Origin of the sequence: Collinsella sp. TF05-9AC (genome assembly GCF_003438495.1) — a bacterium.
GTDB lineage: Bacteria > Actinomycetota > Coriobacteriia > Coriobacteriales > Coriobacteriaceae > Collinsella.
The window spans coordinates 60,784-111,369 of record NZ_QSSH01000003.1 but is presented as its reverse complement, the minus strand read 5'-3'; the positions used below and the strand labels follow the sequence as shown (position 1 = coordinate 111,369).

The 50,586-nt window shown below is 59.4% G+C and carries 44 protein-coding genes and 1 riboswitch (1 of these 45 only partly in view); of the genes, 18 read left to right on the top strand and 26 right to left on the bottom strand.

The annotated features are described in order from the left end of the window. Window positions 1-580 precede the first annotated feature (580 nt). The 5 genes from ppk1 (at window position 581) to DXC52_RS01900 (ending at window position 6,745) form a co-directional block, all read left to right on the top strand. Window positions 581-2,989 carry a polyphosphate kinase 1 gene (gene ppk1 / locus DXC52_RS01920; protein ID WP_117745919.1) on the top strand — a complete coding sequence of 803 codons (2,409 nt, stop codon included), beginning with the start codon at window positions 581-583 and terminating at the stop codon, window positions 2,987-2,989. 98 nt (window positions 2,990-3,087) lie between these two features. Then, window positions 3,088-4,416 (top strand): 23S rRNA (uracil(1939)-C(5))-methyltransferase RlmD, encoded by a 1,329-nt coding sequence (gene rlmD / locus DXC52_RS01915; protein ID WP_117745918.1) that lies wholly within the window; start codon window positions 3,088-3,090, stop codon window positions 4,414-4,416. A gap of 105 nt (window positions 4,417-4,521) precedes the next feature. Then, window positions 4,522-5,064, top strand: coding sequence for a DJ-1 family glyoxalase III (locus DXC52_RS01910; RefSeq protein ID WP_055287259.1), 543 nt, complete (start codon window positions 4,522-4,524; stop codon window positions 5,062-5,064). Next, window positions 5,061-5,642 carry a nucleoside triphosphate pyrophosphatase gene (locus tag DXC52_RS01905; protein ID WP_117745917.1) on the top strand — a complete coding sequence of 194 codons (582 nt, stop codon included), beginning with the start codon at window positions 5,061-5,063 and terminating at the stop codon, window positions 5,640-5,642. The genes DXC52_RS01910 and DXC52_RS01905 overlap by 4 nt, the downstream gene beginning before the upstream one ends. A 101-nt stretch (window positions 5,643-5,743) precedes the next feature. Then, window positions 5,744-6,745 carry a P1 family peptidase gene (locus DXC52_RS01900; protein WP_117745916.1) on the top strand — a complete coding sequence of 334 codons (1,002 nt, stop codon included), beginning with the start codon at window positions 5,744-5,746 and terminating at the stop codon, window positions 6,743-6,745. A 372-nt stretch (window positions 6,746-7,117) separates the two neighbouring features. Here the strand turns inward: DXC52_RS01900 and DXC52_RS01895 are convergent, their stop codons facing one another. After that, window positions 7,118-8,149 carry a glycosyltransferase family 2 protein gene (locus DXC52_RS01895; protein ID WP_117745915.1) on the bottom strand — a complete coding sequence of 344 codons (1,032 nt, stop codon included), beginning with the start codon at window positions 8,147-8,149 and terminating at the stop codon, window positions 7,118-7,120. Further along, window positions 8,142-9,344 carry a UDP-galactopyranose mutase gene (glf, locus tag DXC52_RS01890; protein WP_117745914.1) on the bottom strand — a complete coding sequence of 401 codons (1,203 nt, stop codon included), beginning with the start codon at window positions 9,342-9,344 and terminating at the stop codon, window positions 8,142-8,144. Before glf ends, DXC52_RS01895 begins: the two co-directional genes overlap by 8 nt. 231 nt (window positions 9,345-9,575) lie before the next feature. Between glf and pta the strand changes: the two genes are divergently transcribed. After that, complete coding sequence (gene pta, locus DXC52_RS01885) at window positions 9,576-10,556, top strand: phosphate acetyltransferase (RefSeq protein WP_055309798.1); 981 nt, start codon at window positions 9,576-9,578, stop codon at window positions 10,554-10,556. Between the two features lie 351 nt (window positions 10,557-10,907). On the opposite strand, the gene DXC52_RS01880 is transcribed toward pta, so the two are convergent. From DXC52_RS01880 to rnd, 9 genes are all read right to left on the bottom strand, one after another. Further along, window positions 10,908-12,086 carry an acetate/propionate family kinase gene (locus DXC52_RS01880; protein ID WP_117745913.1) on the bottom strand — a complete coding sequence of 393 codons (1,179 nt, stop codon included), beginning with the start codon at window positions 12,084-12,086 and terminating at the stop codon, window positions 10,908-10,910. Between the two features lie 164 nt (window positions 12,087-12,250). After that, window positions 12,251-13,429 carry an acetate/propionate family kinase gene (locus DXC52_RS01875; protein WP_117745912.1) on the bottom strand — a complete coding sequence of 393 codons (1,179 nt, stop codon included), beginning with the start codon at window positions 13,427-13,429 and terminating at the stop codon, window positions 12,251-12,253. Window positions 13,430-13,531: 102 nt separating this feature from the next. Next, on the bottom strand, window positions 13,532-14,710 hold the full coding sequence (locus tag DXC52_RS01870; RefSeq protein ID WP_117745911.1) for an MFS transporter: 1,179 nt from the start codon (window positions 14,708-14,710) through the stop codon (window positions 13,532-13,534). 119 nt (window positions 14,711-14,829) lie between these two features. Then, window positions 14,830-15,720, bottom strand: coding sequence for a LysR family transcriptional regulator (locus DXC52_RS01865; RefSeq protein ID WP_117745910.1), 891 nt, complete (start codon window positions 15,718-15,720; stop codon window positions 14,830-14,832). Between the two features lie 41 nt (window positions 15,721-15,761). Continuing rightward, window positions 15,762-16,097 carry a histidine triad nucleotide-binding protein gene (locus DXC52_RS01860; RefSeq protein ID WP_117745909.1) on the bottom strand — a complete coding sequence of 112 codons (336 nt, stop codon included), beginning with the start codon at window positions 16,095-16,097 and terminating at the stop codon, window positions 15,762-15,764. 49 nt (window positions 16,098-16,146) lie between these two features. Beyond that, window positions 16,147-16,413 carry an exodeoxyribonuclease VII small subunit gene (gene xseB, locus DXC52_RS01855; RefSeq protein ID WP_006234311.1) on the bottom strand — a complete coding sequence of 89 codons (267 nt, stop codon included), beginning with the start codon at window positions 16,411-16,413 and terminating at the stop codon, window positions 16,147-16,149. Between the two features lie 42 nt (window positions 16,414-16,455). Beyond that, the gene (gene xseA, locus DXC52_RS01850; protein WP_370446114.1) at window positions 16,456-17,907 is read right to left on the bottom strand and encodes an exodeoxyribonuclease VII large subunit; all 1,452 of its coding nucleotides are present in this window, start codon (window positions 17,905-17,907) and stop codon (window positions 16,456-16,458) included. A 115-nt stretch (window positions 17,908-18,022) separates the two neighbouring features. Beyond that, the gene (locus DXC52_RS01845) at window positions 18,023-18,727 is read right to left on the bottom strand and encodes a zinc metallopeptidase (RefSeq protein ID WP_117745908.1); all 705 of its coding nucleotides are present in this window, start codon (window positions 18,725-18,727) and stop codon (window positions 18,023-18,025) included. Between the two features lie 64 nt (window positions 18,728-18,791). Next, the gene (gene rnd / locus DXC52_RS01840) at window positions 18,792-19,925 is read right to left on the bottom strand and encodes a ribonuclease D (protein WP_117745907.1); all 1,134 of its coding nucleotides are present in this window, start codon (window positions 19,923-19,925) and stop codon (window positions 18,792-18,794) included. A gap of 98 nt (window positions 19,926-20,023) precedes the next feature. On the opposite strand from rnd, the gene DXC52_RS01835 reads away from it, so the two are divergent. From DXC52_RS01835 to DXC52_RS01815, 5 genes are all read left to right on the top strand, one after another. Beyond that, entirely contained in the window at window positions 20,024-20,941 is a 918-nt protein-coding gene (locus tag DXC52_RS01835) for a diacylglycerol kinase family protein (protein WP_117745906.1), read from the top strand. 408 nt (window positions 20,942-21,349) lie between these two features. Next, entirely contained in the window at window positions 21,350-23,320 is a 1,971-nt protein-coding gene (locus tag DXC52_RS01830; RefSeq protein WP_117745905.1) for a C69 family dipeptidase, read from the top strand. Window positions 23,321-23,711: 391 nt separating this feature from the next. Next, a complete protein-coding gene (locus DXC52_RS01825) occupies window positions 23,712-24,284 on the top strand; it encodes a hypothetical protein (RefSeq protein ID WP_117745904.1) in 573 nt (190 codons plus the stop codon). Between the two features lie 213 nt (window positions 24,285-24,497). Then, the gene (locus DXC52_RS01820) at window positions 24,498-26,249 is read left to right on the top strand and encodes an ABC transporter ATP-binding protein (RefSeq protein WP_117745903.1); all 1,752 of its coding nucleotides are present in this window, start codon (window positions 24,498-24,500) and stop codon (window positions 26,247-26,249) included. Beyond that, entirely contained in the window at window positions 26,242-26,988 is a 747-nt protein-coding gene (locus tag DXC52_RS01815) for an energy-coupling factor transporter transmembrane protein EcfT (RefSeq protein WP_117745902.1), read from the top strand. Before DXC52_RS01820 ends, DXC52_RS01815 begins: the two co-directional genes overlap by 8 nt. A gap of 125 nt (window positions 26,989-27,113) precedes the next feature. On the opposite strand, the gene DXC52_RS01810 is transcribed toward DXC52_RS01815, so the two are convergent. Together DXC52_RS01810 and DXC52_RS01805 are read right to left on the bottom strand one after the other, a co-directional pair. After that, the gene (locus DXC52_RS01810; RefSeq protein ID WP_233504730.1) at window positions 27,114-27,860 is read right to left on the bottom strand and encodes an aspartate/glutamate racemase family protein; all 747 of its coding nucleotides are present in this window, start codon (window positions 27,858-27,860) and stop codon (window positions 27,114-27,116) included. Between the two features lie 84 nt (window positions 27,861-27,944). Next, window positions 27,945-29,201 (bottom strand): ATP-grasp domain-containing protein, encoded by a 1,257-nt coding sequence (locus DXC52_RS01805; protein ID WP_117745900.1) that lies wholly within the window; start codon window positions 29,199-29,201, stop codon window positions 27,945-27,947. A gap of 232 nt (window positions 29,202-29,433) precedes the next feature. Here DXC52_RS01805 and DXC52_RS01800 point away from each other — a divergent pair, with 232 nt between their 5' ends. Further along, the gene (locus tag DXC52_RS01800; protein WP_199409413.1) at window positions 29,434-30,066 is read left to right on the top strand and encodes an MOSC domain-containing protein; all 633 of its coding nucleotides are present in this window, start codon (window positions 29,434-29,436) and stop codon (window positions 30,064-30,066) included. Between the two features lie 234 nt (window positions 30,067-30,300). Further along, complete coding sequence (locus tag DXC52_RS01795) at window positions 30,301-31,434, top strand: glucosaminidase domain-containing protein (RefSeq protein WP_117745899.1); 1,134 nt, start codon at window positions 30,301-30,303, stop codon at window positions 31,432-31,434. A 37-nt stretch (window positions 31,435-31,471) separates the two neighbouring features. Here the strand turns inward: DXC52_RS01795 and DXC52_RS01790 are convergent, their stop codons facing one another. The 7 genes from DXC52_RS01790 to DXC52_RS01760 all read right to left on the bottom strand — a co-directional run bounded on the left by DXC52_RS01790 (window position 31,472) and on the right by DXC52_RS01760 (window position 36,248). Continuing rightward, on the bottom strand, window positions 31,472-32,851 hold the full coding sequence (locus DXC52_RS01790) for a protein kinase (protein ID WP_158554574.1): 1,380 nt from the start codon (window positions 32,849-32,851) through the stop codon (window positions 31,472-31,474). A gap of 98 nt (window positions 32,852-32,949) precedes the next feature. After that, window positions 32,950-33,372 (bottom strand): XRE family transcriptional regulator, encoded by a 423-nt coding sequence (locus tag DXC52_RS01785; protein ID WP_117745897.1) that lies wholly within the window; start codon window positions 33,370-33,372, stop codon window positions 32,950-32,952. 32 nt (window positions 33,373-33,404) lie between these two features. Then, window positions 33,405-33,848, bottom strand: coding sequence for an FxLYD domain-containing protein (locus tag DXC52_RS01780; RefSeq protein WP_117745896.1), 444 nt, complete (start codon window positions 33,846-33,848; stop codon window positions 33,405-33,407). Between the two features lie 164 nt (window positions 33,849-34,012). After that, the gene (locus DXC52_RS01775) at window positions 34,013-34,336 is read right to left on the bottom strand and encodes a hypothetical protein (protein WP_147330588.1); all 324 of its coding nucleotides are present in this window, start codon (window positions 34,334-34,336) and stop codon (window positions 34,013-34,015) included. A gap of 29 nt (window positions 34,337-34,365) precedes the next feature. Continuing rightward, complete coding sequence (locus DXC52_RS01770; protein ID WP_192919605.1) at window positions 34,366-34,707, bottom strand: HigA family addiction module antitoxin; 342 nt, start codon at window positions 34,705-34,707, stop codon at window positions 34,366-34,368. Next, window positions 34,679-34,960 (bottom strand): type II toxin-antitoxin system RelE/ParE family toxin, encoded by a 282-nt coding sequence (locus DXC52_RS01765; protein WP_117745894.1) that lies wholly within the window; start codon window positions 34,958-34,960, stop codon window positions 34,679-34,681. Before DXC52_RS01765 ends, DXC52_RS01770 begins: the two co-directional genes overlap by 29 nt. A 100-nt stretch (window positions 34,961-35,060) precedes the next feature. After that, a complete protein-coding gene (locus tag DXC52_RS01760; RefSeq protein WP_117745893.1) occupies window positions 35,061-36,248 on the bottom strand; it encodes an amidohydrolase in 1,188 nt (395 codons plus the stop codon). Between the two features lie 144 nt (window positions 36,249-36,392). Further along, window positions 36,393-36,561, top strand: a riboswitch (Lysine riboswitch). Window positions 36,562-36,626: 65 nt separating this feature from the next. Between DXC52_RS01760 and dapA the strand changes: the two genes are divergently transcribed. The 3 genes from dapA to dapD are packed head-to-tail and all read left to right on the top strand — an operon-like array spanning window position 36,627 to window position 40,428. Further along, the gene (dapA, locus tag DXC52_RS10195) at window positions 36,627-38,936 is read left to right on the top strand and encodes a 4-hydroxy-tetrahydrodipicolinate synthase (protein WP_117745892.1); all 2,310 of its coding nucleotides are present in this window, start codon (window positions 36,627-36,629) and stop codon (window positions 38,934-38,936) included. Beyond that, window positions 38,929-39,669 (top strand): 4-hydroxy-tetrahydrodipicolinate reductase, encoded by a 741-nt coding sequence (gene dapB / locus DXC52_RS01750; protein WP_199409411.1) that lies wholly within the window; start codon window positions 38,929-38,931, stop codon window positions 39,667-39,669. Before dapA ends, dapB begins: the two co-directional genes overlap by 8 nt. A gap of 39 nt (window positions 39,670-39,708) precedes the next feature. Further along, complete coding sequence (gene dapD / locus DXC52_RS01745; RefSeq protein ID WP_117745891.1) at window positions 39,709-40,428, top strand: 2,3,4,5-tetrahydropyridine-2,6-dicarboxylate N-acetyltransferase; 720 nt, start codon at window positions 39,709-39,711, stop codon at window positions 40,426-40,428. A gap of 246 nt (window positions 40,429-40,674) precedes the next feature. Here the strand turns inward: dapD and DXC52_RS01740 are convergent, their stop codons facing one another. The 5 genes from DXC52_RS01740 to DXC52_RS01720 all read right to left on the bottom strand — a co-directional run bounded on the left by DXC52_RS01740 (window position 40,675) and on the right by DXC52_RS01720 (window position 47,524). After that, the gene (locus tag DXC52_RS01740) at window positions 40,675-41,679 is read right to left on the bottom strand and encodes a nucleoid-associated protein (protein ID WP_117745890.1); all 1,005 of its coding nucleotides are present in this window, start codon (window positions 41,677-41,679) and stop codon (window positions 40,675-40,677) included. Window positions 41,680-41,790: 111 nt separating this feature from the next. Then, on the bottom strand, window positions 41,791-42,951 hold the full coding sequence (locus DXC52_RS01735; RefSeq protein WP_117745889.1) for an Mbeg1-like protein: 1,161 nt from the start codon (window positions 42,949-42,951) through the stop codon (window positions 41,791-41,793). 159 nt (window positions 42,952-43,110) lie between these two features. Continuing rightward, complete coding sequence (locus DXC52_RS01730) at window positions 43,111-44,061, bottom strand: L-lactate dehydrogenase (protein WP_006234343.1); 951 nt, start codon at window positions 44,059-44,061, stop codon at window positions 43,111-43,113. 201 nt (window positions 44,062-44,262) lie between these two features. After that, window positions 44,263-45,426 (bottom strand): pyridoxal phosphate-dependent aminotransferase, encoded by a 1,164-nt coding sequence (locus tag DXC52_RS01725; protein ID WP_117745888.1) that lies wholly within the window; start codon window positions 45,424-45,426, stop codon window positions 44,263-44,265. Window positions 45,427-45,544: 118 nt separating this feature from the next. Then, window positions 45,545-47,524, bottom strand: a complete 1,980-nt coding sequence (locus DXC52_RS01720) for an NAD(+) synthase (RefSeq protein WP_233504727.1) — start codon at window positions 47,522-47,524, stop codon at window positions 45,545-45,547. Between the two features lie 203 nt (window positions 47,525-47,727). Between DXC52_RS01720 and DXC52_RS01715 the strand changes: the two genes are divergently transcribed. Then, window positions 47,728-48,672: a hypothetical protein gene (locus tag DXC52_RS01715; RefSeq protein ID WP_117745886.1), complete on the top strand. Its 945-nt coding sequence runs from the start codon at window positions 47,728-47,730 to the stop codon at window positions 48,670-48,672. Window positions 48,673-48,810: 138 nt separating this feature from the next. Further along, entirely contained in the window at window positions 48,811-50,118 is a 1,308-nt protein-coding gene (locus DXC52_RS01710) for a hypothetical protein (protein WP_117745885.1), read from the top strand. 61 nt (window positions 50,119-50,179) lie between these two features. On the opposite strand, the gene ettA is transcribed toward DXC52_RS01710, so the two are convergent. Next, on the bottom strand, window positions 50,180-50,586 hold the end of the coding sequence (ettA, locus tag DXC52_RS01705) for an energy-dependent translational throttle protein EttA (RefSeq protein WP_117745884.1). 1,273 nt of this gene lie beyond the right edge of the window; 407 of the gene's 1,680 nt are visible here — the last part of the coding sequence; its start codon lies off the right edge, out of view; it ends in the stop codon at window positions 50,180-50,182.

The window sequence follows — 50,586 nt, the reverse complement described above, 5'->3', positions numbered from 1 at the left end:
TCGGAAGGCACGTGCAGACCTTTCGTCATGGCCTCCTACCTTTCTTTCGGGCCTTACTGGCCGAATGTATCAGCGCCCCTCCGTATGGGACGCTGCTTGCTGACAGCTCTAGTTATATCCAAAAACCACCTGCAATTCCACCTCGCCCCCGAACGGTCAGCAAAGTGCGATGAACGGTATATCTCATATGATTCCCCCATGATGCACTTCGGTTCTCTAAAGCAGGTTTTCAAAGGTAAATGTTCTTTTTTCTAAGGAATTAAGCTAGATTGCACAAATATTTTCATGTTTAGGAATTGCATAGCTAAAACGGTTTTCTGCATATATATGTCGTTTGTTCATGATTCAATTTGGATTCGATTATATTCAGCTCGCAATCATTCTTATTCATACATCCTCACCAATTGAGTATGGATATAGATTGTTTCTAAACGAGTTAGGCAGTTAGTTGCATGCCTTGGCAGCGTAAGAAGTAGGTAAAGATACCGTTCACGCAATACGTCCGTGCCACAGGTCGACTAAATTGAGACAATAGTGAATAGTGTTAGGCTACCGTCCCCTGTGGGGACTGAACGGACAGATGCATATGCCGAGCAAAATCGAAAAGAAGCAAGCCGCCGCAAAGCTGCGCAAACCGCCGCGCGACTTCTCATACACGCAAAACCGAGAGCTCAGCTGGCTACGCTTTGACAACCGCGTGCTCGACGAAGCCTTCGACGAAACCGTTCCGTTATTCGAGCGACTAAAGTTCGTCTCGATCTTCGAGTCCAACCTCGATGAGTTCCTCATGGTGCGCGTGGGCGGCCTGTCCGATCTGGCGGAGCTCAAAAAACAACCTGTCGACAACAAGAGCAATATGACCGCCTCCGAACAGGTCGATGCTGTCATGGCCGAAATGCCCGGGCTCCTTACCCGTTGGGAGTCCATCTTTAAGAGCATCGAGGGCAAGCTCGACACCTTGGGCGTTCACCGCGCCCACATCGATTCGCTTACGCCCGAGGAGCGTACCTTTGTAACCCGCTACTTCCAGGCCTACGTGTCGCCGGTCATCTCGCCGCTGGTCATCGATCCTCGCCACCCCTTCCCCAACCTGCGCAACGGCGCGCTCTATCTGGCCTGTGGTCTGGACGGCGCCACCGACGAGGAGAGCCTACTGGGCCTTATCGAGATTCCCGCCTCGATGAACCGCGTGGTCGAGATCCCCTCGCCCACCGGCACCTACTCCTACATCTTGCTCGAGGACGTCATCCTCGCCTGCCTGGACAGCTGCTTTGGCTCCTATAAGCCGCTGGATCGTGCGCTGATCCGCGTCACCCGCAACGCCGACATCGATCCGGACGGCGAGGGCGTCGAAGAGGAAGAGGACTACCGCCAGCACATGAAGCGCATTCTCAAGAAGCGCCTGCGCCTGCAGCCGGTAGTGCTCGCGGTCTCGGGGTCGCTCGAGAAGGCGACGCTCAAGACTATCCGCAAGGCGCTCGAGCTTTCGCGCCGCTCTGTCTTTACCTGCGATATCCCGCTCAACCTGGGCTACGTCTTTGGCATTGAGGGCAAGATTCCCGAGCACCTGCGCAACGAGCTCCTCTTTACGCCGTTTAAGCCACAGCCCAACCCCACCATCGACATGACCCGCTCCATCCGCGAGCAGGTGCTGCAGCACGACAAGCTGCTCTTCTACCCTTACGAGGCCATGAATCCGTTCCTGGATCTGGTACACGAGGCAGCCTACGATCCCGAGTGCATCTCGTTGCGCATCACGCTCTACCGCGTGGCCAAGCAGAGCCGCCTATGCGAGTCGCTGATCGATGCCGCCGAGAACGGCAAAGAGGTCACGGTGCTCATGGAGCTCCGCGCCCGCTTTGACGAGCAGAACAACATCGAGTGGGCCGAGCGTCTGGAAGAGGCAGGCTGCACCGTCATCTACGGCTCCGAAGGCTTTAAGTGCCACTCCAAGATCTGCCAGCTCACCTATCGCGAGGGCATGGCGCTCACCCGCCTCACGCTTTTGGGCACCGGCAACTTTAACGAGAAGACGGCCAAACTCTACAGCGACTTTATGCTCATGACAGCCCATCCCGGCATCGGTGAAGACGCCAACCTGTTCTTCCGCAATCTGTCGCTGGGCAACCTGCGCGGCGACTACCGCTTCCTGGGTGTGGCGCCCGTCGGACTGAAACCGCTCATCATGCGCGGGCTTGACCGCGAGATCCAGCGCGCCCTTGCCGGCGAGCCCGCCCGCGTGTTCTTTAAGCTCAACTCACTGACCGACCGCGAGGTTATCGACAAGATCGCCGAGGCATCGTGTGCCGGCGTGCGCGTAGACATGATCATCCGCGGCATCTCGTGCCTCAAGCCCGGTGTTCCGGGCAAGACCGAGAACGTGCATGTCCGCTCCATCGTCGGACGCTTTTTGGAGCACGCGCGCGTCTATGCTTTCGGCGTGGACTCGGACATGATTTACCTGAGCTCGGCAGACATGATGACGCGCAACACCGAGCACCGCGTGGAGATTGCCTTCCCCGTGCTCGACCCCACCTGCCGCGCTCTGGTGCACGAGTACATGGGCATGCAGCTGCGCGACAACGTGAAGGCCCGCAGCCTCACGAGCGACGGCACCTGGGTCCCCGTGGAGCGTGCAGAGGGTGAGAAACCCTTCAACTCACAGGAAGCCCTGCTGGAGCGCGCCTATCGCAACGCCGAGGCCGCGCCCGAGCCCGTCATTGAGGCGGAACCTGCCTCCGAGGCCGAGCCGCAGCCAGTAGCACCCAAGGTCCAAGAGGTCCAGGCGACCGTCATTGAGCCCGAGCCTGCACCTGCACCTCAGCCCGATCCGCAGGTCACCAAGCCCGCACCCGAGACGAGCGCCCGTCGCGATAAGCCCGCTGGCAAGACCAAGGCCATCGAGCGCCATCGCCCCGGCCGCGTGCGCATGGGCCTGGGTCTGATCGGCCTGGGTCTTAAGACGCTCATTACCGGCAAGACGAAATAGTCGTTTGTAGAAGCAGTTTGTAGAAGCGCCCCGCATTTGAGGAAAGCCTCGGATACGGGGCGCTTTTCCCTGCTACCATGGTGCGAACAACAACGCGAATGACAGGCAGGAATATGAAGCTCACTATAGAATCGATGACCTACGGCGCCGACGGGCTGGCGCACGCCGACAACGGCAAGGCCGTCTTTGTGCAGGGTGCCGTGGCAGGCGACACCGTCGAGGCCGAGGTCGTACAGGACGGCAAGTCATTCATGCGCGCCCGCACCACCGAGATTCTGGAGCCAAGCCCCAATCGCATTCAGCCTCCCTGCCCCTTCGTGGGCATCTGCGGCGGCTGCTCGTGGGGCAATCTCTCACGCACGGCACAGCTCGCCGCCAAGGAGCAAAACCTGCGCTCCACGCTCGAGCGCATCGGCAAGTTCGCTCCTGAGCTGGCAGATGAGTTGGTACAGCCCATCTGCCACACCAAGGACGACTGGGGCTACCGCAATAAAATCGAGCTCGAACCGACCGTCGTCAACGGTCGCGTGCGCCTTGGCATGCACGGTGTCGACCCCAGCAAAATCGTGACCGTCGATATGTGTCCGCTGTTCGATAAGCGCTTCCCGAAGGCACTCAAATCGGTCGTCGGCGCACTCAACTATCTAAGCGGCAGCCATGACTTGGGGCTCGAACGCGTGGGCATTCGCGCATCGCGCCGCACCAAGGCACTCGAGGTCGCACTCTGGACGCCCACAGGCTCTTTTCCGCGCTCGCAGGTCTCCCGCGTGCTGGCGGACGCCGCTCATCCTACGAGCATCGTACGCGTGATGAGCAAGGGCGAAAAGAAGGCCCGCCGTGTCTCCAAGGTCGAAATGCTCGCCGGAGAGGGCTCATGGACCGAGAATATCGCCGAGGATCAGATGCGCTTGTCTGCCCCGTCTTTTTTCCAGGTCAACACCAAGGGTGCCGAGATTTTGATCGATCTTGTCATGGAAGCGCTCGACCCGCAGGAAGACGAGCTTGCCGTGGACCTGTACTGCGGTGCCGGCACCTTTACCCTGCCGCTCGCCCGCCGCTGCGACTTTGTCGCTGCCGTCGAGGCCTACGGCCCCGCCGTGCGCGATCTACGCCGTAACCTGGAAATCAACAAGCTTGATAACGTCGACGTCATTGGCGGAGACGCGGTGCGCGAGTTCCCCGACCAGGATGCCGACATCTTGGTGGTCGACCCGCCGCGCGCAGGCCTCGCCCCCGAGGCGATCGGCCTTATCGCCAGCACGAGTGCCCGCGATGTCGCCTACGTGAGCTGCGACCCGGCCACCCTGGCGCGCGATCTCAAACGCTTTGTCGAAGAAGGCACCTTCTCCCCCGTAAAGATCACGCCAGTCGACCTGTTCCCACAAACCTTCCACTGCGAGACCGTCGTCCACCTTAGGCGCAACTAGCCGCTTAATCATTGCTCAGAAAATCATTGGGAAATCGAGCGTGGCAAGCGGAGGTCTTCGGGGTATAAGACGGCTAATTGTATGCCGCCTATGAAAGGAACCCTCATGCCCAGCGTTGCCGTTCTCGCCGCCGATGGCTTTGAAACTATTGAATGCTTGACCATGGTCGATGTCATGCGTCGCGGCGGCGTGCGTGCCACGCTCGTCTCGATCATGCCCACGCGCGAGGTCGTAAGCTCGCTGCAGATCCCCGTGACCTGCGATGCGCTCTTTGATGAGATCAACTTTGACGAGTACGACTGCGTCGTGCTGCCCGGCGGCCTGCCCGGTGCCACCAACCTGCGCGCAGATCAGCGCGTCTGCGACGTGGTCTGCGAGTTCGCCGCAACCAAGCACGTCGCCGCCATCTGCGCCGCCCCGTTTATCCTGGGCGAGCTCGACCTGCTCGAGGGGCGCCATGCCACGTGCTTCCCTGGCTTCGAGAAAAGCTTCCCCGAAGGCGCCTATACCGGCGAGAAGGTCACGCAAGACGGCAACATCATCACTGCCAGCGGCATGGCACAGTCCCTCCCCTTTGCATTGGAGCTGCTGCGCACGCTCGCCGGCGACAAGGCCGTCGAGAAGGTCGCCGAGGGCATCCAACTATGATTTTGGCTTCGCAATCGCCGCGCCGCATAGAGCTGATGCGCGAGGCAGGCTACAACATTCGCGTGATTCCCGCGGATATCGACGAAACGCCCTTTGATGGCGAGGCCCCGCTCACGCTTGTCGAGCGCTTGGCACGCGCCAAGGCGGCTGCCGTTGCTGCCGAGCATGCCGAGCCCAATGAGCTAACGGTCGCGGCCGACACCATCGTCACCTTTGACGGCAAGATTCTGGGCAAGCCGGCAACCGAGGACGAGGCGCGCACTATGCTCCGTGAGCTTTCGGGCCGCACGCACCAGGTCGCAACCGGCGTCTGCATCGTTAAGGCAGGCGATACGGCCGCCCCGCATGCCGCCGAAAGCCTGTCCTTTGTCGATGTGACCGACGTGACGTTCTACGAGCTCACCGACGAGCAGATCGAGCACTACGTCGCCTCGGGTGAGCCCATGGACAAGGCCGGCGCCTACGGCATTCAGGGCACAGGAGGACGCATGCTCGTGCACGATATTTCGGGCGACTTCTATAACGTGGTGGGCCTACCCATCGCCCGCGTCGCGCGCGCGATTCAAAAACTCTCGTAATTGCATCTGGCGCTGGGTATCCCCCGGCGCCTACAATTTTGGCGTACCGTACGGATCCCGACCGGGCACAAGGCGCGGCGGAAAACCGATAGGAGTTAAACATGGATACACTGCTCGAGGCCATTGACGTCTGCGATGTCGATGGCTTTTGCTATGGCAACTATACGGACGAGGAGGCCGGCACCGGTTGCACCGTAATCGTGGCACCCGAGGGCGCCACCGGCGGCGTTGACGTTCGCGGCGGTGCTCCAGCATCGCGCGAAACCGACCTGCTGCGACCCGAGAACACCGTCGACAAGGTCCACGCCGTCTGCCTTTCGGGTGGATCGGCCTTTGGCCTCGAGGCTGCAAGCGGCGTCGCTCGCGAGCTTGAGAGCCGCGGCATCGGCCTTCCCGTCGGCCCCACGCAGGTGCCTATCGTGTGCTCCAGCTGTATCTTCGACCTCGCCTTTGGTAACCCCACCGTGCGCCCCGACATTGAGGCCGGCATCGCCGCCGTGCGCGAAGCACTCGACCACACCCCCACCAAGCTCGAACAGGGCAACGTAGGCGCCGGCACGGGCGCTACCGTGGGTAAGCTCATGGGGCCTGCCACCTGCATGAAGGCCGGCCTTGGAGCTGCCGCCGTGGCACTCGGCCCCATCAAGGTGGGCGCCGTGGTCTCGGTCAACGCCTGCGGCAACGTTGTCGACCCCTTCACCGGCGAGTGGGTCGCCGGCATGCGCGCCGCAGCCGATAGCGACCAGATCGTCGACATGGAACTCGCAGCCTTTGCCGCCGCCGGATCCATGCAGATGCCGCTCGACCGCACCAACACCACCATCAGCTGCATCGTCACCAACGTGGAACTCACTAAGGCACAAGCCACCAAGGTCTCCCAGATGGCCGCAGACGCCTACGCACACGCCATCCGCCCCACACACACCACCAACGACGGCGACACCATCTACACCCTCGCCAGCGGCAAACTGGGCGCCCAGGCAAGCGCCGCCGTTCCCCTAGACCTACTGGGCATGCTCGCCGTAAGGGCCCTACAGACCGCCATCGTAAACGGAGCCAAAACCGCCAAAACCTCCCACGGCATCCCCGGCGCCGCGAAGTAGCCTAACCTGACCGGTTGCCCGGTGGGGCTTGGTTATGTTTGCTGCTCTACAGTCCTGGCTCGCACGAAGAGCACATTAAGTGCTCTTCGGCTCGTGCGGAACTCGCGACAAACATAACCAAGCCCCACCGGGCAACCTACCAACCAGATTCTTTTCAGCCCAGGCCCCTGTGTACCGCGCGTCGAAGATCTTCAAATTCAAATAAACTGACAATCGATTCTTATAGCAGAGGCCCCTTGGCCTTTAGTTTGATACAAGTTCCGCACGAGCCGGAAAGCACTTAATGTGCTTTCCGTGCGAGCAGGACTGTTCGCAGTAGCAAACTAAAGGCCAAGGGGCCCAGTCAACCTATCAACAGCGATTACTCAGCAGCTAGTTGAATTTGAAGATCTTTGAGGCAAGACGGTATAGGCCGAGTGTGGTTTTGTCTCCGGCCCGTCCGCGCAGATTGGTGAAGAACCCGACCACGCCGTAGCGGGCACGACGATACATGCGCTCGTCGTAGGCCTTCAAATCATTCCACAGCATCTTTAGGCGCTCGTCGGCGCAATCTTCCTCGGAAAGCTTGGTGAGCACCGAGCAGATCGCCATCATCATGGTGAAATAGCCCATCATGTACGAGCGCAGACGCGACGACTCAACATCGCTGTACAGGTGGTACGACTCCATCATGATGCGCGTCACACGGAACTGCTGGTCCAGACGCTTGACCATCGTGGCCTCGTTGACACTCTGGCCCTCGCGACCGATAAAGTAGCGATAGAGGTCGATGTCGGCGTAGTACATGGTCTTGCAACGCGGCAGCGGCACGTAGGCGTAGATGTTGTCCACATAGAACGTGTGCGGCGGCATGGGAAGGTTGGACTCGCGCAGCACATCCGTGCGATAGCACAGGCTGTGCATGAGTAGGTTCTGGTCCAGGCGGAAATGACCGATCTGATCCCAGGAAAAGATCTTTTTGCGCGGCAGGGCAAATTTGTAGCCAATAGCGGTATGCGTGCCCTCGTAAACCTTCTCGTACACGTAGTTCGAGATAAACAGGTCAACGCGCTGGTCACGCTCTTCAAAGCCACGCAGAATCGACAGCATAGTCGAAAGAGCCGCAGCATCGAGCCAGTCATCCGAGTCGACGACCTTGTAGTAGGTGCCCTGTGCCTCGCGCAGACCCGAAAGGACGGCAATACCGTGGCCGCCGTTCTCCTGGTGCACCGCGCGAATGATACCGGGATAACGTGCCTCCCACTCGTCGGCCTTATCGGCCGTCTCGTCCTTGGAGCCGTCGTCCACTACGATAATCTCGATATCGGTGGCGTAATTGCTCCCCTCCAAGATGGAGGTGATGCAATGGTCCATGTCCTTGGCGGCGTTATACGAGGGAATACCGAATGTTATGACTTTATGCATGGCAGGCGATAATCTCATCCGAAAGATCGAGGGCGGAATTGGTCACAGCGTCCATATCGTAGTAACGATACTCGGCCAGACGACCCACCGGGTGGAAGTTCGTCAGGTTCTGGACGCGCTCAAGATAGCGCTCATAGAGCTCACGGTTCTCGGGCTCAAGAATGGCGTAGTACGGCGTCTCGCCCGAGCCGGGCGTATAGGCCTTGGAATACTCCTTCATGATGGTGGTCTTGCCGGGCAGGATCTGACCGGTCATGTTCTTGAACTCGGTAATGCGCGTGTAGTCCTCGCTCGTGGTGTAGTTGACGGTGCCCACGGACTGGAACTGGTCCATATCGAGCGTCTCGAACTTCATGTCGAGCGTGCGGTACGGCAGGGCGCCCAAGTCGAGATTGAACAGCTCATCGAGCGGACCGGTGTAGACGATCTCGCCACCATAGACCTTGCCGTCGATCTTGACGGTAGTCTCGTCGATTTCAAAGAGGTCACGGGCGTCCACGTCGCAGAACACGTCGATCAGGTCGTGGTCGAGCATGTGCTCAAAGAGCGCCGTGTAGCCCTCCTGCGGCATGCCCTGGAAGGGAGCTTGCGGGAAGTAGCGGTCATCATCGCCCACAAAGACGGGAACGCGGCCGGTGATCGAGGGATCGATCTGATCGGGCGTCTGGCCCCACTGCTTCATGGTGTAATGCAAAAAGACGTTCTCGTAGACGTAATCGGCGACCTCGGCAAGATCCGGGTCGTTCTTCTTACGCAGCTCCATAATGGGCACCTTGACATCCTTGCCAAAGGTCTCCACGAGCTTCTGATACAGCTCCTCGCCGCGCTCGTCACCAAAGGCGAGCTTGAGACTCGCATGGTTGAAGGGCACGGGCATAAGGGTACCGTTGATGTTGGCGAGCACCTTGTGCTGATAATCCGTCCACTTGGTAAAGCGCGACAGGAAATTGTGCACGCGCTCGTTAAAAGTGTGATAGATATGCGGACCGTACTCGTGGATCAGGATTCCGGCCTCGTCAGTGCAGTCATAGGCATTGCCCGCAATGTGGCTACGGCGCTCCAAAACGGCAACACGATAGCCGATGGTCTCGGCAAGACGGCGGGCGCAAACGGCACCGGCATATCCAGCACCGACGACAATCATGTCGTACGCGCCGGCGTTAAAGCCTTCAGGCAGGCCTGAGGTAATCTGCATCGATACTCCTTGTCAAAAGCCACGGGCTCGTTAGCTGGGCTTTTCTCGAACATTCTTCGAGACATATTTATCAGAGCGATTATAGCGCTAATGCGCCCTATAATGAGCTTGCCACACAAGGAAAGCTCAAGCACCGCGGCGTACATAATTGAAAGGTAAACCCGCTAGCAGCGGGTTTATTCGTGAACAGCCGGGTGCCTGGAGCTTAGCGAAACGCTTGTAAGGAGTAACATGAGCGATTTCCTAAACCGTATGAAGTCTGCCGCCAAGGCCGACCTTAAGACGATCGTCCTGCCCGAGGGCGAGGATCCGCGCACTATCGTCGCGGCCACCAAAATCATCGAGGAGGGCCTGGCAAAGATCGTCATCCTGGGCAACCCCGACGAGATCGACGTTCCCGGCGCTACCGTCATCGACCCGCGCAATGCCGAGAAGCACGAGGAGTACGCGCAGAAGTTTGCCGAGCTCCGCGCCAAGAAGGGCGTTACCATCGAGCAGGCTCGCGCCCAGGTGATGGACGCCACCTACTTTGGCACCATGATGGTCAAGATGGGCGATGCCGACGGCCTGGTCTCCGGCGCCTGCCACTCCACCGCCGACACCCTGCGCCCCGCGCTTCAGATCCTCAAGACCGCCCCGGGCACCAAGCTGGTCTCGGCCTTCTTCGTGATGTGCACCGACACCCCGCAGTTCGGCACTGACGGCACGCTGATCTTCGCCGACTGCGGCCTCAACATCAACCCGTCCTCCGACGAGCTCTCCGAGATCGCCATCGCCTCCGCTCACTCCTGGTCCACCTTCATGGGCAACGTTGAGCCGCACGTGGCCATGCTCTCCTACTCCACCATGGGCTCCGCTGGCGGCGAGGTCGCCAAGAAGGTCCAGGAGGCTGTGAAGTTCTGCAAGGAGAAGGCTCCCGAGCTCGCTATCGACGGCGACCTGCAGCTCGATGCCGCTATTGTCCCCACCGTCGCCCAGCTCAAGGCTCCCGGCTCCTCCGTTGCCGGCAAGGCCAACGTGCTCGTGTTCCCCGACCTCGAGGCCGGCAACATCGGCTACAAGCTGGTCCAGCGCTTCGCCGGCGCCGACGCCTACGGCCCCATCCTGCAGGGCATCGCCAAGCCGGTCAACGATCTGTCGCGCGGCTGCTCTGCCGACGACATCGTGGGTGTCGTAGCCATCACCGCCGTCCAGGCTCAGATGGCTGAGTAGCGTACGCATCGCCCGAAGGCCGTACGGGCTAACCCCTGAAAACGTCCTCGACCAATGAAACGCCCCCGTTCTGCTCCTTCGGAGCTACGAACGGGGGCGTTTCTGGTCTGCGGAGTGTTTTCAGGGGTTAGCCCGTACGGCCTTCTACCGCCACGTAGCAATCAGGGTATCTGGGGTGGACGGCGGCTTGGCTACGAGCTGAGGCTGAAGATCTGGATGGCCGGGTGCCGTTGCTGGGAGTGCAGGCGTTACTGACGATGGTCACTTTGGGACTGGTATTTCCGCCTGCTAGCAAAAAGGCCTCCGGAGCTGTTGCTTTGGAGGCCTTTCGTTTACTTGCAAATGCGCGCGTTAGTTGTTCTTGGTCAGGCGCTCGACGTCGTGGGCGATCATGTATTCCTCGTCGGTGGGGATGACCATGACCGTGACGGCGGAACCGGCGGCACTGATGACCTGCGGGCCGTTGCCCACGGCCTCGCGGTTCTTGTTGTTGTCGATGCGTACGCCCAGCCACTCAAAGCAGTCGCAGAAGGCCTTGCGGATCGACCAGTCGTTCTCGCCGATGCCGGCGGTAAAGGTAATGGTGTCCACGCCCGCCATGGAAGCGATCATGGAACCGGCCTGCTGCATGGCCTTATAGGCGAACATATCGAAGGCGAGCAGGCAGCGCTCGTCGCCCTCGGAGGCGCGCGTGCGGATGTCGCGGGCGTCGTTGGAGATGCCCGAGATGGCAAGCAGACCAGACTGCTTGTTCATCATGTCATCGACTTCCTGGTAGCTGTAGCCGCCCTCGCGCTGCAGGTAGCACACGGTGGCCGGGTCGATGGAACCACAACGGGTGCCCATCATCAGGCCATCGAGCGGCGTGAGACCCATCGTGGTGTCGCGGCACACGCCGTCCTCGATAGCAGCGAGCGAAGCACCGTTGCCCAGATGGCACGAAAGCAGGCGGTGGCAGCGCGAACCCAGGATCTCCTTGGCCATCATCCACTCATAGCGGTGGCTCGTGCCGTGGGCGCCGTACTTGCGCACGTGGTACTTGTCGCAAACGTCCTTGGGCAGCGCGTAGGTGTAGGCAACCTCGGGCATGGTCATGTGGAACGAGGTGTCGAAGACCGCCACGTTGGGCAGCTCCGGATACTTCTCACGGCAATACTCAATCGCTGCGGCCTCGCCGTAGTTGTGCAGCGGGGCGAGCGGGGCCACCTCGAGAATCTTGGCCATAACCTCGTCGTCGACAACTGCGGAATCATCGAAGTGCCAGCCGCCCTGAACGATACGATGACCAATGCCATCAATCGTAAAGTCGGTCTTCTCGAGCTCCTCGAGCACGCAAGCGATAGCAGAGCGATGATCGGGGAAGGGAACCTCCTCGGTCTGCTTGGCGCCACCGTTCTCGGAATGACCAAAGATACCCATGTCCGAGCCGATACGCTCGCAGTTGCCCTTGGCGAAAACCTCGCGGGTATCGGTATCCAGAAGCTGATATTTAAGGCTTGAGCTGCCGGCGTTGACAACAAGTACGTTCATGAGACTCCTTTGCAGTGCAATACGGTCGACGCAGACCTCTTAAGGCGACCGCATTTTAATAAGAAGTTATCACATCTTAATAAATAGCTATCAGGCATATCGCCCAACGAGCGCAAAAGAGGGGCTGAACGGCACTTGGTCGTCCAGCCCCTCCCCTCTTGCAATTACTTGCCGTTGACGATGCGCTCGACGTCAGAAGCGATCATGAACTCCTCGTCCGTGGGAATGACGAAGATCTTGACCTTGGAATCCTTGGCAGACAGGCACCAAGCGCCGTCGCCACGCAGGGCGTTACGGGCATGGTCCATCTTGACGCCCATAAAGGCCAGACGGTCGGCAACGCCGGCGCGAACGGCCGGAGCGTGCTCACCGATGCCGGCGGTGAAGACCAGCGTGTCCATGCCGCACATGGAAGTGGCCATCTCGGCAGCCTTGGCGGCAATCTTGTAGACGAACATATCGAAGGCGAGCTGAGCCTCAGGGTCACCAGCAGCGGCGAGCTCCTCGACATTGCGGCAGTCGTTGGTCTTGCCGCCGGTCACAGCCAAAAGGCCGGACTTCTTGTTCATCATCTCGTCGACCTCGTCGAAGGTGTAGCCGCCCTCGCGCTGCAGGTAGCACACGGTGGCCGGGTCGATGGAGCCGCAGCGGGTGCCCATCATGACACCGTCGAGCGGGGTGAGGCCCATGGTGGTATCCATGCACTTGCCGTCCTCGATAGCGCACAGGGAAGCACCGGAGCCGATGTGGCACACGACGACCTTGCGAGCCTTGCCGTTGGTCATCTCGGCGACCTTCTTGGAGATATAGCGATAGCTGGTGCCGTGAGCGCCGTACTTGCGGATATGCAGCTTGTCGCAAACGTCCTTGGGCAGGGCGTAGGTCTTGGCGACCTCGGGCATGTTGAAGTGGAAGGCGGTGTCGTAGACCGTGACGTTAGGCAGGTCGGGATACTGCTCCAGGCAGAACTCGATAACGTTGGCCTCGGGGTTGTTGTGCAGCGGGGCGAGCGGGGCGACCTCGCGGATCTTGGCGAGAACGTCCTCGTCGACGAGGGAGGAATCGCCAAAGTACCAACCGCCCTGAACGATGCGGTGGCCGATGCCCTCGATCTTGACGCCGTTGGCCTCGAGGTCCTTCAGGACGACCTCGATGGCGACCTTGTGGTCGGGGAACTCGATGTTCTCGGTCACCTTCTTGGAACCGTTGGCAGCGTGGGTGAAGGTACCGCCGGTAAAGCAGACGCGCTCGCAGGAGCCCTTTGCGGACACCTTGTGGGACTTGGTATCGATGACCTGATACTTAAGGGTCGAAGATCCTGCGTTGACGACCAGAACGTTCATGTGTCTCCCTACTAACAGGCGGTGTGGCGCCGCCAGGTTACATACGCTTCAATAATAAACCCAAACGCCCTCGCGCTCGGGTTTATTGCGTTGATATATAAGTTATCGGTGCCTAAATACGCATGGCCTTTGACTTGTAAGACGAAATAGCGCGGGGATATACACCAAAGAGGAAATCCCGAGCGCGATAAGCAATACGACTCGAATGCCCACGATGTTGCTCAACGCAGCATTGAACAAGTAGAAAAGGATAGCGCCCACCGCAACCATCTGGCTTTGAACCGAAATCAGTGAACAGCGAATCGAAGAATCGGCAGCATTTTGAAAAATTGAGTATTTAATGGGAGCAAATAACGAGTATGCGACCGTCTGCAGCACATAGAACACGGGCAGCAGATAGACCGGAGCAAAGGGAATCAAAAACAGAGCAGTCAGGAAAAGGCGCACGATGCCGCAAATACGCGCAAAACGGCCCTTGTCGACATGAGCAATCACGCTCGGCACAATAAGCCCCATGGAAGCCGAGGCAAGGAGCTGGACCGCAATGGTCACACCCGAAGCGACGGCATTCATTCCGCGACCCGCAAGCAGCAGTGAGAAAAAGTCTTCCAGAGCGACAAAAGCAAATGCCTGAGAACAGTCCATGATGAACGCCGAACGAAGAATGCCATTACACGCAATAGCGGCACCGATCATCTTCGGGCTAGTTCCACGCTCAAGCGTCGCCGCAGTGCCCCCTCTTCGCATCTCAGGAATGCAGACAACAACAACCAACGTCAACACCATTGCGATGATATCTGCCGAAAGACCAATGAGATATGCACCGACAGACGAAATGAAACCGCCCACGCAAGCGGAGATGGCATAAGAGGCATAGAAAACAAATCGCTCAATGACATTAAGTCTTATGAGCTGGTCCTGAGAGACACTGTCAATGTAAATTGCTTCCATGGACCCGCTCATACATGCAGCGGCAAAACCTTTGAGAGCGAACGCACCGATTAAAAGCAGAGGGGAACGGACGAGAAGCAGGGCGGCGTAGTATCCAAGCATTCCCGCGACGCCAACGAGACCGCTTGTCTTTCGTCCAAACCTATCGGCAATATAGCCAGTGGGAACTTCGAGGATGAACTTGCTCACTTGATATGCAATCATCATGCTAGAAATCGCCACTATCGAGAATCCGACGAATTCAAGGTAAACCGTCAGAAAATACAAAATAGTGCTGAAGTTCGACAGAAAAACGAACGTTATATAAAGCAAAACCGTACGATTTTTCATGCTCCGCCCTCCAAGAGTCAGCAATCTAAATCGGAATCTTGGAAAAGCATGAGGGCAAAGCTGTCAGCTATGTGTTGCAAGGCGTCAATAATCACTTGACGCCTCGAAGCCAATTAATCTCACGAAGCAAGATGACGCAATAGGTGCAGAAAAACCGTCTGGTGTCGATCGGTCCAGGCATTTTGTCGATAGCAAAAGTAGATGGGCAAGGCTACGTCATGCGAGCCTTCAATAGAGCACTCGCTCACTTCCAATCCATCTGATGCGAGAGAAGAGCCAGAAAAACTCAATATCAATCCCCCGGCTTGAAGAAACTCAGCCTGCGCCCTGCTTCCGTATTCGACATCGCGAAAGCGGAAATTAACCAGCTGAGCTTCGGGACATTGATTGATTGCATTGAGACAGGGTGACAAATTAATGGGAACAGCGAGCCTGCCGCCCAGTAACTCACGAATGGTCATAGCGTCAACAGATTGATGACCAGCTGGGCATGAAAGAACCCTGAGCTCCTTTTCACCCATATATTTTGAAGAAAGGACGCTGTCCCGTGGTTCCTCAAACGAGATAGCCGCGTCCGAAATTCCAAGTATAAGTGATTCAAAGCATGTTGCCGTTGGCTGATGCCACACATCAAGGTGAATCTGAGGGTGCGAACTTTCAAACGAGTCGTACCAATTTTCGGAAAAAAGGCGCCCCCGCCCGTGAAGACGGGGGGCGTAAAGACGGAAATGGCCGTCGGGCGAAACGCCGCCGTTCCTCGATTGAGCGCACTTTTTGAGATCGTCGACTTGCGCCGGGATCACGCGTGCACGACGCGCAAATTCTCTGCCCGCCGGAGACAAAACAGCCTCCCCCGCCGATCGGTTGAGCAAAACGATCTGATACTCAGATTCCAACTTCTTAATTGCCGACGAAACGGCCTGTGGACTCACATGGACGGCGCGAGCAGCCTTGCGCACGCCGCCATAGCTCGCTACTGCTTGAAGGTATTCGAGTTGAGAAAGCTGCATAGATTACTCCAAAGGCAGCCAAGGCGACGGACTGCGCGCCCTCAGATGAGGTTCTCGCCCAGGTTCTTGCCGCCGAGGACGTGCATGTGGAAGTGCATGACGGTCTGGCCGGCGTTGACGCCCCTGTTGGAGATGACGCGGAAACCGTCCTCCAGGCCCTTGGCCTTGGCGACCTCCTGGATGGCGTGAGCCATGGCGCCCATGGTCTCGGCAGGCACGTTGTCGGCGATGTCGCTGTAGTGCTTCTTGGGAATCACGAGCGTGTGGACCGGCGCCTGGGGATTAAGGTCGTCGAACGCGATGACCTGGTCGTCCTCATAGACAACGGTCGAGGGTATCTCGTGGTTGGCGATTTTGCAGAAGATGCAATCACACATGGTTGGTTCCTTTCTCGCAGACCAAGGTAATTATATTTGGTCGGGATGGTTAGAACGAGAGGTTGTCGTCGGTGTTGGCGGCTTCGCCGTCGGCGAGCACGTCGTTGCCGTCGACGTCCTTAAGGAGCACCGAGACCTTCTGCTCGGCATCGGACAGGCGGGTGCGCAGGCTTTTGAGGAGCTCGACGCCGCGGGTGTAGCTCTCGAGCGACTCCTCAAGCTCCATATCGCCCGACTCCAGGCTGCGGATGATGAGCTCCAGCTCCTGCGAGGCCTGCTTGTACGTAAGCTGCTCGACCGGGGTCTTCTCTGCCATATCTGTTTCCTTTCCTAAGGGTCTATCACTGCGAAACGCGGTCTACTCGACCGTATCGACCGTTGCTGCCACGCTGCCGTCTGCCATGCGCACGCGAATGGCGTCGCCAGGCTTAAAGGTCTTGGCACTCGTAGCCACACCATCATCGCTGTACGCGATGGAATAGCCGCGAGCAAGCACTTTGAGCGGCGACAGGGCGTCGAGCGACGCTGCCGCACGGCTCAGGTCGGACGCTGGCTTGCTGAGCATCGTGCGCCCTTGATGCTCTAGGCGGGAACTCGCAAGCGTGAGCGCATGGCGCTTACCATCGAGCCCCGAGGTGCTTGTAATCAGACGCTCGGGCAAGCGCTCAAAGTTGGAGCGGAATGTCCCGACCGAGCGTACTATGGCGCCCGACAGGCGATCGGCAGTCAGTGCAAGCTCCGATTCGCGACGCTCGACCATAAATGTGGGGTCGTTGAGGCACGGGCGACACGCAGCGGCATCGAGCGCATCACCCAAGCGAGCCGTATAGGTATCCCAGGCACGGCGACCGCGCTGATCGAGCATCTCCAGGTCGACCTGGGCCGACCCAATCATCGATGCCATCGCGGCACCCAGACGCTGATGGCGCGCCTCGAGCACATCGGCCAACTCCGTCATAGCCGGCGCCACCGATTCTGCCGCCGCCGTGGGCGTGGAGGCGCGTCGGTCGCTCACCATGTCGCAAATCGAGGTATCGGGCTCATGGCCAATGCCGGTCACCACGGGCACAGGACAAGCCGCCACCGCGCGGGCAAGCTCCTCGTCATTAAAGGTCATGAGGTCCTCAAAGGAGCCGCCGCCGCGCACCAGCAAAATACAGTCGGGCGCCGGCGTAATGGAAGCGGCGCGGCGCAAGCCATCAATGAGCTCTGCCGGCGCGCCCTCGCCTTGCACCTTGGCGCCCACGCAAACAAGCTCGACGAGCGGGTTGCGACGGCGCAATGTGCGCTTGACGTCGTCGATTACGGCACCCGAAAGCGAGGTGACGACCGCCACGCGGGAGCAGAACACCGGGATGCGGCGCTTGCGCGCTTCGTCCATCAGGCCCTCGCGGCGTAGCTTTTCGGCCAGTTGCGCCACTTGTTGACGCAGCAGACCCTCCCCCGCCAACGAAAATGAGCGGGCAACAAAGCTCATGCGACCCGTGGGCTTATAGAGATTGAAGCTGCCCTTAAAGCTCACCTGCATGCCATCGCGCAGATCGAAGGTGCGCTTGAGATAGGCGCCCTTCCAGATAATGCAGTCGACGGCGGCCGAGTCGTCCTTGATCTGGAAGTAGCAGTGACCGCTTCGGGCGTTAGGACCACGAAAACCTGTGACCTCGCCCAGAACGCTCAGCTGCGGAATGGCATCGAGCGCACCGGCGGCGATCTCCACTGCCTGGCTCACGCTAAGCTCCTTGCGCTCCTGATCGTCCGAACCGTCGAACTCGGCGGAAACGGCATTGCCGGTTAGATTCCAGCCTGCCACGCAGCCTCCTTTCGTTATCGAGCACAAGGGCTTCGACCCTGCGCAGATTCAAGTCCAACACATAGTACAGCGCCGCGGGGACAAGAATCTCCGCGGCGCCTGTCAAGCCAATTTGTTATCGGTTGGAGTTTCTGTTGTAGCGGGCCATCAGGTAGAGCAGCTGAATAATCGAGGTGAGCGCCGCCGCCACGTAGGTGAGCGCGGCTGCCGTCAGCACCTTCTTGGCACCGTTGACCTGCTTGGAACTCATGCCCGACTGCTCGATATACGCCACGGCGCGGCGACTGGCATCGATCTCGACAGGCAACGTAACGAGTTGGAACAGCACACTAAACGAGAAGAAGATCAATGCGAGGGTCGTGAGCCCGGCGATGTTCATAAACAGGCCCAAGAGCAACACGATGGTCCAGGTGTTCTGGGTAAAGTTGACGACCGGGACCAGAGCGGTGCGAACCTTCATCATGGTGTAACCGCTCTGACGCTGGGCGGCATGACCCGCCTCGTGGCAGGCCACGGCAACGCTTGCGACCGATCCGCCCGAACGGTTAGCGTCCGAGAGATACAGGTTGTTATCCTGCGGGTTGTAGTGGTCGGTGAGCTCACCGGCAACGCCCTTGATACCCACGGCGTTGCAACCGTTGGCGTCGAGCATGCGGCGAGCGACCGTGGCACCCGTGTCGCCGTCCGAGCGAACCTTGGACCAGGTCTTGTACGTCGAGTTGATATAGCTCTGCGCCGCAAGACCAAGCACCGTACAAACAAGGACAACCAGCAGGTACAGCGGGTCGATGCCAAAGCCGTAACCATAGTAATAGGGCATGCGAATTCCTCCGAATCGAATTACACGTTGGAGGCATTCTACCCAATCAAGCGGCTAGGCTTCCTTACAGCAATTCAATTTTGCCATCTTTGACCGTCAACCCCATGTTGCCGGAAAGCAGATCGTCCAGGCGCGAGCCCACAAGCTCAAAACGCCAACCTTCGCGCAAACGGCTTTGCTCAGGATGCTCAATGTAGTCGGCCAGGTCATCGCGCGAGGCAATGACCGAGGTCGCCACGCCCGAGCGCTCGGCAACCAGGCGGATGAGCGCGTACATGAGATCCGTCACGCTCTCAAGCTCCGGCGAAATCTGGCGATGCCCGCGCACCATGAGCGGCAGGCGATCGTGCGGACAGCTTGCGCCGCGCTTGATGGCCATCAACGCGCCATCCACGTCGCGCTCCCCCAGCTGGTCGGTACCGCGGATGCTACGGAACTCCTCGACACGCACGGGATTGCGCTTAACCAGGGCCAGCAGCGTATCGTCGGACATGACCCACTTGCGCGGGATGTTGCGACGCTCGGCGCGGTCCTCGCGCCAAGCGGCAAGCTCGCGCGCAATGCCCAGCTGATGGCGGCTACACGAGTTGATGCGTTTGACCTTGCGGAATGCCTCATGGCGGTCGGCGCGGTAGTGCGACTCGTCGGCCAAAGGACGCAACTCGTCGAGCACCCAGTCCACGCGGCCCAGCTCACGCAGGCGGCTCATCATCTCGGTATAGGCGACGATTAAGTACTTGACGTCATCGATCGCGTACTCGATCTGCTTATCGCTCAGCGGGCGGCGCGACCAATCGGTCAGCGACTCGGTCTTGGGCAGTGATACGCCGCAGAACGTCTGAACGAGCGCACCATACGAAATCTGCTGGCGCTCGCCCAAAAAGGCGGCGGCAACCTGCGTGTCAAAAATCGGTCGCGGCAGTGCGCCCACGGTATGGAGCATAACTTCCATGTCCTGTGAGCAAGCATGGAATACCTTGACCACGCCCTCGTCGGCCATAAGCTCGGCAAGCGGCGACAGGTCGTCGATCACCAGCGGATCGACAGCGACACTCTCGGCGGGGGTGGCAATCTGGACCAGGCACAGGCGCGGATGAAACGTGCGCTCGCGCAAAAACTCGGTATCGACGGCGATCGCGTCGAACTCGCGGGCGCGCTGGCAAAAGTCGACCAGAGCCTGATGTGTGGAAATGTACATATCAACCCATCGAATAAGGTTAGGCCCGAAAAACACGGGTAGGATATCGGCATTGCTCTACAACTATACTCGGTTAGTCACAGAACGGGAACGTAAGTATGCGCTGCCTTATCATCCACAACCCGGCATCGGGCCCCAGCTCAGATGAAATCTACGCGTTCACGCACGCCCTCGCGCAGGGCGGCGACGAGGTCGTGATGCGTTTTATCGGCGATGGCATGGAGCCCGAGGACGCGGTAGCGGACGTTCGCGAGTTCGATCGCGTGGTCGTTTCGGGCGGCGACGGCACCGTCTCCAACGTGCTCGACCAGATGCGCGGGTGCGGTGTCCCCACGCTTGTCTTCCCCTCCGGCACGGCCTGCCTGTTCTTTAACAACATCGGCAATGCCCCCGAGGCGGCGGCACTCGCCAAGGCTTGCCGCGACGGCCGCACGGTCAAAGTGGACATGGGTGAGCTCTTTTGGCTCGACGAGAACGGCAACGAGAAGCGCCACGGCTTTATCATCATCGCCGGCTCGGGCTTCGACGCCGAGATCATGATGAAGGCCGCTCCCACCAAAAACGACATTGGCGAGATCGCCTACTTCCTCTCCGCGCTCGCCACGCCCAACCCCACGGTGGCGCACTTTACCATTGAGCACGACGGCATTGTCGAGGAGCTCGACGGCATCTGCTGCATGGCAGGCAATACCTCGGTCATCCAAAACGACATCAACCTGTTCCCCAACTGCCGCATGGACGACGGCATGGTCGACATCGTCGTTATTGAGCCCGTGCGCACGATGCAGCTGCTCCCCACGGTAATTACCGCCGCGCTCGACCCCGCTGGCAAAGTGCTCGGCCGTCCGCAGTTTAAGATCATCCAGACCAAGGAAGCCAAGATCACCTGCACGCCATCGCTGGGTATGCAGTTCGATGGAGAGATCATCTCCAGCAACTCCGGCGTCTTTGGCGCTCGCGCGCTGCCGCAATGTCTCGACCTCATCGTCGACGAATTCTCCCCGCTCGGAAAATAGGAGGACCCCATGAACGACAACCCCCTGATTGGCTTTATCGTCATCGTCTTGGCCATGCTCGTCGGCTATGCGATCAACGTGATCCACCGCCGGAAGAAGTAATTCCATATTGGCATGATATTCATCCAATTATCGTCTCCCCTGCCGTTTATGCATTTGCCAAACAGCAGGGGATTCTCATTTCGGGCATTCCCAGCTACTTTATTCGGCTACAGTAATTGCAGGGCGTCTTTATTAAAATAAAGCTACAAACTGAGTATAATTAACCGCTCATCGCATATTTCATCACGCTTATCGAGTAAGTTTCTTTCATAGATGAATATTGTTTCCAGTTCGTTACGCTAATGAGGTGTCTTTATTGGCTGAAGCCCTCTGGCGACAGAGGGCTTTCGCACGCTGGGAGGAAAAATGAGGAAAACTCACCCCGTCAACGCGCTCAAGAAGCTAAGCATAGGCCTCGCCTTTGGAGCTGCAACCATCATGTCCATGCCGACCTCTGCGCTCGCCTGCACGCAGATGTACATGGGCAAAGATCTAACGGCCGACGGCAACACGTACTACGGCCGTGCCGAGGACTTTGGTGCGCGTTACCTCAAACACTTCGGCATCGAACCTGCCCACGAAGCTGGCTTTACGTACAGCTCGAATGAGTCTGCTTTCGAATACACTTCGAATAAGCCTACATATCGCTACAGCTACGTACGTGACCATCCCTCCAATTGGGAGGGCCACACCGACGCCTACTCCGAAGCCGGTATCAACGAGAAGGGTGTCTCTTGCTCCGCTACGCTGAGCACCTCCTATAACGAGGATGCCAAAGCAGCAGACCCAATCGATGAGGCTACCGGCATCGGCGAGTACAGCTACGGCAGCGTCATCCTGGGCCAGAGCGCCAATGCCCGCGAGGGCGTCGAGCTCCTCGGCAGCCTGATCGACGAGCAGGGCACTTGCACTAACGACCAGATCATTATCGCCGACAACAACGAGACCTGGCTGTTCGCCACGCTTTCTGCCCATCAATGGATTGCCATGAAGCTGGCCGACGACGTCGCCTCACTCAACCCCAACATCGGCAGCCTCAACTACGATGTCGACCTGAACGATACTGAGAACTGCCTGCACTCCAAGGACATCGAGTCCATGCCCGTGGAGAAGGGTTTCGCCAAATACTCCGCTGACGGTAAATTCGATGTCGCCCAAACGTATGGCGAAAGCCTCGCCGATTCTGGCGTTAACCAATGGTCCCGCTATGTGCAAGGCCGCCATTATTTTGCTAGTCAGCTGACCGAAGGCACGGATTACGAAATTAAAACTATCACCGATAAGGATGGAAAACCCGTCCAAAAGGGAGCTATGGTCAGCGAAATCCAGCCCCTGTTCTTCAAGCCTGGCAAGTCTGGTTGGAGCACCTTTGAGCTGATTCGTGCCTTCGGCAACCGCGGAGAGAACGTCCCTGGTCTCAACGCGAACACTGATGGCGTTTATTGCATCGGCAGCGAGCGCAACACCGAGATCAATCTCTTCCAGATTCGTCGCGGGTATGATCCCGAAGTCGCTACCATCCAGTGGGAAATGCTCTCCCGTGCCGCGTACTCTGTCGCCATCCCGCTGTACTCCGCTCTGATAACTGAAGTTAGCCCCTACTTCAGCGATCAGACCGTCTCCTTCGACCACTGCAATGCGAAAGACGTCGTGTACAACGAGGAGCCCGAGAACTCCATTAACTACGTCCTCATGGACATCAGCTCGCTCTGCTTTGAGAACCCTGACACCCTTGGTACCAGTGTCCGCACCTACCTCGACGCGCTCCAGAACGAGCTCATCGAGCAGAACAAGGAAGTTGACGCCGCTATGCTGGCCGAGACGACCACCGAGGGTCGCACCGCTCTGGCCAACAAGGCAGGCAAGGCTGCCACCGAGAACACCTACAAGAAGTGCAAGGCCCTGCTCCAGGAGATGCGCGCTTATCAGAAGGCCGGAAACTTTGACGAGCGCTTCACCCCGAGCGACCTGAACACCGAGACCAAGGGCCTCAAGGAGTCCATCACCTACGCCAAGGACGCCCTTGCCACCGACCCGGTCACCCCGGATCAGCCCGGCACTCCCGAGCAGCCCGGTAAGCCCGAACAGCCCGGTACCCCGGATCAGCCCAGCAAGCCTGAGCAGCCCGCTAAGCCCGAGCAGCCCGCCACCAAGCCCGAGAAGCCTGGTAAGTCGGATACCACGACCACGGTAACCACCAACAAGACGAACACCAAGGGCGGCCTGCCCACCACTGGCGATCGTTTTGATGGCCGCATGGTGGCCGCATTCGCCATCGCTGGCGTTGCCGTCATCTCCGCAGGCGGTTATATCCTCTATCGCCGCAACAAGGAGTAATCCCTCACTGGTGCGGGCGGGATGGCACGGTTCGTCCCGCCCGCCTTTTTGACCGGCGGGAAACACCGCTGAAATCTTTTCAAAAAAGATTTCCCCGCACACACTTTGCTGTGCTATAGTGCAGCGCAACAGCAACAAGGTGCGACCGCGCCACGGCATCACGAAAGGAGCCACCAAGATGAAGAACACGATGAAGTCTCTCAACAACTGGTGGTGGCGTGATGCGAATACGATCGGTCGACAGTGAGTCCCTCACGCCTGTTTTTGCGCTCTAGGTGATTGGAAGGCCTCCGGTTTCGACCGGGGGCCTTTTTCTATCTCGAGCCCGATCGCATTCGCATCACGCGCCTCCGCTTTTCCCCTGCGCTTCCCTTCAGAAAGGATTTTCACCATGTCTCAGAACACCACCGCCACCCAGCCCCGCACCGTCCAGACCGCCGACCGCGGCAAACTCGACGTCCGCGCTCTCGTCCTGCTCGCCATCCTGCTCGCCGCCGGCTTCATCCTCAACTTCACCGTCGGCAAGGCCATCTCAGGCATCTCGGGCGGCATGATCAGCCCCGAGTTCATCATCTCGGCCTTCTGCCTCACCATCCTGGTCGTTCGCCCCAACATCGGCCAGGCGCTCGTCATTGGCCTCATCTCGGCTGCCGTGATCCAGATCACCACCACTTCGCCGTTCGTCGATTTTGCCGCCGAGGGCATCGCCGCCATGCTCATGGCCGGCATCGTCAACGCCGCCGGCAAGGACGGTCAGGTCAAGCCCGCCATCGCCATTGTCGCAACCTTCCTGACCACCTTTGTCTCCGGCGTCATCTTCATGGTCATCAAGATGGCCATGCTCGGCGTGGTCGGCGAGCTCGCCGCCGCCATGTTGCCCGTCGTCGCCATGACCGCCGTCTTTAACGCCATTCTGGTCGGCGCCCTCTACCTGCCCATCCAGAAGGCCCTTAGGCTCAACTAACCCGCTCGGCTTTACGAGCCACCCCATCTTGGCGTTCATTCGACGCTCGCGTACCCAAGTACGCTTCGCTCCTCTTTCGCGCCAACCTGGGGCCCCTCGTAAAGCCGTCTCCGTGCTTCACCACCAAAGACCGTCCCAAACAACGAGCTTTTTTGGGACGGTCTTAAACAACTGGTCATTTAAGACTGTCCCCAATGACTATGAAAGGTATCCATGGAAACGATCATCAACGTCGACGATGTCTCGTTCTCCTATGGCACGCAGACCGAGCAGGCGCTCAGCCACATCTCGCTCAGCGTGAACAAGGGAGATTTCATCGGCATCATCGGACCCTCGGGCGCCGGCAAGTCCACGCTTGCCGCCTGTCTGTCGGGTGCTGTGCCCCACCACTACACCGGCACGTTCTTCGGGTCCGTCATGGTTGACGGCCACGACACCTGCGAGGTCTCGCTGACCGACGTGTCGCAAATCGTCGGCAGTGTGCTGCAGGATATCGACACGCAGATGGTCGCCTCGGTCGTCGAGGACGAGATGCTCTTTGGCCTCGATAACTTTGCCGTTCCCCACGACCAGATCGAGCAGCGCGTGAGCGAGACGCTCGAGACCGTCGGCATCAGCGACCTGCGCGACCGCGAGATCGCCACCCTCTCGGGCGGACAGAAGCAAAAGGTGGCCATCGCCGCCATCCTCGCCATGCGTCCGCGCGTCTTGGTTCTCGACGAGCCCACCGCGGCACTCGACCCCGCCAGCTCCACGCTGGTCTTCGAGACGCTGCGTGAGGCAAACCGCATACTTGGAATCACCATCGTCGTCGTTGAGCAAAAGGTCGCCCTGCTCTCGGAGTACTGCAACCGCGTGCTCGTGCTCAACCATGGCGAAATCGCACTGCAGGGCGAGCCGCACGAGGTCTTCGCACACACCGATGAGCTTCGCACCATTGGCGTCGACTGTCCCCGTGTCACACGCATCTTCAATAGCCTCGAGGCCGATGGCCTGGCAAGCGGCACCCCTTGCTTGGATGTCGACGAAGCCGAGTGTCTGATTTCGGGTATCGTCGACCCCGCACACGCTGCCATCGAAGCCCAGGCGCCCGCCGGTTCCCCGCATGCACCGTCGTTGCGTCCTCATGCCAAGGATGCCGAACCCGTACTCACCTTCGACCATGTTGAGTTTGCCTATCCCAACGGCGGCGCCGCCGTACACGACCTTAACCTGACCCTCTACCCCGGTGAGCTCGTGGGCATCGTCGGTCAGAACGGTGCCGGCAAGACCACGCTCACCAAGCTGCTCACGGGCCTGCTCAAGCCCGCCTCGGGCAGCGTGCGCGTCACGGGACTGGATACTGCAACCGTTCCCACGAGCCGCATTGCCCGCGAGGTCGCAACCCTCTTCCAAAACCCCGACCGCCAGATCTGCAAGGATACCGTGCTCGACGAGGTCGCCTTTGGCTTGGAGCTTGCCGGCATCGACCGTGCCGAGGCTCTGCGTCGCGCCCAGCTGGTCATCGACCGCTTTGGTCTGCCCGCCGACGAGGCACCGTTCTCGCTTTCGCGTGGCCAGCGACAAATGGTGGCACTTGCCTCCGTCGTAGTGGTTGAGCCCAAGATCGTCGTGCTCGACGAGCCCACGAGCGGCCTTGACTACCGCGAGTGCATGACCGTCATGGAAACCGTGCGCACCATGGCCGAGCGCGGATGCGCCGTCATCATGGTCTGCCACGACATGGAAGTCGTCTCCGACTTTGCCGAGCGCATCGTAGTAATGGCCGACGGCCGCATCCTCGACCGCGGCCGCACGCACGAGCTGTTCTCGAACATCGATCTCATGCGGCGTGCCTACGTGGAGCCTCCCCAGGTTATTGAACTCTCGCGCCGTCTGGCATCTTCCGTCTCGCCCGCTTTTGCGCAGGTGAGCGAGGTCACCGATGTCGTTCGAATTACCAAGGAGATGGTCCACCGTGGTTAACGTCATCGACTACATGCCGGGCGATACGCTGCTGCATCGCCTGAACCCCGTCGTCAAACTGGGCCTCGCCGCCGCCATCATCGTCGGCATCTTCTTGTCCGACACCTACGTGGCGCTGCTGGGCTTTTTGGCACTCACCCTTGCACTGGGTACCTATGCCGGCGTCGTCGACCGTCTGCTCTCGCTGCTCAAGTTGCTGATTCCGCTCGCGCTTATCATGCTGGTGCTCCAGCTGGCCTTTATGCGCGATGGCAACGTGGTGTGGGGCTTTATCACCGACGCGGGCCTCATCACGGGATCGAAGGCCTGCCTGCGCCTGCTAGGTGTGGCGTTGCCACTCATCCTCATGCTCATGGTGACCAAGCTCAACGACCTTGCCAACGCCTGCGTCGAGGTGCTGCACGTACCGTATCGCTATGCCTTCACCTTTACCACGGCGCTGCGCTTTGTGCCGGTGTTTGGTCAGGAGATGAACGCCATCATGGAGGCGCAGACCGCACGCGGCGTCGAGTACGACACCAAGAACCCCATCAAGAAGCTTAAGCTCATGTTGCCACTGTGCGTGCCGCTGCTCATCTCGAGCGTGGGCAAGACCGATGCCACCGCGCTTGCCGCCGAGCAGCGCGGCTTCTACCTGCGCACACGCGCCAGCTCGTACAAGCGCTACCCCATCAAGGGCCTGGACATCGCCGTGCTCATCGTCAGCATCGCCCTCATCGCCATCGGCTTCCTGTTCTAGTTCACCACCGACAGCAACCACTCAACGCAAAAGGCCTCGGCTCGCACCAAACGAGCCGAGGCCTTTACTGTTTCCCCAGATAATACCTACCAAAATAAACCTGTCCCTTTTTGGCAGATCGAGGGCTATTGGCGGTAGGGGGCGCCGCTGCGGATGATGGATTCGCGCACCAGGACATCCATGGCGTCAAGGGTAATCTCGGGCATCTCTCGGTACTTTTGCAGCACCGAGAGCTCCGTACAGGCCAGGATGACGCGGTCGCAGCCGCTACGGGCGAACTCCCACATCACGCGGTCGAACTTATCCATATCGGGCTCACGTCCGGCCTTCACATCATCGTAGATAAGCGACATCACATCGTTCTGACGTTTCTCGCTGGGATAGACAACCTCAACACCCGCAGCCTTACATTCGCGGCCGTAGACGCCCGCGCCCACGGTTCCGTCGGTGCCCATGATGCCAATCTTGTGCACCGGCTCGGCCGGCATACTCAGGTTGGGGTCGAACTCGCACTCCCCCATCACCGCACCGGCCAGAGCATAGCGCACCGACTCACGCGGCATGTGGATAATCGGCACTGTGGTAAACGACTGGATCTGGTCGTAGAAGTAGTGTGACGTGTTGCAGGGAATGGCAATGTGCGCACAGCCCAGCGACTCGAGTGCCTGGGCACACTCTTTCATGGTCGCCAGCAGCTTGGCATGCTCGCCGGTCTTAATGGCCAGCGTGCGGTCGGGCATGGTCGACTTGGAGAGCACCACCATGTCGATATGTTCCTGATCGCAGGCAGCAGCCGTATGACGCACCACCTGGTCGTAGTAATACGACGTGGCCTCGGCGCCCATGCCGCCGATAACTCCCAGCTTTTCCATCGCCGCCTCCTTGGTGACGCTTGCGCAATTGCGCGTATCGTACCCGCGCCCGCCCGATGCAAACCGGACGGGCGCCGCACTCATCTACTTGTAATACGTCTTGAACAGCTTAAAGTGGCGCAGCTTAGTGTGCCACATGCGCAGCCAGCGGTTAAAGACAAAGTCGCCCTTCATAAACGAAGGGTCGGCGCCCTTGCCTTCCTTGTCCAGGCGATGCACCTTAGCGCGCAGCTCGGGATCCTTGACGTATTTGTCGACGACGCCCATGGGGACGACCATCCACAGCGCCTCGTCCTGCGCCGTCACAAACTCCGGCGCAAACGGGCGGTTGAACACATACTCGTCCACCACATACTTGGCAACGTTAAAGCCGCTGTTGGTAACGTAGTAGTTGCTGCGGCCCTGGCGCGTGTTGAAATCGAAGAACTTAAACGAGCCATCGCGCTCGTCGTACTTAACGTCAAAGTTGGAATAGCCCACAAAGTGAAGGTCCTCGAGCAACTTGCGCACGCCGCCCATGAGCTCGTCATTAGGCTCGGTAATGATACAGGCATGGTTGCCGACACCGTGGGGCTGATGCTCCTCGAGCAGTACGTGACCCAGGCACATCATGCGCACCTTGCCGTTGCGGTCGGAATAGCTGGTGAGCACGCGCATGTACTCGTCGTTACCGGGCACGCGGTCCTGTAAGATCAGGTCGTCGGTGTAGCCACTGGCATACGAGTCGCGAATGACCTGTTCCAGCTCGGCACGGTCGGCAATCTCATAGGCCTTTTTCTGGCCCTCGAACTCGTGCTGCCACCACATGATGCCGTCAGAAGGCTTCAGAATCATCGGGTAAGGAAAATCGATCTGGTCGAGCACTTCGGCAGGCGCCTCACCCTGGGCATTGAGCATCGCCTTGGTAAAGGTAAACGTGTGCGGATAGGGCACGCCATGTTTCTCGCACAGCTCGTAGAAGATCTCCTTCTTCTGGCACTGCTCGAGCATGCTGTAGGGCGCGTAGGGAGCGACGATGTTGTCCGCCAGCTCATGAGCATCCTTGGCCTGAGCCACGAGGGCAACATAGTTGTCGCCACAGCCCACAAGGACAATCGTCTTGTCGGCATGCGCTTGGGCAATGCCGTTGACGGTTTTGAGCATCACGGGCATGGTGTCGATATCCACGTTGGGCGTGTAGTCGATAATCTGGCTGCGGTACGCGGGACCCGTCTGATACTTGCCAAAGACCAGACTCTTGACCTGGTACTCCTCGTAGAAGGCGCGCGCCACCGAATAGGCGTTGATGTCGCCACCGAGCAGCACGGGAATGAACTCGCGCTCTGTAAACTGCAATGCCATGGAAACTTCCTATCATGAACTGCCCACACAATGGGCGGTCTTTGCGCAACTGATTTATTCTAGCGTGCCAAGCCGCCGGCGCCCAAAGCTCCACCGTATCTATGGCAATCGACGTAATCGTCCAGCACGAAGGCCAGCACGAAGACGGCGCTCACCGTTGTATGACAATGGGCAATGAACCTACCATTGTTGTAGGATTCAACATGTTGCCCGCCCCGTCGAAAGGTGCACCGTGCCCCAGGCCCATCCGATCAACAACCCCATCATTGACGCCGCCAAGCGCGAACTTGCGGATCGTGCCCGGACGGCAGTTCCCCTACGCACCGCAAACGATGCTTACAACGGGCCTGCCCGTATCGTCTCAATCAACACGTCGGAGCACAAAGGCACTCGCAAGTCGCCCGTCGCCGATGGACGCGACACCGTCATCGAGCAATTTGGCCTCGCTACCGATGCGCACGCCGGACATTGGCACCGCCAGGTCTCTTTTTTAGCCGCGGAGTCCATCCAGACGGCGCAGGCACGCGGGCTCGACGTACACGAGGGTGACTTTGGAGAGAACTTCACCACGCAAGGCATCAATCTACTCTCGCTCCCCCTGGGAACGCAGCTCAAGATTGGCAACGATGTCCTGGTCGAAATCAGTCAGATCGGTAAGGTCTGCCACACCCGCTGTGCCATCTACTATCTCGCCGGCGACTGCATCTTTCCCCACGAGGGAGTTTTTGGCGTGGTGCTAAAGGGCGGAGAGGTCCATACCGGCGACGAAATCCAGGTGGTCAAGCTCGGCGACGGCACTTGCTCGTTCACCCCCGCCGAGGCACTCGAAGAGATTGAGCAGGCTCGCCAGGAGGGCACGCTGTAGTTGTAAAACCCCACGTTGAGATAGCTTTTACAGCCCAAAGCTCCTCTTAAACAGGCCCCCGTAACGTTAAAGTTGAACTCTATGGTTTCTCAACAATTCATCATAACTGCAGGTCAAAGCCAAAGCCTCAAGTTCAACTTGACCCTTTGGAACCTTTAAGGTTCAAGTTGAGGTCGAAAGCAGTAGTAGAATACCGTTCGAACCATAACCTACGATTGATTGCAGAGGGACTGGATGCAGCATTCGAATCATCGCACCGCAGCGCTCATTGCGTCGAAGCCGGCTCGTATCATCACGAGCGCCGCGCTCGCCGTTGCGCTGACGGCCTCGCCGATGCTCTCCCCCGTTGCGGCGTATGCCGCCTCGCAGGCAACGCAGGACCAGCTTTCCGCAGCCCAGCAGAAGATCGAAGCCGCCACGAGCGCCTACAACGACGCCCGCACCAAACTCGATGACCTGCAAAAGCAGATTGACTCCAATGAGGCAAGCATCGAGGAAATCGAGGCCAAGCTTCCCGAGCAGCAGGCCAAGGCAAGCTCCGCCATGCGCGATCTGTACAAGTATCAGAAGGGCACCAATCCCATCGTGAGCTTCCTGGTCAACGCACAGAGCCTGGGTGAATTCATCACGACCTGCAAATACACCAACCAGATCACGAGCTCGAGCGTCGACGAGATCGAAGAGCTCAATAACATGCAAACCGAACTCGAGCAGAACAAGGCCGAGCTCCAGCAGGCCAAGTCACAGCTTGAGGCAGAGCAGAAAAACGCCGAGGATGCGCTGACGCAGGCCCAGCAGCTCCGCAGCGAGGCACAGGCAAAAGCCGAGCAGGAAAATGCCGCCGAGCTTGCCAAGCTTGAGGCCGATAAGGCCGCTGCCGCCGAAAAGCTCTCGGGCGAGGGCGTAAGCGGCAGCAATTCCAGCAGCCAGGCCACCAACACCAACACCACCATCGACACCACGGTGAACAACGCCAATACCGGTAGTTCCGATTACGATTCGTTCATTAATGAGTGGACGAGCCGCATCGACAATTATCTCGCCGGCTCCCCCATGGCAGGCCAGGGCTATAACTTTGCCGTCGCCGCTTGGAATACCGGTGTCGACCCCCGTTGGTCCCCCGCCATCGCCTGCATCGAGAGCACCAAGGGCGCTTATTGCGCCAATTCTTACAACGCCTGGGGCTGGAGTGCACGTGGCGGCGGTTGGCGCAGCTTTGGCAGCTGGAGCGAGGGTATCTCCGCTCACGTTGCCTATCTGGGCGCCAACTACGGCTCCACCCTTACCCCGGCAGCAGCCAAAAAGTACTGCCCGCCCACGTGGCAGGACTGGTACAACAAAGTCGCCGCTCAGATGAACCGCATCTAAGTGCAACTGCAAAGGGCCCCAATGGGGCCCTTTTCTTTTAGGTAGCGGAGGTATCGACGACGCCGGTCGCATTGGCAACCGCGACTATGACGATCATGCATAGGAGCAGCACACCCAATGCCTTGAGCCAGAGTTTCGCGAGTTTCTTGCCGCGATAGCTGTCGAGCAGTGCGAATCGCCGACGAAGACGACGCTTGTCGAACAGCGCAAAATGCATAAGCACCATAAGGCCATCGACAAAGAAAAAATACTCGATTATGAGAAGCCACGTCGGGTAGCTTTGGTTTGCTCCCGTGGGGTGAAAGACGGCAAAGTGACTTCCGGCAAAGAACACAAGCAGCGAGAAGCAGATGAGCGTATTCCAAATGCGCCCCAGAGACTCCGGAACGCGAGAGAGCAGACCGCATGCGGTGGAGGCGGCAGGCCTAGGAAGCCCTGCGGGTTTCTGGAGCCCTTGGGACGCCAACACTGTCTCCGAGTCTGGAGTACGGACAGGCGCAGGCGCAGGAGGCCGCACGGGGCGACTCAGATCGTATGCCGCGCGCGTCGCCCGTCCCAATGCTTCCGCACTCGCAAAACGCTTGGCCGGATCGAGCGCCATCGACATGCAGACGGCATCGGAAAGTGGAGTGGGAATACCGCGCGCCTCGCATTGCTCGCGCATGTCGAGCCCTGGTTTAGGGTCGACTCCCGTCAAGCAGAAGAACAACAGGGCGCCCAGCGCGTACACGTCGCTGCGCACACTCGTCTGCCCAAACCCATACTGCTCGGGCGGCGCATAGGGTCGCGTGCCAAACTTGACGGTGTCGGCATCGGCGCCATCGCGCCATACGCGCGCGATCCCCAAGTCGATAATCACCAGCGATGAAAATGTCAGGCCGTCATCAGGCGTATAGTTGGCACCTGTCACGATGATATTCGACGGCTTGAGGTCGCGATGGATCACCGGCGCCGACGTCTCCCCCGCTATTGCAAAACCGGCGTGGAGCTCGCCCACGGCATCGCATAGGGCAGGATACAATTCACGCGCATAATCGGGGGTGGCTCCCAGACGGTCCACCAGCGCCCCGAGCGTCTCCCCTTCGATGTATTCCATAACCACGTTGAGCTCGTCGCCCACACGACGACAATCGACGATTCTGGGCAGGTGCTCAAAACGCCTGCCTGCCCGCTGAGCGGCAAACAGACGCTCGTATGCCCCGCCGATTTGAGCCGAAGCATCGATGCGTTTACGGACAAAGGGGCCGAGCGAACCACCGCCGGTTCCTTCAAAGTACACGAGCTCGGTTGCTTCAACGGACGAGCGCTTAAGTACACGCTCCACGCGATAGCTGTCGTCGCGATCGAGCGACACCAGGTGCTCGACAAGCGCTGCGGTCAGCTCGTCATCGAAATATGTTGGGGTCTGAGTATCCATAGCCTCCATCATAGCGCAGGGCGCAGACACCCCATGGCATCCGCGCCCCGTTCGTTTGCATCGCTGTTCGACAGCTCCGCCGGCTCAGATATCAGCCGCTAACTCACCGTCTCCTCGCCAAAGCGATACAGCTCCTCGTTGACCTTTTGGAGGCTGCACCCGCGATCGATACAAAAGATGATAATCGCATCGCGGCGGTCCTTGCAGTTAAGGACGCTTACCCCGGCAGCCGTCAGCGCACGGTTGGTCTCTTTGAGCGTCAGTGCCATCGCAAAGGCAATCTGCAGCACCTTATTGCGGCTCGGATGCCGCGCACCGGTAAAGATCTGATAGCCAAACGTCTCGTTGAGGTCGGCCATGCGCACCACTCGCGAACGCTCCAGCCCCTTTTCTTCCAAAAGCTGTTTCAGATACTCCGAAAGCGACGGGGCGGCAAAGTCGTGCTCTTTGATATAACCATCAATGCTTGGCGCATCGAGAAGCTCATTGAGCAGCTCCTCAGTCAGCTTTTTATCGGGCATACGGCCTCACCTCCCCCAGTGCATGCAACATGCTAGAAACCGCTCACGTCCGAGCGTTCCCAACTGGCGACCTGATCGGGAGACACCGTGCCCAGCGCCTCGAACTTCCAGGAGCCGCCCGCCTTCAGATGATTGGTGTTTGCAAGAGCCGTTCCAACCTGGTTGCCATCAGCATCATACAGAACATACTCAATCTGAATGTAGCTCTTTTCCTTGTCTGTGTTATTGGTCAGCGTACCCGTGATCTTATAGGCAAACTGATTGGAGGCGTCTTCAGCCTCGTCAGCAATGGTATACGGTTCTTGCGGTTCTTTTTGCTCCTCAGCCTGCTGTGTCGTCTCGGCAGGTTTTGCCGAATCGTTCGCAGACGAATCGGTTGAGTTGCCGCCCATAGAGCCCACGGCACCGGCAATAACCAGCACCACGATGACGCCTAGGACAATCTTGCCAATCGACTTCTTTCCCTCTTTTGCCATTATGCATCCTTCCTACGATCCGGCCACCGCGCCGGCACACAGCACATCGTAGGAAGGATTAAACTTGAATTCATTAGCTGAGAGCTAAGACTGCGGTAAACGGCCAACGCAGTTATCCAAACGCCGAGCAAACGCACTTTGCGCGACCGTCTGCTGGCAGCGCATCAACCCACCGTGACGGATTCCCCGGTAAAGGCGCTGATCATCAACAGGACAAAGAACACCAGGTAGCTGACACTCAGCAGGTACGCAATGATCAGAAAGAAGACCCATCCGACATTGGTGTTACCGTCGGCACGGCGTTGCTCGCGATTGCGGCAGAGCCAAATCGTCACGCCAATGGCCACAATCAACAGCACAAGTGCCGCTGCCGCCAGTCCAGCAAGCGCAAACATCACGCCAATGCTCACAGCAATAACCGGGAGCAGCAGCAAGCCGCATCCGCACCCACCAGGACTATATACGACAGACTGTCGGCGTCGTTCCATCGTCACTCCAACCTCAACATCTTTGAGCGCTACAACGCAACGACCTGCTGAACGGGAACGATCTTATCCAGTTCCGGTTCGATGCGCCTCTTCTCTGCCTCGAGGTCAAACGCGATCTGGGCTCGAAGCCAATAGCCATCCGTCAGGCCAAAGTAGCGGCAAAGACGAAGATCGGTGTCAGCCGTAACACGACGCCTTCCCAAAATAATCTGCCCAATACGCTGAGCCGGAATCCCGGTCTCCTTAGCAAGGCGATATTGAGAAATACCCATAGGGACAAGAAATTCCTCTTTGAGAAGCTCGCCGGGGGCCACCGGCGACAACAAGCCAGCATCAGTTTTGTCACTTGTGATAATCGACGATTTCAGCATTCCAAGCCATCCCCTGTCTCCACTCAAAACAGACCCGATAGCGCTCATTGACACGGATACTATATTGACCGGCGCGATCGCCCTTCAACGCTTCAAGACGATTGCCTGGCGGAACGCGAAGATCATCAAGCGAAGCGCAGATCTGCAGTTGGCGAATCTTCCTCAAGGCGACCCGCTCAAAAGGAATGAACTTCCTAATCCGCACACCCATTGCAAAGCGTTCAGTGTCTTCATCTTTATATGATGCAATCATAGTATCGCCTTACGTTAATAACGTCAAGCGTTTCTATAGAGTTACATCCCTATTATAGCGTGCATTTGTTCGTATTTTCGAGAACAAACGTCCACGTCAATTAACCAAGCAAAAGCAATCGTTTGTAGACATCGAGGCCTTTGAGCAGGATTTCCTCGTCAAAGAGCATGGTATCAGTATGCAGGGCACTCGTGGAATAGGCGGGGCAGCCCTCGGCGTCGCTCGGATTATCCTGACTGACAGGAACGCCCGTGCCCAGCAAGAAGAACACGCCCGGCAGATGGCGCTGGTAAAAGGCGAAGTCCTCGGCAATCAGCAAAGGCTCATCCACGAGCTGCAGCTCGGGCAAGGCAGGCGCGACATTGGCAAATAGCTCGGGATCGTTATCGACCGGCGGATAGCCCTCGGCAAAATCGAGGTCATATGTGCAGCCCGTTGCGGCGCATGCCTCATCAAGCACGCGGCGCACGCCCTCACGCGCACGGTCGAACATGTCGTCCGTAAACACACGCAGGCTGCCGGCAACATGGGCCTCCCCCGCCACCGCGTTGCAGACGGTACCGGCCTGCAGCAGACCAAACTTGCCGATACAGGGCTCGTCGGTGCCCAGCTCGTCCATCAGCCCGCGCTCGGCAACCAAAAACTTCGCTGCCGCCAACGCGGCATCGTGCGACTCCTCAACCGGCACGCCATAAGTCTTAGCAATATGGATGCTCGTACCGTGAATATGGATATGCGTTTCGCTCGAACGCGCCAGCAGCGGGCCGGAACAGCTCGCCAACGTGCCGGCAGGCAGATCGGGCCACACGTGAAAGCCAAAAATGCGGTCGACCCCGTAGCATTCGAACACGCCGCTCTCGCATACCATCTTGGCACCACCGGTCGTTTCCTCGGCCGGCTGGAACACAAAGAGCACGTTTCGCCTCATGGCGGCCGGCTGTTCGCGAATCGTACGGTCGACATACGTCGCGGCGGCAAGTGCCATAGCCATGTGTCCGTCATGTCCGCAAGCGTGCATCTTGTCGGGATTTGTCGAGGCGAACGCTGCCCCTGTTGCCTCGACAATGGACAACGCGTCCATATCGGCGCGAATCGCCGTGGCATGCGCGGCACCAACGCCAACATCAAAGAAAGCGCAAACGCAGCTGGGGCACGGATGGGTCACCTCGCAAGCGAGCGGTGCCAGCACGCCCTCGATATAGGCAATGGTTTGCGGAAGATCGAAATCGAGCTCCGGAATGCGATGGAGATCGCGGCGATAGCGACGGAGTTCTTGGAGCTCGGTCATAGAAGATCCCTTCGTGAGGCATATCTGTTGCAACTTATTGTGATACAGGATTGTGGCACACATGTTTCCAGCATATTGCTGCATTTTTTAAACGTTATATACGAATACTCTTGTTTGCTAAAGTGCAACGTGGTAGGGTCGTTACCACTTGATAGAGGCGCGGGCACGAAGAACCGCGGGCGAGCCGGCAGGCTTTGACCCCGTGGGGAGGCGAAACCCGCCGAACTGGGCTTTTCGGGCACGAACAACCTGGTGGGCCTGCGGGAAACACCCACAGGACTGTCTGCAGCAATGCGGGAGCGCTATCCGGACATGGGGTCCACGCTATGCGGATTCGATGCGCAGATGGCGCCGTCTGGATAGCGAGGTTTACGGGACATGGCATTGACCCCCAATGAAGCGTATGCGGCCAAGCAGCCGTTTGTGGACAAGGAGACGCTCGAGCATATCGTCGAGCAGTTCCCCACGCCGTTTCATCTATACGACGAGGCGGGCATCCGCCGCAACATGCAAGAGGTGCGCGACGCCTTCACATGGAACCCGGGCTTTAAGGAATACTTTGCCGTCAAGGCCAATCCCAACCCGGCGCTCATCTCCATTCTCAACGAATACGGCTGCGGCTGCGATTGCTCGAGCTATACCGAGCTCATGATCGCCCGTTCGCTGGGTATCACGGGACACGACATCATGTTCTCGTCCAACGACACGCCGGCAGCGGACTTTGAGCTCGCCGACAAGCTGGGCGCCATCGTCAACTTCGACGACATCAGCCACATCGAGTTCTTTGAGCGCGTCGCAGGCCCCGTCCCCAAGACGGTCAGCTGCCGCTTTAATCCGGGCGGCCTATTCCAGCTCTCCAACGGCATCATGGATAACCCCGGCGACTCCAAGTACGGCATGACCACCGAGCAACTCTTCGAGGCCTTCCGCATGCTCAAGGCCAAGGGCGCCGAAAACTTTGGCATCCACGCATTCCTTGCCAGCAACACCGTCACCAACGACTACTACCCCAAGCTCGCGCGCATCCTCTTTGAGCTTGCCGTGCGCCTGGAGCGTGAGACCGGCGCACATGTCGCCTTCATCAATCTGTCCGGCGGCGTCGGCATCCCCTATCTGCCCGAGCAGCAGGCCAACGACATTCACGCCATCGGCGAGGGAGTGCACGCGGCCTACGACGAGATCCTGGTTCCCGCCGGTATGGGCGATGTGGCCATCTGCACCGAGATGGGCCGCTTTATGATGGGCCCCTACGGCTGCCTGGTCACCAAGGCCATCCACGAGAAGCAGATCTACAAGGACTATATCGGTGTCGATGCAAGCGCCGTCGATCTGATCCGCCCTGCCATGTATGGCGCTTACCACCACATTACGGTGATGGGCCAGCCGGGTGGCGCCGACAAGACCGCGGCGCCTGTCACAAACACGTACGACATTACGGGCAATCTGTGCGAGAACAACGACAAGTTCGCCATCGATCGCGAGTTACCGCATATCGACATGGGCGACCTGCTTGTGATTCACGATACCGGTGCGCATGGCTACTCCATGGGCTACAACTACAACGGACGGCTGCGCTCCGCCGAGATCCTGCTACGTCCCGATGGCTCGGCCGACCTCATACGCCGCGCCGAGCGCCCGGACGATTATTTTGCCACGCTCGACGTGTTGCCGAGCGGCCGAGAGCTGCTGGCCAAGTCGCGCGCCGAAAGTGCTCGCCGTCGCGCTCAAGACGAGCGCCTGGCCGTCGCCGCCCAATGGAATAAGCGCATCCAGATCGCGGACGCGAAGGAGAAGAACATGGACATCCGCAATCTTGAGGGCTCAATCGTCGCCCTTGTTACGCCGTTTAAAAAGGACGGCAGTGTCGACTTTGACGCACTCGAGCGCCTTATCGATTTCCACCTGCAAAATGGCACCGACGCCATCCTCACCCTAGGCACCACCGGTGAGAGTGCCACGATGACTGATGACGAGGATAACTCCGTCGTCGCCGCCGTGGTCAAGCATGTTGCAGGACGCGTCCCCGTCATCGCTGGTTCGGGCTCCAACTCCACGCAGACCATGCTCACCAAGTCGCTCACCTATCAGGGCCTGGGCGCCGACGGCCTGCTGCTCATTACCCCCTACTACAACAAGTCCAATGAAGAGGGTATCTATCAGCACTTTAAGACCGTCGCCGATGCCGTGGACATCCCCTGCATCCTGTACAACATTCCCGGCCGCTGCGGCTGCGGCATCAGCGAGCGCAATGTGGAGCGCCTGGCCGCACACCCCAACATCATGGGTATTAAGGAAGCCTCGGGCAACGTCGCCTACGCGGCCAAGATCGCTCACCTGCTGTCCGACGACTTCCGCATGTACTCGGGTGAGGATGCCCTTACCGTACCGCTCATGAGCCTGGGCGCCTCGGGCACCATCAGCGTGTGGGCCGGCGTTCAGCCGCAGCTTGTGCATGACATGTGCCGCGCCTATCTGGACGGTGACGTGGCACGTGCCCGCGATATCCAGATTGCCGGCCAGCCGCTCATCAATGCCCTCTTTAGCGAGGTCAACCCCATCCCCGTCAAGGAAGCGCTCGCTCAGATAGGTATGATCGAGGCAAACTACCGCATGCCGCTGTGCCCCATGACAGACGACACGCGCGCCGCACTTACCGATGCTCTGAAGGGAGCTGGTCTGCTTGATTAAGACCGTCATTATGGGAACGGGCCGCATGGGCTCGCTCATCCGCACTACCGCCGAGGGCATTGTCGACGCCGCCGGTCAGCCCGTTTTCGACATCGTCGCCCAGATCGGCTTCGACTTGTCCGAGCTCGAGAACGCCCCGGCAGCCGACGTCATCATCGACTTCTCGAACGTCGTGACCTTCGATGCCGTCGTCGCCTATGTCGGGCGCACGGGCGCGGCGTTGGTCTCGGGCACCACGGGCTATACGCCCGAGCAGATGGATCGCCTGCGCGAGCTGGGTCGGAACGCCCGCGTCATGCACTCCGGCAATTACTCCATCGGTATCGCAGTCCTGCGCCATCTGGTGGCACAGGGCACACGCGAGCTGCCCGGCTTTGACTGCGAAATCGTCGAGACGCACCATAACCAAAAGGTCGACGCCCCGAGCGGCACTGCTAAGTTGTTGCTCGACGCCATCGTCGAAGCTGAGCCCGAGGCAGGCTACTACCCCGTCTATGGCCGCGAGGGCATGTGCGGTGCGCGTGACCCCAAGGAGATCGGTATGCACTCGCTGCGCGGCGGCACCGTCGCCGGCGTGCACAAAGTAAGTTTCTTTGGCCAGGACGAGGAGGTCACGCTCACGCACCGCGCCACGAGCCGCCAGATCTTCGTCAACGGCGCCCTGGCAGCCGCGCAGAAGCTCGTCACCCGCGAACCCGGCTTCTATACGTTCGACCAGGTCATGTTTGCCTAACCAGGTATCAACCGTATCCACGCAAAGGAGAAACAATATATGAGTAACGCAGCCGAGATGAATGCACAAGAGATTATCAACTACATCGCCACCGCGCCCAAAAAGACGCCCGTTAAGCTGTACGTGCGCGAGAAGCCGGGCATGAAGGTTGCCTGGGGCAATGCACACGTCTACGGCGGTCGTCGTGGCAAGACCGTCTTTGGTGACTGGGATGAGCTCAAGGCCATCCTGGATGCCAATGCCGACTCCATCGACTACTACGATGTGGAGAACGACTGCCGCAACTCCGCCGTCCCCATGCTCGACCTTAAGGGCATCAACGCCCGCATCGAGCCGGGCGCGATCATCCGCGACCGCGTCGAGATCGGCGACCGCGCCGTCATCATGATGGGTGCCATTATCAACATCGGCTCCGTCATTGGCGAAGGCTCCATGATCGACATGGGCGCCGTGCTGGGCGGCCGCGCCACCGTGGGCAAGAACTGCCACATCGGCGCCGGCACCGTGCTGGCAGGCGTTGTGGAGCCCGCCAGCGCCACGCCCGTCATCATCGAGGACGATGTCATGATCGGCGCCAACGCCGTGGTCCTGGAGGGCGTGCACGTAGGCAAGGGCGCTGTCGTCGCCGCCGGCGCCGTGTGCGTCGAGGACGTCCCCGCCGGTGCCGTCGTGGCCGGTGTCCCCGCCCGCGTCATCAAGATGCGCGACGAAAAGACCGACAGCAAGACCGGCCTGGAAGAGGGCCTGCGCCAGCTCTAGGGTTACGCGGTTTTACCAAACCGCGTAACGGCTCGACACTCCAAACGACCCAGAGCGGCAATCTGACATTCAATCGTCGGGCATGACCAAAAGGTCAATGCCCTCCTCTTTCACGTCACCTTGCTCGCTCTGGGTCGTTTTCGTTGACTTATGCTCAACCTGCGGGGTAATTCAGCTCCAAGCAAAAAGGCCGAAGCCCTCATCCGGGGCTTCGGCCTTTGTTTTTTTGCGGCGTCCAAGCGCAGTTTATCGATTCTCAATTGACCCGATGTTTTTGAGCTCGATGGAGATGAGGCCGTTGGGCTCGTTGACAAACTCGATGTACTCGGAGTTCGAACCCATCTCGGCCGGGAAGCTGATCTCGATGCCCGTGTCGGTACGAATCTTGTGATTGCGCACGGCCGCGCGCTCGACCTGCTTGCGCTCCACGGGCACGCGCTCAGGAACCCTCTCCTCGGTCAGTGCCGCGCGCACGCTTTCCTTGATGACCGGTTCGTCCTCAAAGACCTCATCGACGATATCCCAAGGCGGCAGCTCCTCGTCATCCTCGACCTTCTCGGCAACGGCAGCCTTAACCTTAGCGAGCGCCACGGCCGTGTTGGCGCCGTGCTCTTCGGCGACCTCCTCGACCACGCGCGTCACCGTGTCGATGACCTCCTTACCCGAAACGCCCGTGTCGCATTGCAGCAGGCCGTCGGGAATGAGCATGCGATCCTCGCCGGCAATCTTGCGCTTCTTATCCACATAGCCGATCTCCATGGTGCTTGCACGCACGATTGCATAGCTCGGCACCTTTTGCGAGGGGTTGGGCAGAATGGCGTAGTGGCGCGCAATATCGTTGCGCACCTCGCCTTCTTCGCGGCCCACCTCGTGCATGAATGCCTGCTTAGAGCCCAGCAGCATCACGGCAAACCAGCGGGCATCCTCATCGTCGTCAAAATCGGCCACAAGCACGTCAGTGGACTCGGCTTTCTCGGCCTTGGTGAGTTCGGAAGAGATGAACTCCGCAATCTGCTGCGACAGGTCCACAAACTCGCGCTCGCCAAAGAAATAGCCCTTGAGCTCGCCGCCAAACGCAGAGTTCTCGGCAAACGTGGCGCGTTTATTGTCGGCCGAGGTACGAGCGCGCCGCAGGTGCGTGGTTACGAAATTACGCACGGTGCGGCTCTCGATATCGAGCTCGCGTTGGCTCATGACGTTGACGGCAGAGTCAAAGTCCAGGATATGCAGAATCGCGTGATTGATTTTCATATACGGCATTCCGTTCTAGATTGAATTGAGCACGAACCAGTATAGCGGTCGAGCCCGCCCCAAGCGCATCGAAGATTGGTGCATCGGGGACAGGTTGCTTTGCACCAATGGCTAGCGCAGGAGCTCGGACTGCCACACCTCGAGCTGTTCTGCCAGGCTCTTACCACTAGAAGGCACGCTGAACTCGGGACGTTTGGGCAGCAGCGCACACTTAAGAATTGCCACGATGGTCTGCGAGACAAAGCGTCGCGTATCCTTGTCAAACCCTTGCGCAGCCTGGAGCATCACGGGCAGGCTCTCGCGCAGATTCCCAGCGATATCCGCAAACCGCTCAGCACCCGTAGCCTCAAACACGGAGAACAACGCATCTACAAAACGCTCGCGCTCGCTAGGCGAAACTGCAAGCAGCATCTCGCGAATGGAGCCATCAACGTATCGAGCACCGGCGGACAGGCGCTCACAGTACACGAAGTCGCGACCATCAACCACCCAGCTAAAGGGATTGTGCTGCAGCAGGCTGAACTCGGTGCTCTCAACGATGGCATAGTCCTCCTGTGTCTCGAACATCATGCCAAAGATCGACGACCGAGGTAGCGTCTTGTCGATTCGACCGGAAAGATCGGCAAAGGCGTTGCCGTTCAGAAACTCCTCGACGAAACCCGGACCATCGTGGGAATACGCCCGTTCGATTCGCGCACGGGCGACATCGGAGCACATCGCCGCACCGTAAACCGCAAGGTTTCCACCCTTGGAATGACCTCCGCACAAAAGCGGCCCGTCAATCGCATCCGCCGCCTCGTCCACATAACGCGCCGCGGATTCCTGGGCCGGCACAGGATACCGGAACGCCATGTTAAAGTCCTCTTTCCAGCCCACAATCGTGCTGTCGGTCCCCCGGAAGGAAAGATAGCTAAACCCCGCCGGAAACCGGAACGCCATGGCTGCAAACTGCTCTGTCGCCACCACATCGCTCACGGCACGATAGCCGCAAACGTGCACGCCACGGTAGCGAGGGCTTGCTGCCACGGCCTCCAACAAGGCCCTGCTCCCCTCTGGATCCCACAAGTCGTCAATCATGTCCCGGTAGCACTCGGCACGCAGCAGCTCGCGAACGTCTAGGCCCTGCCAGCCCTCAAGCTCTGGCATGTCCTGAGGCAGGCGCAAATACGACAACCAGGCAAAGACCAGACTGTCCACCGCGCAAAACGACCGCTCATCAAACGAGTCAAAGGCTGTCTGGGCATAGGTCAAAAAGTTAGGCGAATCAGACATGGCCCTCCCATCAACAATGGTGCAAGGGGGACAGGCTGGTTTTGCACCGATTGCACCTCATTTGATGCAAACAAACCTGTCCCCAATGCACCAAAAAGGCGCCCGGGTCACATGGATCCGGGCGCCTTCATTGTAGCCTGTTGCTCAAACGAGCCGAATTTAGCAGGAGAAGTCAACGCTGTCGATGATGTCCTTGAGGGCCTTTGCGGAGGCGGTGAGCTCATGCTGCTCGTCGTCGTTCAGCGGCACGGGAACGCGGCAGACGACGCCGTCGCGGCCAACGACGGTCGGCATGGAGATGGCAAGATCGGACAGGCCATACTCGCCCACCATGAGCGAGGAAACGGGCAGAACGGTCTGCTCATCGCGCATGACGGCAGTGCAGATGCGCTTGACGGCCATGGCGACGCCGTAGTAGGTGGCGTGCTTCTTCTCGATGATGGTGTAGGCGGAGTTCTTGACGTCCTCGGCGATACGCTTCTCGGCGGCTTCGTGCTCCAGGTGGCCGTGAAGCTCGCAGAAGGTGTTCAGCGGAACGCCGGCAACCTGAGCGCTGGACCAAGCGACAAACTCGGAGTCGCCGTGCTCACCCATGACATAGGCCTGAACGTCGCGCGGGTCAACCTCAACGTGAGCGCCGAGCATCTGCTGCAGACGGCCGGTATCGAGCACGGTGCCGGAGCCGATGACATGGCCCTCGGGCAAGCCGGACATCTTAATGGCGGCGTAGGTCAGAACGTCGACCGGGTTGGAGACGATGAGCAGAATGCCGTCGAAGCCAGACTTCTTAATCTCGGGGATAATGGACTTAAAGATGTTGACGTTCTTATTGACCAGGTCCAGGCGGGTCTCACCGGGCTTCTGGGCAGCGCCAGCGGTGACGACGATCATGGCGGCGTCGGCGACATCGGAATAATCGCCGGCGTAGATCTTCATCGGCTCGGCAAACGTCATGCCGTGCGCGATATCCAGGGCCTCACCCTCGGCGCGGTTCTTGTCCACGTCGATGAGAACCATCTCGGAGAACAGACCGCTCTGCATCAACGCGAACGCCGAAGACGAACCGACGAAACCGCAGCCGACAATAGCGACCTTCTTCTCGTTAACCATTAGAAACTCCCATCTCTCTCCACAAACAAGCCGCCCGGGAACGACCCGAGCGGCTTGCCGTAATCCCAATACATCCAATCGGGACTTTGATTATGCTCCTATTCGCAGCCAAATATCGACCGCTTACCGAAATTATTTGCAGAATTCGTAAAATAACTGCACGAAATCGGTTTCGAGCTATTGACGAGCCGAAACAACTTTCTAATACAGGCCAGCCTCGCGAATGGCCTCGACAGCCAAAGCGATCTGGTCGGGCGGCAAGACCAGCGCCATGCGCACGTGCCCCTCGCCCGAAGGACCAAAGCTCGCGCCCGGCGTCACCACAACGCCGGCCTTCTCCATAAGCTCCTCGCAAAACGCCATGGAATCGGTGCGACCACCGGGAAGCTTGGCCCACACGAACATGGAGCCATGCGCGTTGGGACGCTCCCAGCCCAGGCCCTCAAGACCGTCGCACAGGGCATCGCGGCGCTCCTGGTACTTCAGACGCTGCGCCTCGACCTCATCGCGCGGACCGTTCAGACAGGCGATAGCAGCCTTCTGGATCGGGAAGAACATACCAAAGTCGATTTGGCTGCGCAGCTTGGCAAAGGCCGAGACCACGTCCTCGCGGCCGACCAAAAAGCCGATACGCGCACCGGTGACGTTAAACGACTTGGAGAGCGAGAAGAACTCAACGCCCACCTCGAGCGCACCGGGATACTGCAAGAAGCTTCCGCCCGGCTCGCCGTCGAACACGATGTCGGAGTACGCGTTGTCGTGAACAATCAGTAGATCGTGCTCACGCGCGAAGGCGATAATCTCCTCGTAGACCTCGGGCGTACCCACCGAGCCGACCGGGTTCGCGGGCAACGAAACGATCATGTACTTGGCGCGATCGGCCACCTCGGGATCGATGCCCGCCACATAGGGCAGGTAATTGTGCTCGGCAACCAGCGGATAGTACTCGAGCTTGGCATCGGCGATCTTCGCACCCGCCTCAAAGACCGGGTAGCACGGATCGGGAACTAGAATGGTGTCACCCGGATCGAGCAGGGCCAGGCCCAAATGACCCACGCCCTCCTGCGTGCCGTTGCACGACTGCACCATGGACGGCGTAATGCCCGAAACGCCAAAGCGACGCTCGTAGTAATCGCACACGGCTTGCTTAAGCTCAGGCAGGTCGCGCAGGGCGTACTTCCACATCTCGGGATCTTGGGCCGCCTGCGTGAGCGCCTCGACCACGTGGTCGTACGGCTTAAAGTCGGGCGTGCCCACGCTCATGTTGTAAATGGTCTTGCCCTGAGCCTTCAGCGCGAGAAGCTTGTTGTTGAGCGAGGCGAAGACCTCCGCGCCAAAGCGGTCGAGACGCTGCGATGCCTGCATGGTGCCACCTTTCGATATGAAAAACGCGGCGCTCTGACAAGAGCGCCGCGCGATACGGGCCATCAGATTGCAAAAGTGTAACGCTTGCAACCCCCGTATTGGTTCAATTTAGCCAACCTTAGTCAACTGCATCGAGCGCGTCGATCTGCGCAAGCCACAGATGCGAGCTGGCGTCACTCGGCATACGCCAATCACCGCGCGGGCTGAGTGTCACCGAGCCCACCTTGGGACCATCAGGCAGACAGCTGCGCTTAAACTGCTGGGCAAAGAAGCGACGGTAGAACGTACGCAACCACGTGTGAACGGTCTTGGCGTCGTAGACGCCCTCAAAGCTCTTGAGCGCCATGCGGTAGATCTTGCCCGGCTCAAAGCCAAAACGCAGCAGGTAATAGAGGAAGTAATCGTGCAGCTCGTACGGCCCCACCAAATTCTCGGTCTTCTGCGCAATCTCGCCATCGCCCGTGGGCGGCAGAAGCTCGGGGGACACTGGCGTATCGAGGATATCGAGCAGGACCTCGGCAATGCGCCCACCAAAGACATCGGCCGCATAGCGCACCAGATGGCGCACAAGCGTCTTGGGCACGCTCGCGTTGACGGCGTACATGCTCATGTGGTCGCCGTTATAGGTAGCCCAGCCGAGCGCCAGCTCCGACAGATCGCCCGTGCCGATGACAAAACCGCCAGCCTGGTTGGCCAGATCCATCAAAATCTGCGTACGCTCGCGCGCCTGGCTGTTCTCGTAGGTCACGTCCTGCACGGCCGGATCGTGCTCAATGTCCTTGAAGTGCTGTTCCACAGCCGCGTGGATCGAAACCTCGCGGAAGCTCACACCCAGGTCGCGGGCGAGCGACTCGGCATTCGACTTGGTGCGATGCGTCGTGCCAAAGCCGGGCATGGACACGGCTGTGATACCGGTGCGCGGCAGCCCCAGTGCATCGAAGGCGCGAACCGTCACGAGCAGCGCCAGCGTGGAGTCCAGGCCGCCTGAAAGACCGATGACTGCGGCCTTGGTACCCGTATGGGCAAGGCGGGTCTTGAGGCCGGCGGTCTGCAGGTCGAGGATGGTCTCGCAACGCTCGGCCAGGTCGCCATGGTCGGCCGGCACAAAGGGCGCGCGGGGGAAGACACGGTCGATGTCGAACGCATCGCGCAGGACAGGTTCATCTGCCGGCACGCCCTCAAACGAAAATTCAACGGTCGTGGCCTCCGGCGCATCGTCCGTGCGCGTCCACGTCGTCGAGCGACGGCGCTCGGCAACCAGGCGGTCAAGGTCAACGTCGGCGACGGCCATGTCGCAGGTAAGCAGCTTGGTCGCGGCGAGCTTGGAGCCGTTTTCGTAGACGAGGTTCTCCCCCGCAAAGACCATGTCGGTCGTGGACTCGCCCTCGCTCGCGTCTGCATAGGCATAGGCACAGTACAGGCGCGCACTCTGATTGGAGATAAGGCTGCGGCGGTAATCTGCCTTACCGATAATCTCGTCCGAGGCCGACGGATTGAGAATCACCGTCGCACCGGCAAGCGCCATCTCGGTCGAAGGGGGCGCCGGCACCCACAGGTCCTCACAGACCTCAACGCCCAGCACCAGGTCCTCGGCGCCCTCATCACAGCAGCGGTAGACAAGCCCCGAACCCAGCGAAACCGGACCCTGACCGGCAAACTCGACCCACACAGGATCCGCAGGCGCCGGAGCAAACCAACGGCACTCATAGAACTCGCCATAGTTGGGCAGATACTTCTTGGCCGTAAGACCCAAAAGCTCACCCGCACAGCACACGGCGGCGCAGTTGTAGATGTTCTCGGCCACCGCCACGGGAAGACCGATGGTAAAGACAATCGGCAGCTCACGAGTCTCATCGAGGATATGCACCAGAGCAACCTCGCAGGCATGCAGCAGCGTGCGATTATGGAACAGGTCGGCCGCGGTATAGCCGGTCAGGTTAAGCTCGGGCAACACCAGCGCGCGAACGCCGCGCTCGGCAGCCTCGCGAACAGCCGTCAGTGCAACCTCGGCATTGCCCTCGACATCGGCCACGCGAATCCGCGGCGAGGCCGCCGCCACACGCAAAAAGCCATCAGACTGAGAAAGGTGAAGATTCATAAGAATGCCCCCGTGCGTAAACGCCATTCACAACAATTAGCAAGCCCTATTGTAGTTCAACCGCCGGGTGTAACCGCATCCCACCAACTTGGTGAGCTATTGATGAGTTGATGGTATCTGTTAAATGTCACGTACGATTCACATCTGATGGGTACCCTGATGGCTGCATGAAACGAAGCAGATTTACACCGGGAGGGCCCCGTATGACAACCAAGTACACCGACGCGCCGCGCACGCGCGTCATGACACCAGCCGCGCTCAACAACGGCGTTCACGAAAACCATTCCATCGGACAGACCATGGCCATCGCGCCCAAAAAGGGCCTGTTCGATGACATTTCCATTCCCCAGATCATCGCCGGCGCCGCAGCAGCCGCCACAAGCGTCGCGCTTGCTTCCAAGATTGGTATCGCAGGTTCAGTAATTGGCGCCGCCGTGAGCTCGGTCATCACCGTTGTGTCCTCGCAGGTCTACCGCCACTTTATCTCTGCCAGCGCCAAAGCCCTCAAAGGTACGCACGCCGACGTCGACTACCCCGCCGGCGCCTATGAGCCTGTTGAGTTTGATGCCAAGGAACACCTGGGCGGCGCCGCGACTACGCAAGAGATGCGCCAGATTGCGGGGCGCGCGACCACGGCGCGCGTTGCCCCCAACAGCTTGCGCGCCAAGGCGGCGGCAGAGCGCAGCCAGACGCAAAAGAAGGTCATCATCTTCTCGATCGCCATCGCCATCGTCGCGGTCATCGCCTGCACCGGCGCCATCCTTATCACCACCGCCGGTGAGGGTCTGGGCGAGCGCCCCGAGCCGATTCTGTCGTCGCGCACGACCGAGCACGACGCGGATAGCACTGGTCAATCGCAAAGCCAGCAGGACGACTCGCAGGGCACCTCCGCATCCACCGACTCGTCCTCGAACACCCCCGATCAATCGCAGGGCGTCGATTCTTCCGTGAACAACAGCGGCACGCAATCCGGCACGACCGACTCAAGCCAAACGACTGACAGCTCGCAGCCGAGCACGGGCGACCAGACAAGCGACAATACATCGGGCACGGGATCTACCGACAACAGCAGCACTAACAGCTCGAGCGGAACCGCGTCCGGCACGGCATCTGACAGCTCGAGCCAAGGCACGGCGTCGGGCAACTAAGCACGTTTGCCTCTCATAGATAACCGACCTGTATAACGGGCGCGAACCGGCAACGGTCGCGCCCGTTTGCCTTGGGCGCCGAGGTGGCACGCCCCGTGCGATGGTAAGATGCTTTGGTGTGTAAAGAGGAGATTTGCCATGAGCAAGACAATAGTTAAGCCCACGCTATCGCTGGGCAACCACATCTATCTATATCGTCTGCTGCGCGATGCGATTGGGTGCGGCAAGCAAACGTTTATGACGCAGGTCGAGGAGACGCTCGCCGCCGGCGACATGGCCGCTTATGACCTGGGCTTCGAGTCCACGCGCGAGCTGCTCGAGGAGCTCGATGACTGCATCAAGCTGACCGTCTTTAAGGGCGGTCGCCTGTATGCCACCGTCATCGCCAACGAGGCCTGGGATGCCGCCCTTGCCAAGGGCGAGGACAAGCCCAAGGCAACCAAAGGAGCCAAGCAGTCCTACAAAAAGAAAAAGCGCGGCGAGAAGGACCTCAAGGCCGTGCGCCCCAAGCACGTTAAGCGTCCCGAGCCCGAAGCCATGGTTGACGCCGCGCCGGAACCCGAGCCCGAGACAGAGATCGAAATCGCTATTGAGGTAACAGCAGAAGCCGAAACCGAAATCGCCGCCACGACCAATCCCAAAGTCATATCCGAGCAGGAAGCCACTGTGGAGCTCAACGAAGCTCCCAAGTCGACAACCGAAGAAGCCGCTGGCCAGCCCGAGACGTCTGCGTTCCAAAACAGCGATGTCTTTGGCGACGAGGCCGAGGACGATCAGTCTGACGAGCCCGCCGATCAAGGCGCTGCCGAGTCGGTGCCGGAGCCCGAGACGCCGCAGCCCGCCATCTCGCTCACGGTCGTCTATGACCCCGAGAACGCCAATGCCGGCATCACCACCATGGCCTCCACGCCGGTCGAGGCAAAGTCGAGCGTTGAAAACGAGAACGCGACGCAGGTTGAGGTTGAAACTGCAGCTGCAGACGCGCCCGTCACCGTGAAGCCCGCAGATTCCACAATCAAGCCGAAAACGACGCCGGAGCCCGCACCCGTCATCGAGTCCGTGCCCACCTCTGCTTGCGACCAAATTCCCGCACCTGCACCGGCTTCGGCACCCGCAGCGGCCCCAACCCCCGCACCTGCAGCGCCCGCCATCCCCGAGGACTTCCCCGTCGATTTCGCAACCGAGGTCTTCTGTCCCGGCCCGCTTCTGCACCAGCTGTCAACCTATCTCCCCTACGGCGCCGACACGCTCGGCATCGTCGGCGAGTACTACTGGATCGCCCGCGAGCGCGGTACCATCGAGGCCGCGCGAAACCGCGCAAGCTTCCCTCTGCGCTACACGCAAGCCGGCGAGCGCCACGAAGTCACCGTGCGCATCCGCCGCAACACCACCGGCGGTCTCGGAGCCGCCTGGACCATCGATAAAGTCGAGCCTTCTACCAAGTAACAAAAAGGGACGATAACCCTCAAGGTTATCGTCCCTTTCTCGTTAGGTCACCTGAGCTCGACTAATCGCGCGTCAGCTTGCGGTGAATACGATGCGGCTGGGCTGCGTCCTCGCCCAGGCGCTCGATACGGTTGGCCTGATAGGCCTCGAAATTGCCCTCGAACCAATACCAGTTGCCCGGATTCTCGTCGGTGCCCTCCCACGCCAGAATGTGCGTGGCGACGCGGTCCAGGAACATACGATCGTGGCTAATGACCACCGAGCAGCCCGGGAACTCGAGCAGCGCCGCTTCGAGCGAAGACAGCGTCTCGACGTCGAGGTCGTTCGTGGGCTCGTCGAGGAGCAGCAAGTTGCCGCCCTGCTTGAGCGTAAGCGCCAAGTTCAGACGGTTGCGCTCGCCACCGGAGAGCACGCCAGCGCGCTTCTGCTGGTCCTGGCCCTTAAAGCCAAAGCTCGCCACATAAGCGC

Coding starts and splice junctions, on each gene's coding strand:
- DXC52_RS01835 (WP_117745906.1), top strand. CDS start 20,024: ATGCGCTGCCTTATCATCCACAACCCGGCATCGGGCCCCAGCTCAGAT.
- DXC52_RS01790 (WP_158554574.1), bottom strand. CDS start 32,851: ATGGATACTCAGACCCCAACATATTTCGATGACGAGCTGACCGCAGCG.
- DXC52_RS01860 (WP_117745909.1), bottom strand. CDS start 16,097: ATGTGTGATTGCATCTTCTGCAAAATCGCCAACCACGAGATACCCTCG.
- glf (WP_117745914.1), bottom strand. CDS start 9,344: ATGCAGATTACCTCAGGCCTGCCTGAAGGCTTTAACGCCGGCGCGTAC.
- DXC52_RS01905 (WP_117745917.1), top strand. CDS start 5,061: ATGATTTTGGCTTCGCAATCGCCGCGCCGCATAGAGCTGATGCGCGAG.
- DXC52_RS01730 (WP_006234343.1), bottom strand. CDS start 44,061: ATGGTTAACGAGAAGAAGGTCGCTATTGTCGGCTGCGGTTTCGTCGGT.
- DXC52_RS01900 (WP_117745916.1), top strand. CDS start 5,744: ATGGATACACTGCTCGAGGCCATTGACGTCTGCGATGTCGATGGCTTT.
- DXC52_RS01740 (WP_117745890.1), bottom strand. CDS start 41,679: ATGAAAATCAATCACGCGATTCTGCATATCCTGGACTTTGACTCTGCC.
- DXC52_RS01780 (WP_117745896.1), bottom strand. CDS start 33,848: ATGGCAAAAGAGGGAAAGAAGTCGATTGGCAAGATTGTCCTAGGCGTC.
- DXC52_RS01765 (WP_117745894.1), bottom strand. CDS start 34,960: ATGATTGCATCATATAAAGATGAAGACACTGAACGCTTTGCAATGGGT.
- DXC52_RS01775 (WP_147330588.1), bottom strand. CDS start 34,336: ATGGAACGACGCCGACAGTCTGTCGTATATAGTCCTGGTGGGTGCGGA.
- DXC52_RS01720 (WP_233504727.1), bottom strand. CDS start 47,524: ATGAATCTTCACCTTTCTCAGTCTGATGGCTTTTTGCGTGTGGCGGCG.
- DXC52_RS01875 (WP_117745912.1), bottom strand. CDS start 13,429: ATGAACGTTCTGGTCGTCAACGCAGGATCTTCGACCCTTAAGTATCAG.
- DXC52_RS01810 (WP_233504730.1), bottom strand. CDS start 27,860: ATGGAAAAGCTGGGAGTTATCGGCGGCATGGGCGCCGAGGCCACGTCG.
- DXC52_RS01820 (WP_117745903.1), top strand. CDS start 24,498: ATGGAAACGATCATCAACGTCGACGATGTCTCGTTCTCCTATGGCACG.
- ppk1 (WP_117745919.1), top strand. CDS start 581: ATGCATATGCCGAGCAAAATCGAAAAGAAGCAAGCCGCCGCAAAGCTG.
- DXC52_RS01845 (WP_117745908.1), bottom strand. CDS start 18,727: ATGCCCTATTACTATGGTTACGGCTTTGGCATCGACCCGCTGTACCTG.
- dapD (WP_117745891.1), top strand. CDS start 39,709: ATGAGTAACGCAGCCGAGATGAATGCACAAGAGATTATCAACTACATC.
- DXC52_RS01725 (WP_117745888.1), bottom strand. CDS start 45,426: ATGCAGGCATCGCAGCGTCTCGACCGCTTTGGCGCGGAGGTCTTCGCC.
- DXC52_RS01870 (WP_117745911.1), bottom strand. CDS start 14,710: ATGAAAAATCGTACGGTTTTGCTTTATATAACGTTCGTTTTTCTGTCG.
- DXC52_RS01735 (WP_117745889.1), bottom strand. CDS start 42,951: ATGTCTGATTCGCCTAACTTTTTGACCTATGCCCAGACAGCCTTTGAC.
- DXC52_RS01880 (WP_117745913.1), bottom strand. CDS start 12,086: ATGAACGTACTTGTTGTCAACGCCGGCAGCTCAAGCCTTAAATATCAG.
- DXC52_RS01795 (WP_117745899.1), top strand. CDS start 30,301: ATGCAGCATTCGAATCATCGCACCGCAGCGCTCATTGCGTCGAAGCCG.
- dapA (WP_117745892.1), top strand. CDS start 36,627: ATGGCATTGACCCCCAATGAAGCGTATGCGGCCAAGCAGCCGTTTGTG.
- DXC52_RS01805 (WP_117745900.1), bottom strand. CDS start 29,201: ATGGCATTGCAGTTTACAGAGCGCGAGTTCATTCCCGTGCTGCTCGGT.
- DXC52_RS01715 (WP_117745886.1), top strand. CDS start 47,728: ATGACAACCAAGTACACCGACGCGCCGCGCACGCGCGTCATGACACCA.
- DXC52_RS01830 (WP_117745905.1), top strand. CDS start 21,350: ATGAGGAAAACTCACCCCGTCAACGCGCTCAAGAAGCTAAGCATAGGC.
- DXC52_RS01770 (WP_192919605.1), bottom strand. CDS start 34,707: ATGCTGAAATCGTCGATTATCACAAGTGACAAAACTGATGCTGGCTTG.
- xseB (WP_006234311.1), bottom strand. CDS start 16,413: ATGGCAGAGAAGACCCCGGTCGAGCAGCTTACGTACAAGCAGGCCTCG.
- pta (WP_055309798.1), top strand. CDS start 9,576: ATGAGCGATTTCCTAAACCGTATGAAGTCTGCCGCCAAGGCCGACCTT.
- DXC52_RS01865 (WP_117745910.1), bottom strand. CDS start 15,720: ATGCAGCTTTCTCAACTCGAATACCTTCAAGCAGTAGCGAGCTATGGC.
- rlmD (WP_117745918.1), top strand. CDS start 3,088: ATGACAGGCAGGAATATGAAGCTCACTATAGAATCGATGACCTACGGC.
- DXC52_RS01910 (WP_055287259.1), top strand. CDS start 4,522: ATGCCCAGCGTTGCCGTTCTCGCCGCCGATGGCTTTGAAACTATTGAA.
- rnd (WP_117745907.1), bottom strand. CDS start 19,925: ATGTACATTTCCACACATCAGGCTCTGGTCGACTTTTGCCAGCGCGCC.
- DXC52_RS01760 (WP_117745893.1), bottom strand. CDS start 36,248: ATGACCGAGCTCCAAGAACTCCGTCGCTATCGCCGCGATCTCCATCGC.
- DXC52_RS01710 (WP_117745885.1), top strand. CDS start 48,811: ATGAGCAAGACAATAGTTAAGCCCACGCTATCGCTGGGCAACCACATC.
- DXC52_RS01785 (WP_117745897.1), bottom strand. CDS start 33,372: ATGCCCGATAAAAAGCTGACTGAGGAGCTGCTCAATGAGCTTCTCGAT.
- DXC52_RS01895 (WP_117745915.1), bottom strand. CDS start 8,149: ATGCATAAAGTCATAACATTCGGTATTCCCTCGTATAACGCCGCCAAG.
- DXC52_RS01825 (WP_117745904.1), top strand. CDS start 23,712: ATGTCTCAGAACACCACCGCCACCCAGCCCCGCACCGTCCAGACCGCC.